Source organism: Mesorhizobium sp. DxT (assembly GCF_058448885.1).
Window position 1 is genome coordinate 55,954 of the sequence record NZ_JBZFLJ010000015.1, and the last position, 46,903, is coordinate 102,856.

The 46,903-nt window shown below is 64.0% G+C and carries 44 protein-coding genes (1 of these 44 cut by a window edge); 30 read left to right on the forward strand and 14 right to left on the reverse strand.

Going from position 1 to position 46,903, the window contains the following annotated elements; translation table 11 throughout:
- The 11 genes from ACVJNE_RS22520 to trxA form a co-directional block, all read left to right on the forward strand.
- Positions 1–1,543: the 3' portion of a sensor histidine kinase gene (locus tag ACVJNE_RS22520; protein ID WP_499568991.1), read on the forward strand. 239 nt of this gene lie to the left of the window's left edge; only the last 1,543 of its 1,782 coding nucleotides appear in the window; the start codon falls outside the window, past its left edge; it ends in the stop codon at positions 1,541–1,543.
- On the forward strand, positions 1,543–1,986 hold the full coding sequence (locus tag ACVJNE_RS22525) for an HPr kinase/phosphorylase (RefSeq protein ID WP_499568992.1): 444 nt from the start codon (positions 1,543–1,545) through the stop codon (positions 1,984–1,986). Before ACVJNE_RS22520 ends, ACVJNE_RS22525 begins: the two co-directional genes overlap by 1 nt.
- Before the next feature lie 319 nt (positions 1,987–2,305).
- Positions 2,306–2,707: a PTS sugar transporter subunit IIA gene (locus tag ACVJNE_RS22530; protein ID WP_444726778.1), complete on the forward strand. Its 402-nt coding sequence runs from the start codon at positions 2,306–2,308 to the stop codon at positions 2,705–2,707.
- Positions 2,704–2,982, forward strand: a complete 279-nt coding sequence (locus ACVJNE_RS22535) for an HPr family phosphocarrier protein (RefSeq protein ID WP_499568993.1) — start codon at positions 2,704–2,706, stop codon at positions 2,980–2,982. The genes ACVJNE_RS22530 and ACVJNE_RS22535 overlap by 4 nt, the downstream gene beginning before the upstream one ends.
- Positions 2,983–3,125: 143 nt before the next feature.
- Positions 3,126–4,523: an adenosylhomocysteinase gene (gene ahcY, locus ACVJNE_RS22540; protein WP_499568994.1), complete on the forward strand. Its 1,398-nt coding sequence runs from the start codon at positions 3,126–3,128 to the stop codon at positions 4,521–4,523.
- 210 nt (positions 4,524–4,733) lie between these two features.
- Positions 4,734–7,274, forward strand: a complete 2,541-nt coding sequence (locus ACVJNE_RS22545) for a sensor histidine kinase (RefSeq protein WP_499569022.1) — start codon at positions 4,734–4,736, stop codon at positions 7,272–7,274.
- 5 nt (positions 7,275–7,279) lie between these two features.
- On the forward strand, positions 7,280–8,776 hold the full coding sequence (gene tsaE, locus ACVJNE_RS22550; RefSeq protein ID WP_499568995.1) for a tRNA (adenosine(37)-N6)-threonylcarbamoyltransferase complex ATPase subunit type 1 TsaE: 1,497 nt from the start codon (positions 7,280–7,282) through the stop codon (positions 8,774–8,776).
- Positions 8,773–9,483 (forward strand): nucleotidyltransferase family protein, encoded by a 711-nt coding sequence (locus tag ACVJNE_RS22555; RefSeq protein WP_499568996.1) that lies wholly within the window; start codon positions 8,773–8,775, stop codon positions 9,481–9,483. The genes tsaE and ACVJNE_RS22555 overlap by 4 nt, the downstream gene beginning before the upstream one ends.
- On the forward strand, positions 9,480–12,596 hold the full coding sequence (addB, locus tag ACVJNE_RS22560; protein ID WP_499568997.1) for a double-strand break repair protein AddB: 3,117 nt from the start codon (positions 9,480–9,482) through the stop codon (positions 12,594–12,596). Before ACVJNE_RS22555 ends, addB begins: the two co-directional genes overlap by 4 nt.
- Positions 12,593–16,117: a double-strand break repair helicase AddA gene (addA, locus tag ACVJNE_RS22565; RefSeq protein ID WP_499568998.1), complete on the forward strand. Its 3,525-nt coding sequence runs from the start codon at positions 12,593–12,595 to the stop codon at positions 16,115–16,117. Before addB ends, addA begins: the two co-directional genes overlap by 4 nt.
- 72 nt (positions 16,118–16,189) lie before the next feature.
- The gene (gene trxA / locus ACVJNE_RS22570; RefSeq protein WP_173188623.1) at positions 16,190–16,513 is read left to right on the forward strand and encodes a thioredoxin; all 324 of its coding nucleotides are present in this window, start codon (positions 16,190–16,192) and stop codon (positions 16,511–16,513) included.
- 55 nt (positions 16,514–16,568) lie between these two features.
- Here trxA and ACVJNE_RS22575 read toward each other — a convergent pair whose 3' ends face one another.
- Genes ACVJNE_RS22575 through ACVJNE_RS22605 form a run of 7 tightly spaced genes read right to left on the reverse strand, consistent with a single transcriptional unit; the run spans position 16,569 to position 22,691 of the window.
- Positions 16,569–17,906, reverse strand: coding sequence for a bifunctional folylpolyglutamate synthase/dihydrofolate synthase (locus tag ACVJNE_RS22575; protein WP_368801388.1), 1,338 nt, complete (start codon positions 17,904–17,906; stop codon positions 16,569–16,571).
- Positions 17,907–17,949: 43 nt separating this feature from the next.
- Positions 17,950–18,873 (reverse strand): acetyl-CoA carboxylase, carboxyltransferase subunit beta, encoded by a 924-nt coding sequence (accD, locus tag ACVJNE_RS22580; protein ID WP_499568999.1) that lies wholly within the window; start codon positions 18,871–18,873, stop codon positions 17,950–17,952.
- A gap of 45 nt (positions 18,874–18,918) precedes the next feature.
- Positions 18,919–19,758: a tryptophan synthase subunit alpha gene (trpA, locus tag ACVJNE_RS22585; protein WP_499569000.1), complete on the reverse strand. Its 840-nt coding sequence runs from the start codon at positions 19,756–19,758 to the stop codon at positions 18,919–18,921.
- Positions 19,759–19,761: 3 nt separating this feature from the next.
- Positions 19,762–20,091, reverse strand: a complete 330-nt coding sequence (gene cutA, locus ACVJNE_RS22590; protein WP_499569001.1) for a divalent-cation tolerance protein CutA — start codon at positions 20,089–20,091, stop codon at positions 19,762–19,764.
- A 1-nt stretch (position 20,092) separates the two neighbouring features.
- A complete protein-coding gene (gene trpB / locus ACVJNE_RS22595) occupies positions 20,093–21,313 on the reverse strand; it encodes a tryptophan synthase subunit beta (RefSeq protein ID WP_499569002.1) in 1,221 nt (406 codons plus the stop codon).
- Between the two features lie 26 nt (positions 21,314–21,339).
- Positions 21,340–21,999, reverse strand: coding sequence for a phosphoribosylanthranilate isomerase (locus ACVJNE_RS22600; protein WP_499569003.1), 660 nt, complete (start codon positions 21,997–21,999; stop codon positions 21,340–21,342).
- Between the two features lie 32 nt (positions 22,000–22,031).
- Positions 22,032–22,691: a hypothetical protein gene (locus ACVJNE_RS22605; RefSeq protein WP_499569004.1), complete on the reverse strand. Its 660-nt coding sequence runs from the start codon at positions 22,689–22,691 to the stop codon at positions 22,032–22,034.
- Between the two features lie 134 nt (positions 22,692–22,825).
- On the opposite strand from ACVJNE_RS22605, the gene ACVJNE_RS22610 reads away from it, so the two are divergent.
- On the forward strand, positions 22,826–23,044 hold the full coding sequence (locus tag ACVJNE_RS22610) for a hypothetical protein (RefSeq protein WP_499569005.1): 219 nt from the start codon (positions 22,826–22,828) through the stop codon (positions 23,042–23,044).
- On the opposite strand, the gene ACVJNE_RS22615 is transcribed toward ACVJNE_RS22610, so the two are convergent.
- The 4 genes from ACVJNE_RS22615 to ACVJNE_RS22630 form a co-directional block, all read right to left on the reverse strand.
- The gene (locus ACVJNE_RS22615) at positions 23,045–23,809 is read right to left on the reverse strand and encodes a M48 family metallopeptidase (RefSeq protein ID WP_499569006.1); all 765 of its coding nucleotides are present in this window, start codon (positions 23,807–23,809) and stop codon (positions 23,045–23,047) included. It lies immediately after the preceding gene.
- Positions 23,810–23,929: 120 nt separating this feature from the next.
- Entirely contained in the window at positions 23,930–24,367 is a 438-nt protein-coding gene (locus ACVJNE_RS22620) for a DUF2852 domain-containing protein (RefSeq protein WP_499569007.1), read from the reverse strand.
- Positions 24,368–24,473: 106 nt separating this feature from the next.
- Positions 24,474–25,628 carry a benzoate/H(+) symporter BenE family transporter gene (locus ACVJNE_RS22625; protein WP_499569008.1) on the reverse strand — a complete coding sequence of 385 codons (1,155 nt, stop codon included), beginning with the start codon at positions 25,626–25,628 and terminating at the stop codon, positions 24,474–24,476.
- The gene (locus ACVJNE_RS22630) at positions 25,628–26,410 is read right to left on the reverse strand and encodes an alpha/beta hydrolase (protein WP_499569009.1); all 783 of its coding nucleotides are present in this window, start codon (positions 26,408–26,410) and stop codon (positions 25,628–25,630) included. The genes ACVJNE_RS22625 and ACVJNE_RS22630 overlap by 1 nt, the downstream gene beginning before the upstream one ends.
- Positions 26,411–26,626: 216 nt before the next feature.
- On the opposite strand from ACVJNE_RS22630, the gene infC reads away from it, so the two are divergent.
- From infC to ACVJNE_RS22670, 8 genes are all read left to right on the forward strand, one after another.
- Positions 26,627–27,163: a translation initiation factor IF-3 gene (gene infC / locus ACVJNE_RS22635; RefSeq protein ID WP_368801970.1), complete on the forward strand. Its 537-nt coding sequence runs from the start codon at positions 26,627–26,629 to the stop codon at positions 27,161–27,163.
- Positions 27,164–27,412: 249 nt separating this feature from the next.
- Positions 27,413–27,622: a 50S ribosomal protein L35 gene (gene rpmI / locus ACVJNE_RS22640; RefSeq protein WP_173188599.1), complete on the forward strand. Its 210-nt coding sequence runs from the start codon at positions 27,413–27,415 to the stop codon at positions 27,620–27,622.
- Between the two features lie 34 nt (positions 27,623–27,656).
- Positions 27,657–28,058 carry a 50S ribosomal protein L20 gene (gene rplT / locus ACVJNE_RS22645; RefSeq protein ID WP_368801395.1) on the forward strand — a complete coding sequence of 134 codons (402 nt, stop codon included), beginning with the start codon at positions 27,657–27,659 and terminating at the stop codon, positions 28,056–28,058.
- Between the two features lie 127 nt (positions 28,059–28,185).
- Entirely contained in the window at positions 28,186–29,283 is a 1,098-nt protein-coding gene (pheS, locus tag ACVJNE_RS22650; RefSeq protein WP_368801396.1) for a phenylalanine--tRNA ligase subunit alpha, read from the forward strand.
- Positions 29,280–29,699 (forward strand): GFA family protein, encoded by a 420-nt coding sequence (locus ACVJNE_RS22655; RefSeq protein ID WP_438620475.1) that lies wholly within the window; start codon positions 29,280–29,282, stop codon positions 29,697–29,699. The genes pheS and ACVJNE_RS22655 overlap by 4 nt, the downstream gene beginning before the upstream one ends.
- A 3-nt stretch (positions 29,700–29,702) precedes the next feature.
- The gene (gene pheT, locus ACVJNE_RS22660) at positions 29,703–32,183 is read left to right on the forward strand and encodes a phenylalanine--tRNA ligase subunit beta (RefSeq protein ID WP_499569010.1); all 2,481 of its coding nucleotides are present in this window, start codon (positions 29,703–29,705) and stop codon (positions 32,181–32,183) included.
- 10 nt (positions 32,184–32,193) lie between these two features.
- Positions 32,194–32,793, forward strand: coding sequence for a nucleotidyltransferase family protein (locus tag ACVJNE_RS22665; RefSeq protein ID WP_499569023.1), 600 nt, complete (start codon positions 32,194–32,196; stop codon positions 32,791–32,793).
- 63 nt (positions 32,794–32,856) lie between these two features.
- Positions 32,857–33,843, forward strand: a complete 987-nt coding sequence (locus tag ACVJNE_RS22670) for a Gfo/Idh/MocA family protein (RefSeq protein WP_499569024.1) — start codon at positions 32,857–32,859, stop codon at positions 33,841–33,843.
- Here the strand turns inward: ACVJNE_RS22670 and ACVJNE_RS22675 are convergent.
- A complete protein-coding gene (locus ACVJNE_RS22675) occupies positions 33,840–34,196 on the reverse strand; it encodes a DUF423 domain-containing protein (protein WP_499569011.1) in 357 nt (118 codons plus the stop codon). The genes ACVJNE_RS22670 and ACVJNE_RS22675 overlap by 4 nt on opposite strands.
- 175 nt (positions 34,197–34,371) lie before the next feature.
- Complete coding sequence (locus tag ACVJNE_RS22680) at positions 34,372–35,742, reverse strand: HD-GYP domain-containing protein (protein ID WP_499569012.1); 1,371 nt, start codon at positions 35,740–35,742, stop codon at positions 34,372–34,374.
- A gap of 258 nt (positions 35,743–36,000) precedes the next feature.
- Here ACVJNE_RS22680 and dnaK point away from each other — a divergent pair, with 258 nt between their 5' ends.
- The 10 genes from dnaK to ACVJNE_RS22730 all read left to right on the forward strand — a co-directional run bounded on the left by dnaK (position 36,001) and on the right by ACVJNE_RS22730 (position 44,969).
- Positions 36,001–37,917 carry a molecular chaperone DnaK gene (dnaK, locus tag ACVJNE_RS22685; RefSeq protein ID WP_499569013.1) on the forward strand — a complete coding sequence of 639 codons (1,917 nt, stop codon included), beginning with the start codon at positions 36,001–36,003 and terminating at the stop codon, positions 37,915–37,917.
- Between the two features lie 215 nt (positions 37,918–38,132).
- Entirely contained in the window at positions 38,133–39,260 is a 1,128-nt protein-coding gene (gene dnaJ / locus ACVJNE_RS22690) for a molecular chaperone DnaJ (protein ID WP_368801403.1), read from the forward strand.
- Between the two features lie 109 nt (positions 39,261–39,369).
- Positions 39,370–39,972: a phospholipid N-methyltransferase PmtA gene (gene pmtA, locus ACVJNE_RS22695; RefSeq protein ID WP_499569014.1), complete on the forward strand. Its 603-nt coding sequence runs from the start codon at positions 39,370–39,372 to the stop codon at positions 39,970–39,972.
- A 90-nt stretch (positions 39,973–40,062) separates the two neighbouring features.
- Positions 40,063–40,653 carry an NADPH-dependent FMN reductase gene (locus ACVJNE_RS22700; protein ID WP_499569015.1) on the forward strand — a complete coding sequence of 197 codons (591 nt, stop codon included), beginning with the start codon at positions 40,063–40,065 and terminating at the stop codon, positions 40,651–40,653.
- Between the two features lie 27 nt (positions 40,654–40,680).
- The gene (locus tag ACVJNE_RS22705; protein ID WP_499569025.1) at positions 40,681–41,229 is read left to right on the forward strand and encodes a histidine phosphatase family protein; all 549 of its coding nucleotides are present in this window, start codon (positions 40,681–40,683) and stop codon (positions 41,227–41,229) included.
- Complete coding sequence (pyrF, locus tag ACVJNE_RS22710) at positions 41,219–41,917, forward strand: orotidine-5'-phosphate decarboxylase (protein WP_499569016.1); 699 nt, start codon at positions 41,219–41,221, stop codon at positions 41,915–41,917. The genes ACVJNE_RS22705 and pyrF overlap by 11 nt, the downstream gene beginning before the upstream one ends.
- Before the next feature lie 20 nt (positions 41,918–41,937).
- Positions 41,938–42,231: a DUF1330 domain-containing protein gene (locus ACVJNE_RS22715; protein ID WP_173188577.1), complete on the forward strand. Its 294-nt coding sequence runs from the start codon at positions 41,938–41,940 to the stop codon at positions 42,229–42,231.
- On the forward strand, positions 42,221–42,775 hold the full coding sequence (locus tag ACVJNE_RS22720; protein ID WP_499569017.1) for a GNAT family N-acetyltransferase: 555 nt from the start codon (positions 42,221–42,223) through the stop codon (positions 42,773–42,775). The genes ACVJNE_RS22715 and ACVJNE_RS22720 overlap by 11 nt, the downstream gene beginning before the upstream one ends.
- A gap of 141 nt (positions 42,776–42,916) precedes the next feature.
- On the forward strand, positions 42,917–44,194 hold the full coding sequence (locus ACVJNE_RS22725; RefSeq protein WP_499569018.1) for a polyhydroxyalkanoate depolymerase: 1,278 nt from the start codon (positions 42,917–42,919) through the stop codon (positions 44,192–44,194).
- Between the two features lie 151 nt (positions 44,195–44,345).
- Positions 44,346–44,969: a transglutaminase-like cysteine peptidase gene (locus ACVJNE_RS22730; RefSeq protein ID WP_499569019.1), complete on the forward strand. Its 624-nt coding sequence runs from the start codon at positions 44,346–44,348 to the stop codon at positions 44,967–44,969.
- Positions 44,970–45,176: 207 nt separating this feature from the next.
- Here the strand turns inward: ACVJNE_RS22730 and ACVJNE_RS22735 are convergent, their stop codons facing one another.
- Entirely contained in the window at positions 45,177–46,709 is a 1,533-nt protein-coding gene (locus ACVJNE_RS22735; RefSeq protein ID WP_499569020.1) for a YifB family Mg chelatase-like AAA ATPase, read from the reverse strand.
- Positions 46,710–46,903: the final 194 nt, after the last annotated feature.

Consider the following 46,903-nt stretch of genomic DNA (forward strand, 5'->3'; position numbering starts at 1 on the left):
GATGATCCAGGGCGAGATCATCGCCAGCGCGATTGCCGCGTCGGCGACGGTCGAGACCGATTCGATCACAATCGATCCCGAGAAACTTCTGGAGCTTCAAGCGGGAGAAAGCCTGCCGCCGGGATCGGGGCAACTGGACAGCCTGCACTTCCCCATAAACCCGGAACGGGTCGCGCCGGTCCTGCGTCGCCTGATTTCGCCGACGCTGACGCGGGCGCGCATTTTCGACCGCGACGCCAATCTGCTGCTCGATTCACGCGCGCTCTATTCGCGCGGCCAGATCCTGCGTTACGGCCTTCCGCCCGTTGAGGAAGAAAAGCCGGGCCTGCTGGAGCGGGCCGAAAAGCTTCTGCTCAGCCTCTTCCGGCGCTCCGACCTGCCACTTTACCACGAACAGCCCGGCGGCAGCGGCACAGCCTATCCCGAAGTCATGCAGGCCCTGCAGGGCAGTCCGTCCTTCATCGTGCGCCGCAGCGATCAGGGGGAACAGATCGTTTCCGTCGCGGTGCCGGTCCAGCGCTTCCGGGCCGTGCTCGGTGTGTTGATGCTGTCGACCCAGGGTGGGGACATCGACAAGATCGTGGCCGCCGAGCAGCGCGCCATTCTCAGGGTTTTCGGCGTGGCTGCCCTGGTCAACGCCATCCTGTCCATGTTGCTGGCTTCCACGATCGCAAATCCGCTGCGCCGCCTGGCGGCGGCCGCCGTCAGGGTCAGGCGCGGTGTGAAGAACCGTGAGGAGATTCCCGACTTTTCCGACAGGCAGGATGAAATCGGCAATCTGTCCGTGGCGCTGCGGGACATGACGAACGCGCTCTATGCGCGCATCGAGGCGATCGAGAGTTTTGCCGCCGATGTCAGCCATGAGCTGAAGAACCCGCTTACATCGCTGCGCAGCGCGGTCGAAACCCTGCCACTGGCCAAGACGGAGGAGTCACGGGCGCGCCTTCTTGAGGTGATCCAGCACGATGTTCGCCGCCTCGACCGGCTCATCACCGACATCTCGGATGCATCGCGTCTCGATGCTGAGCTCGCCCGCGAGGATGGTCGTCGTGTCGACCTGCTGAAACTGATTACCGAAATCGCTGAGGCCTCTCGCGAGGCACGCCGTGAGAAGAAGAACGTGGCGATCGAGGTTCGCACCGCCAAGAAGGATCAGCCGGCGCGCGATTTCTTTGTCGCAGGTCACGATCTGCGGCTTGGCCAGGTGCTCACGAACCTGATCGAAAACGCGCGCTCGTTCGTGCCGGAAGACGATGGACGCATCGTAATCACGCTGTCGCGCACGACGCGGCACGTGGTTGTCACTGTCGAAGACAACGGCCCGGGTATTACGGTTGACGATATCGAGCGGATCTTCGAGAGGTTCTACACTGATCGTCCCTCGAGCGAGGCGTTCGGCCAGAATTCGGGACTGGGCCTGTCAATCAGCCGCCAGATCGTCGAGGCGCACGGCGGCCGCCTCACCGCCGAGAATATTCCAGGCGCCAAGCCAGGTCAGTACCAAGGTGCGCGCTTCATCGTCACCTTGCCCGCCGAAGCCTGATGGGCCGGACCAATCTTCACGCGACCGCACTCGTGGCCGGCGAAAGCGGCCTCCTGATTACCGGGCGCTCGGGCGCCGGGAAGACGCTGCTGGGTGCCCGTCTTGTTGAGACTCTGCACGCCCGCGGAGACTTCGCGGTGCTGGTTTCGGACGATCAGGTCTGGGTGGAGAGTTTTGGGGTACGTCTTGTTGCCGAAGCGCCCGATCCGATCGCCGGCCTGATGGAGTTGCGCGGGTATGGGCCGGCGCGGGCTGCGTTCGAGAAGCGGGCGGTGATGGACCGAACGGTAGCACTGGTCGAACCCGCCGCCGCGCCGCGCCATCGCGAAGCGCTGTCCGAAACGGTGCTCGGCGTTTATCTGCCGTGCCTCGCGCTGCCGGAACGTAATGTCGAGGCGAACGTCCCTGCCATTCTCGCCTGGTTAGCCGGCGAGCCGGGGTAGCTGGTCCGTTGTTGCCAGACTTTGCGCAAAACTGCGGCAATTTGGCCTTGTTTGGTGCAAATTTGGGCTTGTCAAAGGTTAAACCGCTGACAAGATAGCGCACCTTGCCGTCTGGCTCCGCGCGCCGCGTTATCCGGAAGCAGGGGTTTGGGGCAAAGTCGGATTGCGCGGGTCACGAATGGCAGCGCAAGCGCGTGTGACGGGAGTGATTGTTGATCAATTCTGATGATGCCGGTGGCTATTGTAGGCCCGGCGAGGACTCCTCGAAACGATCATCGCCTGTTCAACGTTCCCGCATCTGCCGGGGCTGGTTGCCGGCATGATCGGTCTCGTACTCGTCACGCATGGCCGCCTGGCCGAGGAATTTCGTCACGCGGTCGAACACGTGGTGGGCCCGCAGAAAAACTTCGAGACCGTCTCGATCGGCGCTGACGATGATATGGAGCAGCGTCGCACCGACATTGTAGATGCCGTCGCGCGCGCGGACACCGGGACAGGTGTGATCATATTGACCGATATGTTCGGCGGCACGCCCTCCAATCTCGCTATATCCGTGATGAGCTCCGGCAAGGTCGAGGTGATCGCCGGCGTGAACCTGCCGATGCTGATCAAGCTGACAAGCGTGCGGGCCGGTGACGATATGGCGGCAGCTCTTCAGGAAGGCCAGATGGCGGGCCGCAAATACATCAATGTCGCGAGCCAGCTCTTGAGCGGTAAATGACCGGCGTAATCAACAGGGAACTCACGATCGTCAACAAGCGCGGGCTGCATGCGCGCGCCTCGGCCCGTTTCGTCCAGCTTGTCAGCGGCTACGACGCGGCAGTGGCGGTCGAAAAGGATGGCGTGAAGGTCGGCGGCACGTCCATCATGGGGTTGATGATGCTGGCCGCAAGCCCTGGTTGTACCATCAGCGTCAGCGCAAGCGGGCCCCAGGCCGCGGAGCTGATGGACGCGCTTGCCGATCTGGTCGCCTCCCGTTTCGGCGAGGAGTGCTGACGCCAGCGCTTCACATGCACGGATAAAGATTTCTTTATGTCCTATTGCCGCAAATGCGGTTTTCTGCTACTCGGCGGGCCAGACTGGCGCGCCCTGTATACACGCCCGAGCGCGCTGATTTCACCGGATTTGGAGTGAACGCCATGAGCGCGCAGGATTATATCGTCGCCGACATTTCACTTGCGGACTGGGGCCGCAAGGAGATCGAGATCGCTGAAACGGAAATGCCCGGCCTGATGGCCAGCCGCGAGGAGTTCGGCGACAGCCAGCCGCTCAAGGGCGCGCGCATCACCGGCTCCCTCCACATGACCATCCAGACCGCCGTGCTGATCGAGACGCTGCAGGCGCTCGGCGCCGAAGTGCGCTGGGCCTCGTGCAACATCTTCTCGACGCAGGACCACGCCGCCGCCGCCATTGCCGCCGCCGGCACCCCGGTCTTCGCGGTTAAGGGCGAGAGCCTGACCCAGTATTGGGAATATACCGACCGCATCTTCCAGTGGGCCGATGGCGGCCTCTCCAACATGATCCTCGACGATGGCGGCGATGCCACCATGTACATTCTGATCGGCGCCCGCGCGGAAGCAGGCGAGGATGTGCTTTCCAAGCCGGGCAACGAGGAGGAGGAAATCCTCTTCGCGCAGATCAGGAAGCGCATGGAAGCGACGCCCGGCTTCTTCACCAAGCAGCGTCAGGCGATCAAGGGCGTCACCGAAGAGACGACCACCGGCGTCAACCGCCTTTATCAGCTCCAGAAGAAGGGGCTGCTTCCGTTCCCGGCCATCAACGTCAACGACTCGGTCACGAAGTCCAAGTTCGACAACAAGTACGGCTGCAAGGAATCGCTGGTCGACGGCATTCGCCGCGCGACCGACACGATGATGGCCGGCAAGGTCGCGGTCGTCTGTGGGTACGGTGATGTCGGCAAGGGTTCGTCCGCCTCGCTGCGCGGAGCAGGCGCCCGGGTCAAGGTCACGGAGGTCGATCCGATCTGCGCCCTGCAGGCTGCGATGGACGGCTACGAGGTCGTCACGCTGGACGACGCCGCCGCGAGCGCCGACATCGTGATCACGACGACCGGCAACAAGGACGTCATCACGATCGACCATATGCGCAAGATGAAGGACATGGCGATCGTCGGCAACATCGGCCACTTCGACAACGAGATCCAGGTCGAGGCGCTGCGTAATCTCAAGTGGACCAACGTCAAGCCGCAGGTCGACCTGGTCGAGTTTCCGGGCGGCAACCGCATCATCCTGCTGTCGGAAGGCCGACTGCTCAATCTCGGCAACGCCACCGGCCATCCGAGCTTCGTGATGTCGGCGTCCTTCACCAACCAGGTTTTGGCGCAGATCGAACTCTGGACCAAGGGCGAGCAGTACAAGAACGAGGTCTATGTGCTGCCAAAGCACCTCGACGAGAAGGTCGCCCGGCTACATCTGGACAAGGTCGGTGCGAAGCTCACCGAGCTGTCCAGCGAACAGGCCGCTTATATCGGTGTGACCCAGCAGGGCCCGTACAAGCCCGAACACTACCGCTACTGATTTATTAACCATTCACCACAATATATTGAGGCCGGGCGATTGACTTTGTCGCCCGGTCTTTTTTTGCGCGCCGTTCGCCTTCACGGCGATTCGGTCACACGGTACAGTGATGTGATTCGTGACGCGTCCGTTTCTGGTGAGGGGAAACCGAAAAGGGTGCGTCCATTCTTGGCGAATCTGGCGCTCGTGCGGCGGAGAGGACATTTGAAGATGCCAGGCGGGCAGCGACTGGATGCGGAGAAATCCGGCACCGGCGACCGGAGCGATTCCAGCGTCGGTCCGGGATTGCGTGTGAAGCGACGGAAGCTGGTTGCCGTTCGCCTGTCGGCGCTTCTGGGCACTGTTTGGTCGTCCTCGGCGCTCGCGCAGGAAAACGCGATCCAGCTCGCAACCAAGATACCAGTCAGCACCATGGACGTCGTCCAGCTTGCGCTGTTCGCGGGTATTACCGGAGCGGCCATCCTGTCGGCGATCCTGCTGATACGCGAACGGGCCCGGACGGCCAGCGAGAATGTGAGCCTTCGCGAACGTGTGGCCGAGATCGGCAATGCGCTCCAGCGCGCAGAGGCCTTGCTGAACCTGAAGGATCAGCGCATCCTCGTCTGGTTCGGCGACGAACGGAAACCGGAGCTGGTTGGCTCCCTCTCCCGCGCTGATGCACCTGAGGATCGCGCCACGTTTCTGGCGTTTGGCAAATGGCTCGCCCCGCGCAGCGCCGCCCGTCTCGAGCGCGCAATTTCCTCCTTGCGGGAGGAAAAGCAGACCTTCGATCTCGTTGTCGAGACCAACAAGAGGGCTTTTCTCGAGGTACAGGGACGCATCGCTGCCAACCATGTCGCGGTGCGTTTTCTCACACTTTCCGATGCACGGCGCGAACATGCGGAATTGCGCATCGAGCATCAGCAACTGCGCGGCGAGCACGAAACGGTCCTGAAGCTTCTGGATGCGCTCGCGATGCCCGCCTGGCTACGCGGCGGCGACGGCAGGCTGCAATGGGTGAATGCGGCCTATGCGCAGGCGGTGGAAGCAGCAAACGCTGCGGCAGCCATCAACGAAAGCCGCGAATTCCTTGGAACCAGCGCACGCGAGCAGATCGCGCGCGATCACCTTTCGTCGCCCGTCTTCGCGCAACGCCTGTCGACCGTGATCGGCGGCGATCGGCGCATCTTCACGGTTACGGACGTGGTCGACGGCGAGGGTTCCGCAGGGCTGGCTTGCGATGTCAGCGATGTCGAAACGATCCGCGAGGAGCACGAGCGTACGGTCCGCAGCCATGCCGATACGCTTGACCAGCTCAACACGGCGGTCGCGATATTCGATACGGACCAGAAGCTGCGCTTCTTCAACCAGGCCTTCCAGAAGCTCTGGGAGCTCGATCTGTCCTTCCTGGAAAGCCGGCCCGACAACACGTTGCTGCTCGACAGGTTGCGCAGCGACGGCAAGCTTGCCGAGCAGCCCGAATGGCGCCGCTGGAAGGAGAACCTACTGGGGGCCTATCGCGCCGTGGAGCCGCAGGAGCATCTGTGGCACCTGCCCGATGGCCGTACCCTGCGTGTCGTCGCCAACCCGCAGCCCAATGGCGGCGTCACCTGGGTGTTCGAGAACCTCACCGAGAAGATCAATCTGGAAAGCCGCTACAACACGATCGTGCGGGTCCAGGGCGTCACGCTCGACAATCTCGCGGAGGGCGTCGCCGTGTTCGGCCCGGATGGGCGCGTGCGGCTCTCCAATCCGGCTTTCGCGAACCTTTGGGGCATGCCCGAGGGGCTGGTGAAGGCCGGCACGCATATCTCCGTGATCCGCGCTGCTTGCCAGACGCTCGCCAAGGCGAGCCCCTGGAGCGAACTGGCCGCCGCGGTGACCGGCTTCGACGAGGACCGTCAGGACCGCCACGGCCAGGTCGAGCTCAATGATGGCAACGTACTCCGCTTCGCGGTTATCCACCTGCCGAACGGGCAGGTGATGACGACGTTCATCGATGTGACAGACAGTGTGAACGTCGAGCGCATGCTCAAGGACAAGAACGAGGCTCTCGAGCGGGCCGACCAGCTCAAGAACGACTTCGTCCGCCACGTCTCTTACGAGCTGCGTTCTCCGCTGACGAGCATCAGCGGGTTCACCGAATTGCTGGCTCAGGAGACGGCCGGGCCGCTCAATCCGCGCCAGCGCGACTATGTCGACCACATCGCCTCCTCGTCTTTCGAACTGGAGACAATCGTGGACGATATCCTCGACCTGGCCACCATCGATGCCGGCATCATGGAGCTGGAGATCAGCGAGGTTGTCATCGAGCGTACGGTGCGCTCCGCAGCAGATCTCGTGGCCGAGCGGCTGCGCGAACATTCCATTGCACTGGACATCGAGCTGGAGCAGGCCCCGGCCTCATTCCACGCAGATGAAAACCGCCTCCGGCAAATTCTGTTCAATCTGCTCAGCAACGCTGCCAATTATGCGCCGGAAGGATCGACGATACAGCTGACCTGCATGCGCGATCCGGCGGGCGTCGCCTTCAGGGTTCATGACGACGGACCGGGCATCCCGCCCGATGTGCTCGACGGAATCTTCCGTCGGTTCGAGCCGCATGCCAATGGGGGTCGCGAGCGCGGCGCCGGACTTGGCCTGTCGATCGTCAAGAGCTTTGTCGAGCTGCATGATGGTTCGATCGAGATCGATACCGGTGAAGGCCGCGGCACAACGGTCATCTGCCGCTTCCCCATGGCGCCGGAAGGATTCCGGGAGGCGGCGGAATAGCGTTCATGGTCGAGCGCTCGATCGAATTGGATCTGCCGGACGAGACCGCCTCGTCCATCCTTGGCGAAGACCTGGCTGCGATGCTCCGCCCCGGTGACGTGCTGGCGCTTCATGGCGATCTCGGGGTGGGCAAGACGACGCTCGCACGCGCAATCATTCGCAGCATGCACGGGGAGCCGGATCTGGACGTTCCTAGCCCGACCTTCACACTCGTGCAGGCCTATGAGGCGCGTTTTCCGATCTATCACTTCGACCTCTATCGCCTGACCGCCGCGGATGAATTCGAGGAGCTGGGTTTCGACGAGGCGGTCCGCGATGGCGTGGCGTTGATCGAATGGCCGGAACGCGCGGAAGAAAGATTGCCCGGCGACGCCGTCGCGGTTGTCCTTTCCGAACATGGAGCGGGCCGACGCGCGCACATTACAGGCCCGACCGACTTCATGGCGCGTCTCGACCGGTCTTTGGCCATCCGTGGATTCCTCGATCAATCCGGATGTCGCGGGGCGACCCGCGCCTATCTGGTCGGAGATGCGTCGGCGCGTGCATACGAAACCATATCTTTCGAAGGGCGCGCGCCGGTCATCCTCATGAACGCGCCGCGTCCGCCGTCGGGTCCACCAGTCCGCGACGGCAAGCCCTATGCGCAGATCGCACATATATCGGAATCGGTGGTCCCGTTCGTCGCCATCGCACGGGCGCTGCGTGACAAGGGCTTCTGCGCTCCGGAGGTCTACGCATCGGATTTCGAGCGGGGGCTGTTGCTGATCGAGAATCTTGGCAGCGAGGGTATTCTCGATGCCGACGGCGAGCCGATAGGCGAGCGCTATCTTGCTTCGGCTGAACTTCTGGCCGCGATACATCGTCACGAATGGTCGCCGCACGTCGACGTCGCCCCGGGAATTGGACACACGATCCCGCCCTTCGATCGCGACGCCCTTTCGATCGAGAGCGAACTGCTTGTCGACTGGTATCTGCCCCATATTGCCGGCCGCCCGGCAACGGATGCGGAACGCGCGGCCTTCTCGCAGGCGTGGGGCGCAGTGTTCGACACGCTCGAACACTGCGAGAAAAGCATCCTTCTCCGCGATGTCCATTCGCCCAACATCATCTGGCGGGAGGATCGTTCGGGTAGCGATCGCATCGGGATCATCGACTTCCAGGATGCCATGATCGGCCCATCCGCCTACGATGTCGCATCGCTCGCCATGGATGCACGCGTCACGATCCCGGCGGAACTGGAACGCGCAATTGTCGAGGCATATGTCGCCGCGCGCCGGGCGCCGGGCGGCTTCGACCGGCAGGCTTTCGAAGCGGCCTATGCCATCACGGCCGCGCAGCGCAACACGAAGATCCTCGGCATTTTCGTGCGTCTCGATGTCCGCGATGGCAAGCCCGGCTATCTGAGGCATCTGCCGCGAATCCGCTCTTATGTAGCCCGCGCCATCGAGCATCCTGGGCTGCGCCCGGTGCGTGACCTTTATGCGGAGCTCGGCATCTTATGAAGACGGCGATGGTTCTGGCTGCCGGGCTCGGCAAGCGGATGCGACCGCTGACCGACACCATGCCGAAGCCGATGATAAGCATAGCCGGCAAAACCCTGCTCGACCGAGGCCTCGACGCCTTGGCTCAGGCGGGGGTGGAGAAGGCGGTGGTCAATGTCCACTACCTGCCATGGCAGATCATCGATCATGTGGGCCAGCGCAGCCGGCCGCATATCGTCGTGTCCGACGAGAGCGGATTGCTGCTCGATTCCGCAGGCGGCATTGTCAAGGCGTTGCCCGAACTGGGGGCCGAGCCCTTCTACATTCTCAACGCCGATACGTTCTGGATCGACCGTGACGGCCGGGATCTCGAGCGGCTTGCCCTTGCGTGGGACGGCGCGCGCATGGATATTCTTCTCATGCTTGCCCGACCCCACGATGCCACCGGACATAGCGGCTCGACAGATTTTCTGCTCGACGCCGAAGGCAGGCTTGCGCGCGCCCGCGGCGCGCCGGAGGGCGTGATCTATGCCGGGGCGGCAATCGTGCATCCCCGCATCTTTGAGGGCGCGGTTGCGGAGCCGCATTCGCTCAACATCTATTTCGACCGCGCCATCGCGGCTGGCCGGCTGTTTGGCATGTCCATGCGCGGCCATTGGATCACCGTCGGCACGCCGGATGCGGTCGCAGCGGCGGAAACCGCGATAGCGCGCCATGGCGGGTCATGATCGTCCGCCCTGCGCCGCGCGTCTTCACCATTCCACCCGGCCAGCCGTTTCTGCCGACGCTGGCTGATGCTCTTCTGTCGGGTCGCCTCGTGCCGGGCTTTGCCGTTGACGGCGATCCGATGAAACTCGCCTCCGCCACCATCTACCTGCCAACACGCCGTGCCGCCGGCGCGCTTCGCAGCGCGTTCGTCGACCGACTTGGCGGCGTGTCCGCCATCCTGCCGACGATCCGGCCGCTGGGCGAGTTCGATGAGGACGCTGCGATATTCGAGGGCGGACAAGCCGACGAACTGACGCTGGCGCCGCCGATCGAACCGCTCGACCGCATTCTGCTCCTGAGCCCACTGGTTCAGGCCTGGAAGCGCCGCCTGCCTGCCCATGTGGCGGCGCTGTTCGACGAAGAGGTCGTGGTGCCGGCCTCATTAGCCGATGCGATCTGGCTGGCGCGCGATCTTGCCGCGCTGATGGACGAGATCGAGACCGGCGGTGCGGAATGGAATCGCCTCACGCAGCTCGTACCGGAAGACCTTGCCAACTGGTGGCAGGTGACGCTCGAATTCCTGCAGATCGTCACCGGCGCCTGGCCCGACCTTCTGAGAGAACGCGACCGTTCCAACCCGGCAGCGCATCGCAATGCGATGATCCTCGCCGAGGCGGAGCGCTTGGCCCGAAACCCGCCGTCTGGTCCCGTGATCGCAGCAGGATCAACGGGCTCGATACCCGCGACAGCGCAGTTGCTGGCAGCGATCTCGCGGCTTCCCCAAGGCGCGGTTGTCCTGCCCGGACTGGACCTTGTGCTCGACGAGCCAAGCTGGCGCGAGATTGGCCGGCCTGATAGCCCGCCCGCCAGCTTCGGACACCCACAGGCCGGCCTGAAAAAGCTGCTCGGCGTGTTGGGTCTCGGCCGCGATCACGTGGTCGAGGTCGCCACATCGCTTCCGTCCGTTGCCGCCCGCATCGCGGCGGTCAACGAGGCGCTTCGTCCCGCCGAGACGACAGACGCCTGGATCCGCAACCGCGATGCCGCAAGGCCGCAAGCATTCGAAGGCGTCAGTCTCGTCGAAGCGGCCAACGAACGCGAAGAGGCGTCGGCGATAGCGGTGGCGTTGCGGCTGGCCATCGCGAACGGAAGCAGATCGGCGGCACTGGTAACCGGCGATCGCGAGCTGGCCCGCCGGGTGGCGGGCGAACTGCGCCGTTTCGGGATCGAGGCGGACGATTCCGGCGGCACCCCGCTGGTCCTGACGCCGCCCGCATCATTGTTCCGGCTGATGCTTCAGACCGTTTTCGCGCCGGGCGATCCGGTTTCGATCATGGCGCTTCTCAAGCATCCGCTGCTGCGGGCGGGTCTGGGTCGCGAGCGGGTCCGGGACGGCTCGGAAACGATAGATCTGATCGCGCTGCGCGGGGGGACCGGACGGCCGGACATCGCCAGTCTGGGCGCGGATTTCGAACGCCGGTTCGAGGAACGTCGCGCGAACCCGAGAAAGCCGCCCTGGCTCGCACGCCTTCGAGGGGATCAGGTAGACGCGGCGCAGCTCCTGCTCGACAAGGTCGCCGAGGCCATGACGGCGCTGTCTGCCTTGCGCGGGAATGACGTGCCGATTGCCGCGCTCGTCCGGACGTCGGTCGAGTGCTTCGAGGCGCTTGGCCGCGACGCCGATGGATCGCTGACAGAACTTTATCGCGGCGATGCGGGCGAGGCCTTCGCTTCCTTCCTGCGCTCGCTGGCCGGCACCAGCGTCTCGCTCGATGTCGAGGCAGGGCAGTGGCCGGACGTGTTCGAGGCCCTGATCGCCGGCGCCACGGTCAAGCCCTCGGTCACGGGCGACAGTCGCGTTGCGATTTGGGGCGCTCTCGAAGCGAGGCTCCAGTCGGTCGATACGCTTGTGATCGGCGGTCTCAACGAAGGCTCCTGGCCGCGCAAGGCGGAGCCCGATCCCTTCATGTCACGTTTCATGAAGGCTGGGATGGAGCTGGAGCCGCCGGAACGGCGCATAGGTCAGGCCGCACACGATTTCGTCATGGCAATGGGCGCGCCCGAAGTCGTCCTGAGCCGCGCGGCGCGCGCCGGCGATGCGCCGGCGCTCGCGTCGCGCTGGCTGCAGAGGCTGAAGACATTTGCCGGCGAAGAAGCCGTCAAATCCATGGCTGCCCGCGGTCGCACCCTGCTCGAATGGGCGCGCGAGCTGGACAAGGCCGAGCCCGTCCCCTTTGCGCCGCGGCCTTCACCCAAGCCGCCGCTTGCGCTGAGGCCGCAGCGTTTCTCCGTCACTGAGATCGAGACCCTGCGCCGGGACGCCTATGCGGTCTATGCACGGCGCATTCTGAAGCTGGAGCCGCTGGAGCCTCTGTTGCGCGACCCCGGAGCGGCGGAACGCGGCACGCTGTTCCACGACATTGTGCACGCATTCGCGATGTCCGGCACCGATCCGTTTTCGCCCGAGGCGGAAGCGCGTCTGATCGAGATCGGCCGAGAGCTGTTCGATCGCGCAGCACTTCCGGCCGACATCGACGCAGTCTGGTGGCCGCGCTTCGTGCGCATGGCGAGCCACTTCATTGGGTGGGAACGGGGCCGTCCACCGGGTATAAAGGGCAGGCTCGCCGAGGCGCGGGCGGATGCCACGCCGGTCGGCGCGACTGGCGTTTCACTTTCCGGCCGTGCCGACCGTATCGACCTGCGTGCGGCGGGCATGGCCGACATAATCGACTTCAAGACGGGATCGTCCCCGTCCAAGGCCCAGGCGCATACGCTCCTGTCGCCCCAACTGGCGCTGGAAGGCGCGCTCCTGATGCGCGGCGCCTTTGCCGATGCGGGCGCAACCACGCCGGCAGAGCTCGCCCATGTGCGCATGAAGGCCAATGGCGAGGTGATCGAGGAGTCGATCCTCGAATACAACCGGCAGGTCAAATCCGCCGACCAGCTCTCGACCGAGGCATGGGAGCGATTGGAGCGGCTGCTCGCGTACTATGGCAGCGAGACGACGGGCTATCTGTCGCGTGCCTTGCCGTTCCGTGAGGGCGACACCAGCGGCGACTACGACCATCTCGCGCGCGTGCTCGAATGGTCGGCCGGTGGTGACGGCCCGGGCGATGGAGGCGAGGGCGAATGAGCGCGCGGCTCACGGTCCCGGAAGATACGCGTAAGGCACAGACCACGGCCTCCACGCCGGGCGTTTCGGCCTGGGTGTCGGCCAATGCCGGCTCGGGAAAGACGCACGTGCTCTCGCAGCGGGTCATCCGACTGTTGCTGGGCGGTGCGGAGCCGTCGCGCGTTCTCTGCCTCACCTATACGCGTGCGGCTGCGGCCAACATGGCGAACCGGGTCTTTGCCAGCCTCGCCCGGTGGACCACGCTGGACGAAGACAAGTTGGCCGCCGAACTGGCCGAACTTGACGGCAGAAGCCCGGACCAGAAACGCCTTCGCTTTGCCCGCCAGCTTTTTGCGCGCGCGCTGGAGACGCCCGGCGGACTGAAAATTCAGACCATCCACGCCTTCTGCGAGGCGGTGCTGCATCAGTTCCCGCTGGAAGCGAACATTGCCGGCCATTTCCAGTTGCTGGACAGCCAGATGGAGGCGGCGCTGGTGGCCGAGGCGCGCCGCGAAGTGGTCGCGCTGGCTGCCGGCAATAACCAGCCGGAACTTGCCGAAGCGTTTGCGAGTGTGTTGGCCTATGGCGGTGAAAGCGGGCTCGAATCCCTGCTTGGTGCGATCATCGCGCAGCGTGGCGCGTTGGGCCGCTTCATCGCGCAGGCGGGTGAGGCCGACACGCGCTTTCGCCCGCTCTTTGCAGAATTCGGGTTTGCCGGCGCGGAAACGCCGGCATCCCTGGCCGAAGCCATCTGGCCCGACCGGTATTTCAATCCTGCCCTAGCCAGGGCCATCGGCAGCCGGGCATCGGCGGCCGGCAAGTCGATCGCCGAGACCTTCTCTGCTGACCTTGCAGGCGCCTGCGCGCTCGCCGATCCCGTCGAGCGGCTGAAGACCTTGCGGACGATCGTCCTGACCAGGAAGGCCGGCGTCTGGTCGCCGAAATCCGCGACACGGATCATGGCCAAGGGCGTCGGCGAGTATTTTCCGGAGTTCGCGCAGGAGTTCGAACGATTTGCCGGTGCAATCGAGACGGCCTGCGACCGCGTCGCGCTCCTGTCCATGCTGGAAGCCACCCGTGCGGCGCTGGTTCTCGCAGACTGGCTGATAGCACGCTACGAACGCCTCAAGAGTGCGCGCGGCTTCCTCGACTTCAACGACCTCATCGCGCGCACCGCGGCGTTGCTATCCCGCGAGGATGCCGGCGCCTGGGTGCAGTACAAGCTCGACAAGGGCATCGACCACATCCTGCTCGACGAGGCGCAGGATACGAGCCCGGACCAGTGGGCGGTCGTCAACGCGCTCGCGGCCGAGTTCTTCTCCGGACAAGGCGCGCGCGAGAACGAGAGCCGAACCGTATTTGCGGTGGGCGACGAAAAGCAGTCGATCTATTCCTTTCAGGGTGCCGAGCCCGAATCCTTTGCGCTCAGTGGGCGGACCTTCCGTAATCGCGTTCTGGCGGCTCGCGGGGCGTTCGAGCAGGTCAAGCTCACCCGTTCTTTCCGCTCGACGGAGGATGTGCTTTCGGCGGTCGATCTCGTCTTTGCTTCCGAGGTGGCCCGCGACGGCCTCACCCGCGACCCCGAGCCGGTCGAGCATCTGGCTATTCGCGAGAACGCGCCGGGCCATGTCGAGCTATGGGAATCGTTAAGCCCCATGGTAGTCGAGGAGCCAGACGACTGGACCGAGGCGATCGATCATGCGTCCGCGCCCGCCGTGCGGCTCGCGCGCCAGATCGCCGACACCGTGGCACACTGGCTGTCATCGGATGAAATGATCCCGGGTCGTGGCAGACGTCTGACGCCTGGCGACGTGATGGTGCTGGTCAGGAAGCGCGATCGCTTCATCCACGCGCTCGGCCGCGAACTGAAGACGCGCGGCATTCCCGTTGCCGGCGCCGACCGGCTGATGTTGACCGGTCACATCGCCGTTCAGGACCTGATGGCGGTGGCGCGCATCGCCCTGCAGCCGGAGGACGACCTGTCGCTTGCGGCGTTGCTCAAGAGCCCGGCCTTCGGGTTCAGCGAAGAGATGCTGTTCGAACTGGCCGCGAGGCGGCCGGAGGGCCGCTCCTTGCTTTCAGCGATGCGGGCCGCCGGCGAGAGTGACGACGCAATAGCCCAAGCTTACCAAACGCTGACTCGCTGGAGAAATGAAGCCGGCTACAGGCCGCCATTCGAGTTCTTCGCCAACCTGCTCGCCCGCGACGGTTTGCGCCGCAGGTTCATAGCTAGGCTGGGGCCGGAGGCCGGCGACGTGGTCGACGAGTTCCTCAATTTCTGTCTTGCCGCCGAAAGGACCGGCGTGAACAGCCTTGAGGCGCTGATCGCTTTGCTCGACGGCGGCGGCCCGGAAATCAAGCGCGAGATGGATCAGACCCGCGGCGAGGTGCGTATCATGACGGCTCATGCCGCTAAGGGGCTGGAGGCACCCGTCGTGTTTCTCGTCGACAGCGGCTCGGCGGCCTTTTCCGACAGTCACCTTCCGCGCCTCGTGCCCTTTGCCGCGCCATCCGGCGGTTGGGTCGGCAACGGGTTTCTGTGGCGCGCCACCGCCGACATGAACAACAGCTTCGCTCTCGGCTTGTCGTCATCCGCCCGTCGCAAGGCCGAGCAGGAATATCGGCGCCTCCTTTATGTGGGCATGACACGTGCCGAGGACCGGTTGGTTATCTGTGGCTACCATGGAAAGCGCGGCCAGCCGGAAGGGAGCTGGCACGCCCTGGCGCGCGATGCGCTCATGGCGTCCCCGCATACGAGCGAAGTGCGGAATCCTGCCACAGGCGAAACCGTCCTGCGTTACCAAGTGACGAAAACAGGTGCGGTCGTCGCGGCGCAGGGGACCGTCGAGAAGCCGGGTTCGGCAAATCCGCCGCCGCCGGCCCTGTACCAACCGTTAACGCCCGCCCCTTTGTTGCCCCGCCCGCTGTCGCCGTCGGGTGCCGGTGCGACGGTCGAACGCGATACGGACGTCGTGCCCGGGTCCCGCTCGCCGGTACTCGACGCGCCCGCCGCGCAGTCCTATGCGCTCGAGCGTGGGCTGGCGGTCCACAGGCTGCTGCAGGTTCTGCCGGCGGTACCCTTCGCCGAACGCACCGCCGCCGGGAGCCGCTATCTTGCGCGCATCGGAAGTGCCTGGCCGGATGGTGAGGCTGAACGATTATGGGACTCCGTCGATACCGTGCTGCACGATCCCGGTTTCGCCGCGATTTTCGATGACGGGTCGCGCGCCGAAGTGGAAATCATGGGCCGCGTGGCGCTCGGAAGCGGAGAACGCGCCGTCTCCGGACGCATCGACAGGCTTGTCATCACCGAAGATGCAGTGCTGATCGTCGACTACAAAACCAATCGTCCGCCGCCCGGCAGCCTGCACGAAGTGCCGGAAACGCATATCGCTCAGATGGCGCTATATAGAGCGCTTCTAGCGCCACTCTATCCGGATCGTGAAATCCGGGCTGCCCTTGTCTACACCGAGGCGCCGGTGTTGATTGCTGTGTCGGCGACGACGATGGACGACGCGCTTGCCCGACTCACCCATGCGTGACAGAACAATGCTTGAATGGGGCTTCCGAGAGTCCCACATATCTGGCGACACAATCCTATCAAGGAGACCCACATGGCCACTGTCACCACAGACAAGAACACCTTCCAGGCCGAAGTGCTCCAGGCTTCCGAGCCTGTGGTGGTCGATTTCTGGGCAGAATGGTGCGGCCCCTGCAAGATGATTGCGCCCGCGCTCGAGGAAATTTCCACGGAGCTCGGCGGCAAGGTGAAGATCGCAAAGCTGAACATCGACGAGAACCCGGAACTCGCCGCACAGTACGGTGTGCGCTCTATCCCGACGCTGATGCTCTTCAAGGACGGCGAAGTCGCCGACATGAAGGTTGGCGCCGCTCCCAAGACCGCGCTCTCGGCATGGATCGGTGGCGCCGTCGCCTGACGGTCAGGCAGGTACCGACAAAAAGCCCGGCCTTTGCGCCGGGCTTTTTCTTTGATCACACAGGCGGAGTGCCGTTTTTCGCCAGCACTTCGCCGACAAGGTAGAGCGATCCCGAGATCAGGATGCGCGGGGGATGCTCCGGATCGTCCCAGGCGTCCCGCAACAGCATCAGAGCGTTCTCGACGGATGCGACCGGTTCCGCAGCAAGCCCCGCCGCAATGGCACGTGCGGCCAGCTCGTCGTTGGGTACGCCTGCATCGCTCTCATTCACAGGCACGGTGAAGACGTGCCGCACCATGCCGACGAAGTTGTGAAAATAGCCGGTCTGGTCCTTGGTGTTGATCATGCCGGCGATCAGCACCAGCGGCAGGGGACGCTTTTCCTCCTGGTCGGCCAGTGCCTCGGCTACGGCCGCGCCTGCACCGGGATTGTGTCCACCATCGATCCAGATTTCGGCGCCGCGTGGTGCGAGGTCCACCAGCCGCCCCTCGGTCAGCTTCTGCATGCGCCCCGGCCAGTAGACGCGCGCCATCGCCGCTTCGGCAACGCGGTGGCCGATCTCGAAGCCGGCCGCCTTGACGGCGGCAATGGCTGCGGCGGCGTTGGCATATTGATGTCTGCCTGGCAGGCGTGGCGGCGTCACGTCGAACAGCCCGTCATCGTCCTGATAGATCATCCGGCCGTTTTCCTCGAAGGCCAGGAAATCCTGCCCGTAAACGAGAAGCGGGCAGTCGAGGCGGTCGGCGGTTTCGATCAGGACATCGCGCGCGTCCTCGTATTCCTGCGCGCCGATGACCACCGGGCATGAGGGCTTCATGATCCCGGCCTTTTCGGCCGCGATCAATTCCACTCGGTCGCCGAGATAGGCTTCGTGGTCGAGCGAGATCGGCATGATGAGGCTGACCGCCGGTCGGGCAATCACGTTGGTGGCGTCGAACCGACCACCCAGCCCCACCTCGACGATTGCCACGTCTGCCGGATGTTCGGAGAACAGCAGGAACATCGTCGCGGTGAGAATTTCGAAGACGGTGATCGTCTCGCCCTGATTGGCCTCGGCAACGCGGGCAACCGCGTCAGCCAGCACCGAATCCTCGACCAGCCGGCTGCCGCCGGGCGCGCCGATGCGATAGCGCTCGTGCCAGTTGACCAGGTGCGGCGAGGTGTGCACGTGGCAGCTCAGGCCGGATGCCTCGATCAGCGCGCGCGAAAACGCAGCGGCCGAACCCTTGCCGTTGGTGCCGGCGATATGGATCACCGGCGGCATGCGATCCTGCGGATTGCCCAATCGCTCCAGCAGCCGCGAAATGCGGTCCAGCGAGAGGTCGAAACCCTTCGGATGAAGGGTCATCAAGCGCTCGATCTCGCGCTCTGCGGCATGTGCTTGCGTGGTCATCGTGACCGATCCCGGCGTCGTTGCGGGGCGTGCGACCCCAAGATCATGCTTCCGGTCGGTTCTCTGCAGCCGGTTCGGCGGGCGGGGGCAGGACTTCCCTCTCGGGGTCTGCCACCACCTTTTCCTTGACCAGTATCTTCAGAAGCCGCGCCACGGTTTCCTTCATCTCCAGCCGCGACACGACCATGTCGACCATACCGTGCTCCATCAGATATTCGGAGCGCTGGAAGCCTTCGGGAAGCTTCTCGCGAATGGTTTGCTCGATCACGCGGGCACCGGCGAAACCGATCACCGCCCCCGGCTCGGCGATGTGGATGTCGCCCAGCATCGCGTAGGAGGCTGTCACGCCGCCGGTAGTCGGATTTGTCAGCACCACGATATAGGGCAGGCCGGCTTCCTTCAGCCGGTCGACCGCGACAGTGGTTCGTGCGAGCTGCATCAGCGACAGGATGCCCTCCTGCATGCGCGCGCCGCCCGAGGCCGAGAACAGCACCATCGGGCGCTTCAGTTCGACGGCGGTCTCGAACGCCTTCACGATCGCCTCGCCTGCCGCCATGCCGAGCGAACCGCCCATGAAGGCGAAATCCTGCACGGTGACGACGATGGGCAATCCCTCGATGGCACCGGTGGCCGAAAGCACCGCGTCTTCGAGGCCGGTCTTGGTCCGGTAGTCCCGCAGCCGGTCGGTGTAGCGCTTCTCGTCGCGGAACTTCAGCGGATCGGCCGCGACCTTGGGGTTGTCGATCAGCTCGTAGGCGCCGTTGTCGAGAAACGCCTTGAGGCGTTCCTTCGCCGAAATCTTCATGTGGTAGCCGGAAGATGGGATAACCCACTGGTTCCCCTCCAGCTCGGTGTGGAACACCATTTCGCCGGTCTCCGGATCCTTGATCCAGAGATTTTCAGGCATCTCGCGGCGGCCGAGGAAGGAATTGATCTTCGGGCGGACGAAATTGGTGATCCAGTTCATGGCGATGTCCTCGATACTGCGTACAGGCTCTAGATGGAGCGTCTATCAGGCCGGAGCAAGGCGGGCGCGCCGAACACCGTGCGCCAGCCCGTCGACCAGGGTCGCAACCGCCTCGGCCGGGTCGGCCACCAGCTTGCCGTCAGGGCCGATGACGTTTGCCACGGCGTTGACGATCGCGGTGCCGACCACCACGCCATCCGCGGACGCCCCGATCGCGCGCGCCTGCTCCGCCGTCTTGACGCCGAAGCCCACACACACCGGCAGCTCTGTATGCGCCTTGATGCGCGCGACAGCCGAACCGACCTTGCTCGTATCGGGCAGGGCCGAGCCGGTGATGCCCGTCATCGATACGTAGTAGACGAAGCCCGACGTGTTTTCGAGCACCTTGGGCAGGCGCTTGTCATCCGTCGTGGGTGTGGCGAGGCGGATGAAGTTGATGCCGGCCTTCACCGCCGGAATGCAGAGCTCGTTGTCCATTTCCGGCGGCAGGTCGACGATGATGAGCCCGTCAATGCCCGCCTCTTTCGCGTCTTGGAGGAAGCGATCCACACCGTAGATGAATATCGGATTGTAGTAGCCCATCATCACGATCGGGGTCTCGTCGTCCCCTTCGCGGAACTCGCTCGCCATGCGCAGCGTCTTGGCCAGCGTCTGCCCGCTCTTCAGTGCGCGCAGGCCTGCCGCCTGAATTGCGGGGCCGTCCGCCATCGGGTCGGAAAACGGCATGCCAAGCTCGATCACGTCGGAGCCTGCCTTGGGAAGCGCCTTCATGATCGCCAGCGAAGTGTCGTAGTCGGGGTCGCCGCCCATGAAATACGTCACGAGCGCCGGCCGGCCCTCGGCCTTCAGTTTCGCCATGCGGCGGTCGATGCGGGTATCGGTCATGGATCAGGGTTCCCTGGTTTCGGCGGCCAGCCAGTCGGCATAGCCCGCGTCGATGGCAACCAGTTCGGTCGCGACGATCGACGGCGTCTCGTATGGGTGGATGGAGCTTACGAGCTCTACAACGGCTTCGAAGTGAGCGGAACGCGACTTGAGCAGCAACGGTATCTCGTCGGCCTGCTCCACTGCGCTCTTCCATCGATAGATACTGGAAATCTGCGGAAAGACATTGGCGCACGCGGCGAGCCTGTCGCCGACCGCCGCTTTCGCTATGCGTTCGGCAATGGCGCGGTCGGGACAGTTGATCCAGATGTCGACGAATTGCGCGCCGGCCAACTCAGATCTCCATGCCCATCATCTTGGCTACGGTGTGCACGTCCTTGTCGCCCCGGCCGGAGAGGTTGACGACGATGATCTCGTCCTTGCCCATTTTCGGCGCGATCTTCATCGCGTGCGCGATGGCGTGGGACGATTCGAGCGCCGGAATGATGCCCTCGGTCCGCGTGGTAAGTTGGAAAGCCTCCATCGCCTCGTCGTCCATGATCGGCACGTAGTCGACACGGCCGCTGTCGCGCAGCCACGAATGCTCGGGGCCTACACCCGGATAGTCGAGACCGGCCGAGATCGAATGGCCGTCCAGTATCTGCCCGTCATCGTTTTGCAGCAGATAGGTACGATTGCCGTGCAGCACGCCGGGTCTTCCGGCATTCATCGAGGCGCAATGTTCGTCGCCGTTGAGCCCGTGCCCACCGGCCTCGATGCCGATGATCTTGACGTCCTTGTCGTCGAGGAAGGGGTGAAAGATGCCGATTGCGTTGGACCCGCCGCCGACGGCGGCGATCACCACATCGGGCAACCGGCCTTCCTGCTCCAGGATCTGGCCGCGCGCCTCGGTGCCGATCACCGACTGGAATTCGCGCACGAGTTCCGGATAGGGGTGCGGGCCGGCCGCGGTGCCGATCAGGTAATAGGTGTCCTCGACATTGGTGACCCAGTCGCGCAACGCCTCGTTCATGGCGTCCTTGAGCGTGCCGTGGCCGGCCGAAACCGGCTTCACCTCCGCACCGAGCAGCTTCATGCGGAAGACGTTGGGCTTCTGACGCTCGACATCGGTGGCGCCCATATAGACGACGCACGGAAACCCGAACCGCGCCGCGACGGTGGCCGAGGCCACGCCGTGCTGACCCGCGCCTGTTTCGGCGATGATGCGCTTGCGGCCCATCCGCTTGGCCAGAAGGATCTGCCCGAGGCAGTTGTTGATCTTGTGCGAGCCGGTGTGGTTGAGGTCCTCGCGCTTGAAATAGATCTTCGCGCCGCCGAGATGCCGGCTCAGCCCCTCCGCGAAATAGAGCTTCGAGGGTCTGCCGGCGTAATGCGTCGACAGTGCCTGCAGCTCGGCCTTGAATTCAGGATCGTTCTTGGCTTCGTTCCAGTGGGACTCGAGATCGAGGATCAGTGGCATCAGCGTTTCGGCAACGAAACGACCGCCGAACATACCGAACATGCCCTGCTCGTCGGGGCCGGTACGGAACGAATTGGGGGTCACAGGCTGGTTCACGGCCGGTCTCCTCGGGAACGGTCCCGTCAGGCGGCGCTTCTGCCCCGTGCAATCCTGACGGATTTGAAGAAATCTTCGATCAACGCCGTGTCCTTGACGCCCGGTGCACTTTCCACGCCCGACGAGATGTCTATGCCGGGCGGGTTCGCTAACCTCAGCGCGTCGCCGATATTGGCGGCGTTCAATCCTCCCGAAAGCATGTAATCGATGCTCGGGTCAAGGCCTGCCAGCAGACGCCAGTCGAACGAAACGCCGTTGCCGCCGGGAAGTTCTGACCCCTTGGGAGGCTTGGCGTCGAACAGGAACCGGTCCGAGACCCCACGCCAAGGGGCGATCCGGTCGAGATCAGCCGCCGCGCTGACCGAAAAGGCCTTCATCACCGGCAGGCCGTAGCGCGCCTTGACCTCGGCCACGCGTTCGGGGCTTTCCTTGCCATGAAGCTGCAGCATGTCCGGCGCCATTACCTGGACGATCGCGTCGAGAAACGCGTCATCCGCGTCGACGGTAACGGCCACCGCCTGCGCCTTGCCTCTCGCGGCCAGACGTAGAGCACCCGCCTGCTCCGGTGCCACGTTGCGCGGGCTCTTGGCGAAGAAGATGAAGCCGACATGCGAGGCGCCGCCCGCAACGGCAGCATCCAGCGTCTCCGGCGTCTTCAGTCCGCATATCTTGATGTCGAAGTTCATGCTCTTCTTATCGGCACGAAAGATGGCGGATTTCAAGAAGCTGCCACGAGACCGAGCACGATGCCGCCAATGATGCCGAGCACCAGCACGGCGGGAGCCAGAAGCAGCGAACGCACAACGGTCTGACGTGCGTAGTCGCGAAAGAAGATATACTGCACGGCCAGAAACCAGAGGGTCACCGCCGCGAACGCGGCATAGACGGGCATGGAATCGTGCTGGATGTTGACCAGCGTCGGCGATGCGATCAGCGCGAAAGGGGCGCAGATATAGCACTGCAGATAAAATGGCGTTCGCAGCGTTTCGCGAGAGATAGAGCCCGGCGTCAGCAGGTCGAGCAGCAGCGCGCCGCATAGCGGAAAAAACGAAAACACCACCATCCTGTAGAAGATCAGGAAGAACCATGAGCTCGCAAGCAGGCTGCCGATGGTTGTCCCCAGCAACAGGGCGCGCTGTTCGTCGGTGAAGGGAGTGAGGAGCGTACCGATGGTGATCGAGATGAAGATCATGAGCGCCGGGCGCATGGCCTCTGAAAAGGCGACATCGGGATCGTCTCGCGATTCGGCGTAGACATATTGCAGTGTTGAAGCCGGGCGCACGATCATGCGCAGCAGTGTCAGTGGATAGAAAAGTATCCACATCATCACGTCGTAGATGCCCTGCTCGACTGCCTTGGCGAAATTGAAGAAGTCCAATCCTGCCTCCGGGGACGCGCAACGTGGCAACGCTTGCCATGAAATGCCGACCAAGTCGAGAATCCCGGCGGTTCATTCCGATGGCGTCATGGTCTAGGTTTAGACCTGATCCAGCTAGGCGGGAGAAGGTGGCTATGAGCGATAACGAAACGATGAAGGTGCGCGCGAAGCTGGAGCAGGCCCGCTCCGTAATCGCATCGCTGGTCGGCGATGGTCTGGCAGCCGGTTCCGAAGGCCAGCGCGCGCTCGACTATTTCGCAAGCGATCAGTTCGAGCCCGATTTCCTGCCGTGGCCTCGAACCGCCTCCGAAGGCACCCGCCCCGAAGACCTCAACGCCGCGAACGATGACTGACTAAGCGAACTGTATCGCCTGCAAGGCGCCGCCATTGCGCTTGAGCCAGGCGCGGGCCTCGTCCGTTCGCGGACAGAGTTCGCGGCACAACGCCCAGAACTTCGGCCCGTGGTTCATTTCGCGCAGATGGGCGACCTCGTGGGCAACGAGATAGTCGATCACCGTCGGGGGCGCCATCATGATGCGCCACGAAAAGGACAGGCTGCCATCGGCCGTGCAGGACCCCCAGCGTGAAGAGGTATCCTTGAAACGCACCGCTTTCGCTGCCCTGCCGACGGCGGCCGTGTGCTTGGCCACCAGCGCCTCGATGTCGCGCCTGGCCTCGCGCTTGAGAAAGTCGGCAAGCCGCCGGGGCAGGTGCCGCTTCTCTCCGTGCACGAAAAGTGCAGGCGCATCGTCTTGCCGGCCCACGGTGACAGTTCCGCGCTTATCCGGTTCATGGACGATGAGATGCGGCACGCCCCTGAGCGGGAGCTTGATGCCGGTCCGCACCTGCGGCTGATCCGGCACCTTGGCGAGTTTCGTCTCCAGCCAGCCCTGGTGCCTGTCGAGAAAGCGCTCCACCTCGCCGCGCGCCAGACCGGGCGGCACCGTGATCCGCAGCCCCCGACCGCCCGCATCGATGCGCAGCGTCAAACGCTTGGCACGGTCGTTCTCGACGATCCGCAGCGGCAATTCGCGGCTTCCGACCACGTGAAGGCGCTCCTGCGCAACGCTGCGCGTCGCTTTCGCAGTGCGGGATTGTCTGAGGAAGCCGAGGACCATGTCGGTAATCTATCCGATTCGTCGTGGCCGTGGAGTGACCGCAGATGCGCTCAAACGAAAACGGCGCCGGATATTTCCAGCGCCGTTTCCGGGAGGATGCACTTGCGTGCAAACCTTGTGTCAGACTTCGTCGAGCAGGCCTTCGCCACCCTTCTTGCCCTTGCGGGGTGCAGGCGTCGTCTTGGAGCGTTCGGCCATGAAGCGGTCAAACTCCTGCTGGTCTTTCGCCCGGCGAAGTTCGCGGGCGTAATCGTCGAATTCTTCGCGCATTTCGTCGAGCTTGCGGCGCTCTTCAGCGAGGCGCTCGAGTTCCTTGGCGCGCCAGTCGTCGAAAGCGACGTTTCCTGTCCGTGCGTGCATGTGTGCTCCTTTCCGGCAAGAGCCGAAAAAGCTTTCGCGCGTCCTGCTCCAGTCACCCTTGAAATCTTCAAGGCGATCGCCCCACAGAATGTAGGCGAGCATGGCAAGGCCGAGCGGCCAGAACACCATGAAACCAACGACCATCAGCGCGATGGTGGCAGGCGTCCACGCAGGACGGATCAGAGCGGTCTTGGTCATGATCATCCGTTCCCTTTGGTTGGGCGCAGCCCCGATCGGCTGCATGATTTCGAAATGGGAACGGCCAAATCGCCATTCAAGACTGGGCAGTGGAAAACCGGATAAGCTACTGTTTGGAAAGCCGGATTTTCGCTGCGTCCAGAGCCAGAACGACAATGCCGGCGACCAGGCCCCAGAAGGCGGAGCCGATCCCGGCCGCTGTGAGGCCGGACGCGGTGACCGCGAACGCGACCGTCGCGGCGATGCGGTCGCCCGGTTCGGCGATGGCGATCGATAGCGCGTTGGCAAGCGGCGCCAGAAGGCCGAGGCCGGCGACGAGCACGATGAGGCTCGGCGGCAGCACCGCAAACAGCGACACCAGCGAAGCGCCGAACAGTGCGAAGACCAGATAGGTCAGCGCGTAGAACGGGCCTGTCAGCCAGCGCTTCTGCGGATCGGGGTGTGCATCCGGACCGGTGCAGATCGCGGCCGAAATCGCCGCAAGGTTGGTCGTGATCGCGCCGAACGATGCCGAAACAAGCGAGAAGAAGCCGGTCACGGCAATAAGTGGACCAGCCGGCGGTTCGTAGCCCGATGCCCTGAGTACGGCGAGGCCGGACAGGTTCTGCGAGGCCATCGTCACCAGATAGAGCGGGATCGCCAGTCCGATGATCGCCGTTGGCGAGAATTCTGGTGTGATCCAGGTCAGGGTCGAGATTTCCACGGGCGGCAGCGCCGGCACCCGGCCCGTCAGCCAGGCCAGGACAACGCCTCCCACGAGCACGAAAAGCACCGACATGGCGGGGCTGACCAGCCGAATCAGAAAGAATGCCGCCAACAGCGGCAACACGAGGCTGGCATCCGCCTGCGCCGTTCCTGCCGCCGCCATCACGAAGCTGACGACGATGCCGGCAAGCATGCCCGATGCGACCGAAGCCGGTATCCGCGAGATCAGGCGGGTCAGCGGCTTGAACAGGCCTGTCGCCACCAACAGCAGCGCGGCAACGATGAAGGCGCCGACGGCCTGCTCGATGGTGAAACCGGAACTTGCCGCGACCAGTGCGGCGCCTGGCGTCGACCATGCGGTCACCACCGGCATGCGGTAGCGCCATGAAAGCCAGGCCGTTTCGAAGGCCATCGCCAGGCAGACCGCCGCGACCCAGCTCGTCGTCTGCTCGCGGGTCGCCCCGACCGTGCTGGCCGCCGCGATGATCAGGGCGAGCGTTCCGCCGAAGCCGACGATTGCCGCGACGAACGCGGAAGCCGGGACGGATGTGCGCATCAGGAGCGTTCCGCCGCGCGGTCGACCAGGCCTTCAAGGGCGGCGACCATCATCGACAGGTCCTGCGGCCGCGACAGGCGATGGTCTCCGTCGCGAACCAGCGAAACCGTCACGTCGTCGGCCGGCAGGTGCTCGACAAGCTTCAGCGCATGCTCGTAAGGCACGTCGGGATCGGCCATGCCCTGCAGGATATGCACCGGGCAGTGCGTATCGATGAGCCCAACCATAACCCGGTTGGCGCGCCCGTCTTCGAAAAGCGCGCGCGTGTAGATATTGGGCTCCGGCGAATAGTCCGACTGCTCGGCGAAAAAACCCTGCTCCTCGAGATCGAAGCGCTGGCTATCGGTGAGCTGCGGCTCCATCAGCTCGACCGTGAAATCGGGTGCCGGCGCCAGAAGCAGCATGCCGGCGACGCGCTCCCCTTCTCCAGCCTTGTGCAACTCCTGTACCATGCGCAGCGCGATCCAGGCGCCCATCGACGATCCGACGAGAATCTGCGGTCCGACCGTGCGCTGGCGGAAGACGGCGAGGCTCTGCGCCAGCCAGCGCGAGATCGTCCCGTCCGCAAAGGCGCCACCCGATTCACCGTGACCCGAATAGTCGTGGCGGGTGAACGCATGGCCATGCTCCGCCGCCCATTGATCGAGAGTCTCGGCCTTGGTGCCCAGCATGTCGGAACGGTAGCCGCCGAGCCACACGACGCCTGGCGTCTTGCCGTTGCGGTGGCGCACGGCGATGCGGTCACCATCGACCGACAGGTATTCGGGAGTGCTGTTTTGCATGGACGAAACCTCCGGGCCTTCCTATATGACGAGCTTGCCGGCACGCCTACCCCCGTGACGGTCACCCGGTGACGCTCGTTCCCTCGAGGCAAAGCGTTCAGGGGGCTCGTGATTCTTCCGCTCATGTGCTAATGACGGTCGCGCCGAGCGCGCTGCAAGGCATGCGCAGGCATATTTTACAACCAATCTCGTCAACGATTCGAGGAGACTACGACCATTCGCAGACCACACAGAGCCGCAGCCCCGGTCAAGGAAGGGCCGCGCGCAAATCTCGAGATTCGCGTTCCGCAGGTGCAGCTTATCGATGCCGAAGGTGTGAACCGCGGCGTCGTTTCAATCAATGATGCGCTGCTTGCCGCGGAAGACGCCGGCATGGATCTTGTCGAGATCGTGCCCCACGCCCAGCCTCCGGTGTGCAAGATCGCCGACCTCGGCAAGATGAAATATCAGAGCCAGAAGAAGGCCGCCGAGGCTCGCAAGCGCCAGAAGACCATCGAGATCAAGGAGATCAAGATGCGTCCGAACATCGACGACCACGACTACGAGACGAAGATGAAGGCCGTTCGCCGCTTCTTCGACGAAGGCGACAAGGTCAAGCTGACGCTTCGTTTCCGCGGCCGCGAGATGGCGCATCTGGAGCTTGGCATGCAGCTTCTCAACCGGGTCAAGGAAGAGGTCGGCGAAATCGCCAAGGTCGAGGCCGAGCCCAAGCTCGAAGGCCGTCAGATGATGATGGTCCTGGCGCCGAAATAGAGCAAGCACGCTGATGGAAATGGCGAAGGCCGCCTACGCGGCCTTCGCCCGCAACCGCTCAGTGAAGAGGCGCTACGTGCAGCCTTTCAATCGGCTGTTGCGCTTTTTCGGCCTCGCCGCTATAAGGCCGCGTTCAAAACAGAAAGCCGCCCGGCAGGGCATGCCGTGGCGGTCTTTTATGCTTTTCGGACTTTGGTCGGTCCGAAGCAAGACAACGGCGCTTCACTGCGTCTCCAGAAAGGAAGCAAAATGCCCAAGATGAAGACCAAGTCGGCCGCCAAGAAGCGGTTCAAGATCACGGCCACCGGCAAGGTGAAGTCCGCTGCCGCGGGCAAGCGCCACGGCATGATCAAGCGTACCAACAAGTTCATCCGCGATGCCCGCGGCACGATGGTTCTCGCAGAACCGGATGCCAAGAAGGTCATCAAGAACTTCCTGCCCAACGGCGGCGGCCTCTGAGCCGGCTGGATACGAGATTTAAGGAGATCATGACATGGCACGCGTGAAGAGGGGCGTTACCGCCCACGCCAAGCACAAGAAGGTTCTTTCCCAGGCCAAGGGTTTCTACGGCCGCCGCAAGAACACCATCCGCATCGCCAAGCAGGCGGTCGAGAAGTCGCTGCAGTACGCCTACCGCGACCGCAAGAACCGCAAGCGCAATTTCCGCGCCCTGTGGATCCAGCGCATCAACGCGGCCGTCCGCGAGCACGGCCTGACCTATGGCCGCTTCATCGACGGCCTCAACAAGGCCGGCATCGAGATCGACCGCAAGGTTCTGTCCGACATGGCCATCCATGAGCCGCAGGCATTCGCTGCGCTGGTCGCCAAGTCGAAGACCGCGCTCGAATACCTCAAGGACACCACGCCGAATGCTTTTGAAAGCGCTGTCGCTTAAGACCAGCGCTTCCCAAGCATTCGAAAACTGATATTGGGAAACCCGCGCTGGCAGGGCTGGCGCGGGTTTTTTCGTATCCGCCGAGCGCGTTTCACGTGAATCTGACCGCAGGAAGTGACCCGAAGACATGAGCGCACAGCAAGCCGAACTGGAACAACTTGAAGCCGCGCTGCTTTCCGACATCGCCGGCGCGGCCGACGAGCAGGCGATCGAGGCGGTGCGCGTCTCGGCCCTTGGCAAGAAGGGCAGCGTCTCCGAGAAGTTGAAGACTCTGGGCGCGATGAGCGCGGAAGAGCGTCAGGTGATGGGGCCGGCGATCAACGGCCTGAAAAACCGCGTGGCCGAGGCGCTCGCCGCGCGCAGGAACGAGCTGCGCGATGCGGCGATCGACGCCCGTCTCGCCGCGGAAAAGCTCGACGTGACTCTGCCGGTACGTCAGTCGCCCGCCGAACGTGGCCGCATTCACCCGATCAGCCAGATCGTCGACGAAATCGCCGCGATCTTCGGCGACATGGGCTTCTCGATCGCCGAGGGGCCGGACATCGAGACCGACTACTACAACTTCACCGCGCTGAATTTCCCGGAAGGCCACCCGGCGCGCGAGATGCACGATACGTTCTTCTTCAATCCGAACGAGGCGGGCGAGCGCATGCTTCTGCGTACCCACACCTCGCCGGTGCAGATCCGCACCATGGAAACGCAGAAGCCGCCGATCCGCATCGTCATTCCGGGCAAAACCTACCGGCAGGATTCGGACGCCACCCATTCGCCAATGTTCCATCAGCTCGAAGGGCTGGTGATCGACAAGACCGCCAATGTCGCCAACATGAAGTGGGTGCTGGAGGAGTTCTGCAAGGCCTTCTTCGAGGTGCCGTCGCTCAACATGCGGTTCAGGCCGTCCTTCTTCCCGTTCACGGAACCGTCGCTGGAGGTGGACATCCAGTGCGATCGCTCGCGGCCGGGCGAAGTGCGCTTCGGCGAGGGCAACGACTGGATGGAAATCCTCGGCTGCGGCATGGTGCATCCGAACGTGCTGCGTTTCGGCGGGCTCGATCCGGACGAATATCAAGGCTTCGCCTGGGGCATGGGTATCGACCGCATCGCGATGCTGAAATACGGCATGCCGGACCTGCGCGCCTTCTTCGATGCGGACGTGCGCTGGCTCCAGCATTACGGCTTCCGCCCGCTCGACATGCCGACGCTGTTCGGCGGGCTGAGCTCGTGAGCAAGGTCCACACCGGCTCCTGCCGCTGCGGACTCATCTCGGCGGAGATGAGGACGGAGCCGTTTCTGCGCTCCTATTGCCACTGCCGCGACTGTCGCAAGCAGACAGGCGCGCCGTTGATGGCTTTTGTCGCCTGGCGCGAGACCGAGATCGCCTGGTTCGGCACGCCGAAGACGTTTCGTTCCGGCGGCGTGGAGCGCTCGTTCTGCGAGCATTGCGGCAGCCAGATCGGCTATCGCGACGACCTGTTGCCGGGCGATCTCTATTTCGCGCTCGGCTTCATGGACGAGCCGGAGCGCTATCCGCCGACACTGCACGCCTTCGAGAAGCGGCGCCTGCCATTCGTGCATATGGATGACGGCCTGCCCCACCTCGACGGCTTCTCCATCGAACGCCAGCCCGAGCAACGGAACTGAACCATGAAATTCACCCTTTCCTGGCTGAAAGATCACCTCGACACCGACGCCTCGCTGGCTGAGATCGTCGACACGCTCACCATGATCGGCCTCGAGGTCGAGAGCGTTGACGACAAGGCGGCGCTGAAGCCGTTCGTCATCGCCAGGGTGCTTACGGCCGAAAAGCACCCGGACGCCGACAAGCTGCGGGTTCTGTCCGTGGACACCGGCTCGGGCGATCCCGTGCAGGTCGTCTGCGGCGCGCCGAATGCGCGCGCCGGCCTCGTCGGTGCGTTCGCGGCCCCCGGCACCTATGTTCCGGGCATCGACGTGACGCTGTCGGTGGGCAACATCCGTGGCGTCGAAAGCCGCGGCATGATGTGTTCCGAGCGCGAATTGCAGCTTTCCGATGAGCATGACGGCATCATCGATCTGCCGGAGGATGCGCCGGTCGGCACGCCTTTCGCGACCTGGGCGAAGCTCGATGACCCGGTGATCGAGATCAACCTGACGCCGAACCGGCCGGACGCGACCAGCGTCTACGGCATCGCGCGGGACCTTGCAGCGGCCGGACTCGGCACGCTGAAGAATGGTGCGGTCGCACCGGTGGCTGGCGAAGGCGCCTGTCCTGTCAAGGTGACGATCGAGGCGCCGGAGCTCTGCCCCGGTTTCGCGCTGCGGCTGGTCAGGGGCGTGAAGAATGGCGTGTCGCCGAAATGGATGCAGCAGCGGCTCATTGCTATCGGCCTGCGTCCGATCAACGCGCTGGTCGACATCACCAACTACGTCACCTTCGACCGGGGCCGCCCGCTGCACGTCTTCGACGCGAAGAAGGTTGCCGGTAATCTCGTCGTGCGTCGCGCGAAGGAGGGCGAGACGGTGCTGGCGCTCGACGGGCGTGAATACACGCTTACGCCGGACATGTGCGCCATCGCCGATGATAACGGGGTCGAATCGATCGCCGGCATCATGGGCGGCGAGCATTCGGGCTGCGACGAGGCAACGACCGACGTGCTGATCGAATCGGCGCTGTGGGACCCGATGGCGACCGCCCGCACAGGCCGTACGCTCGGCATCGTCAGCGATGCCCGCTACCGGTTCGAGCGGGGCGTCGATCCCGAGTTCATGGTGCCAGGCATCGAGCTGGCGACGAAGCTGGTGACCGAGCTGTGCGGCGGCACGCCCAGCGAGACTGAAGTGGTGGGTTATGCAGGCCACGAGCCCAGGGTCGTTTCCTTCCCCTTCGCCGAGGTGAAGCGTTTGACCGGCATCGAGATCGCGCCGGAGGAAAGCCGGTCGATCCTTTCGCGTCTCGGCTTCACGGTGGCCGATGCGGTCGAGATGACGATTTCGGCTCCTGGCGGGCTTGCCGAGCTCATGCCATCGAGCGGCGTGCATGCCGTGCCGTCCGGCGACCGAGTCGACGTGGCGGTGCCATCCTGGCGTCCGGACGTGGACGGCAAGGCTGACCTGGTCGAGGAGGTGATGCGCATTCACGGCGTCGAGAAGATCGACCCGCAGCCGCTGGTCTCTCATGATGCCGTCAACGGCCGCATCCTGACGACCCTGCAGATCCGCACCCGTGCGGCCAAGCGTGCGCTGGCCGTGCGCGGCATGATGGAGGCCGTGACCTGGTCGTTCATCCCCGCAAGGCATGCCGAGCTTTTCGGTGGTGGGCAGCCTGAATTGAAGCTGGCGAACCCAATTGCGGCCGACATGTCGGACATGCGCCCGTCGCTGCTGCCGGGGTTGATTGCCGCTGCCCAGCGCAATGCCGATCGCGGCTTCGCCGACGTGGCGCTGTTCGAGGTGTCGGGCACCTATGAGGGCGACAGGCCCGAGCAGCAGCGCCGGGTGGCCGGCGGCGTACGGCGCGGCACGGCGAAGATGGAAGGCCAGGGCCGCCACTGGGCCGGCAATGCCGCATCCGTCGGCGTCTTCGACGCCAAGGCCGATGCCTTCGCCGCGCTCGAAGCCTGCGGCGCGCCGGTCGACAAGCTTCAGGTCGAGGCAGGCGGCCCGGCCTGGTACCATCCCGGTCGTTCGGGCACGATCAAGCTCGGCCCCAAGGTGGTACTCGGCACCTTCGGCGAGTTCCACCCCAAGACGCTCGAGGCGCTCGACGTGTCGGGGCCGCTCTGCGGCTTCGAGGTGTTCATCGACGTCGTTCCCGAGCCGAAGGCGAAGGCCACGCGCACCAAGCCGCGGCTAGACCTGTCGCCGTTCCAGGCGGTGCGGCGTGATTTCGCCTTCGTCGTCGACAAGGGCGTCGAGGCAGCCGCGCTGACCCGTGCAGCGGGCGCCGCCGACAGGAAGCTGATCACCGGCGTGCGCGTCTTCGACATCTTCGAGGGGTCGTCGCTCGGCGCCGACAAGAAGTCGGTCGCCATCGAGGTCGCCATCCAGCCGGTCGAGCGCACACTCACCGACGAGGATTTCGAGGCGCTGGCAGGCCGCATCGTGGAGAACGTCGCCAAGCAGACCGGCGGTGTGCTGCGGGGGTGATGGCGTGACGATGCATCTGCGTTACGCCAACCTGCCTGACGCGGAGCAGAAACGCCTCTTTCTCGATATTATCTGGGCCGACCGAAATGTTCGCGCGGCGCTATGCGCCGCGCGCGATCTGGCGCTGCCGGACTGGCTGGTCGTTTCCGGCGTGCTCTATAACGCCGTCTGGAATGCGCTGACCGGGCGTCCGCCGGGCTACGGTACCAAGGACATTGATCTCTTCTATTTCGATGGCGACGATCTCTCCTACAAGGGGGAGGATGCGGTGATCGCGCGCGCTGCGCCAGCCTTCGCGCATCTGACGCTGCCGGTCGAGATTCGCAATCAGGCGCGGGTGCATTTGTGGGCGCCGGCGAAATTCGGGCGTCCTTGCCCCCAATATCTGAGCTCCACACATTCGGTCGCGCATTTCGCATCGAAGACACACGCAGTTGGAGTCCGGCTGCTGGACGATGACCGGCTCCAACTGACAGCGCCTTTCGGACTTGACGATATTTTTTCCTTTCGCCTCACTCCCAATCGCGTACTGGACAACCGCACGACGCACCAGGCGAAGGGTCTTCGCGCCGTAACGACCTGGCCAGAGGTAACTGTCGAACCTTGGTAGCCGCGCTTTCCTTTTGCCTCCCCGCCGACTAGCCTCCTCAAAAACCGTTCAGGAGACGCAATGATGTTCCGTTGGGGGATTCTCTCCACCGCAAAGATCGCCCGCGAGCAGGTGATTCCTGCGATCGTCGAGGCCGACAACGGCGTGCTTTCGGCGATTGCCAGCCGCGATGCCGAGCGCGCACGCGCCGCCGCGCTGCGCTTCGGCGCGCCGCATGCCTTCGGCTCCTACGAAGATATGCTGGCTTCTGACACGATCGACGGCGTCTACATCCCGCTGCCGACCTCGCAGCATGTCGAATGGGCGATCAGGGCGGCCGATGCCGGTAAGCACGTGCTGGTCGAGAAGCCGCTGGCGCTTAAGGCCGAGGATATCCAGGCGGTGATAGAAGCGCGCGACCGCAACGGCGTGCTGATCTCGGAAGCCTTCATGGTCACGCACCATCCGCAGTGGCTGAAGGTGCGCGAGTTGGTGCGCGGCGGGGCCATCGGCCGGCTGCGCCACGTGCAGGGGGCGTTCGCCTATCACAATGTCGACCCGCACAACATGCGCAACCAGCCCGAGCTTGGCGGCGGCGCATTGCCCGACATCGGTGTCTACCCGACCGTCACTACCCGTTTCGTCGCCGGCGCCGAACCGGTGCGCGTGCAGGCGAGCGTCGAGCGCGACCCCACCTTCGGCACAGACATTTACGCCAGCATGCGCGCCGATTTCGGCACGTTCGAGCTGTCCTTCTATGTCTCGACACAGCTTGCGGCGAGGCAATCGATGGTGTTCCACGGCGATGCCGGCTTCATCGAGGTTGCGGCCCCTTTCAATGCCGGCGGCTACGACCATCACCGCGTCACCCTGCACGACCGCGACCACGCGCAAGCGCAGGTGTTCCGTTTCCCCGGAACGCAGCAATACCGGTTGCAGGCGGAGAATTTCGCCCGCGCGGCCCGTGGCGAGAACGCTCCGGTCTTCACGCTTGAGGATTCGGTGAAAAACCAGAATCTGATCGACGCGATCTATCGCGCGGGCGAAAAGGACGGCTGGGAGCCGGTCTAACGTCTGGAGCTGGCGGCGAGCGCCGACGCGGCGACCACCAGCCACCCCGCGATGAGCAGCGTCCCGCCGGCGGGCGCGGCCATCGGGAACAGCCTAGACCCGGCGTAATGACGCGCCAGAAGATCGCCACAGAAGAGCACGAGGCCGAGGAGCAGGATAGCCCCGCCACCTTTCAGTACGCGGTTGCCGCCGATCAGGCCGATGGCCAGCAAGGCGGGCGCATGGGCAAGCAGGAACGAAGCGGCCGTGCCGACATTGCCGCCGCCGGCATGGGCCGCGACTGCCGAAAGGGCGACACCGGCCGCGCCGGCCAGGCCACCGACCACGATGAAAAAGCGCCCGCTGTCCGTCATCCTGCTACCAGATCCTTTCAGATTGGGAGGTGTTGATGACAGTTTGCAGCCAGCCGCGCAAGCATGGGCACACCACGTTTACAGATGGGGCGGGCCGAAAGTACGCGGTTTTTTGTCTGCGGAGATTCCGCTCTGGTCTGCTCCGGAAAATGCCTGCGAGCCTGTTCCTGGAGCGTCAGGCCGCAGCCGCTTCCACAGTCGTCATCGCGCGGCGCAGGGCAGCGAGGCAGCCGGGATCGACAGCGGTGCCAACGTCGCGCTCCATGATTGCGAAGGCTTCCGAGACGGGCAGCGCCGCCCTGTAGGGCCGCTCGGCGGTCAATGCATCGAAGATGTCGGCGGTCGTGACGATGCGGGTGTCCGTGTCGATCGCGTCGGCATGCAATCCGCGCGGATAGCCCTTTCCGTCAAGGCGCTCGTGGTGCGAGCCTGCGATCCGGGACAGTTCACTGAAGATGCCGATCCGACGGAGAATCTTTTCCCCCAGAACGGGATGGTTTCTGACGGAGGCCCATTCCGCCTCGTCCAGCTTGCCGGCCTTGTCCAGTATCTGGTTGGAAACGCCGAGCTTGCCGATGTCGTGCAGCAGCGCCGCCCGTTTCAGGCGGCGCCTGCTGTCGTCGGCGTATCCGAGCTCCTCAGCGATCATGTCCGTGAAGAGCGCGACGCGCTCGCTGTGGCCGCTGGTGAAGGGAGACTTTGCGTCGATCACCTTCGCGAAGGCGGCTGCGATGTCGTCGAGATAATCATCGTCGACAGGCTGCTGCACGTCGCCTTCTATCAGATCCGCCACCGCCAGTTGAAGTTCCGGCGAATCGAGCATGGTCCAGAAATGGGGCATCTGCGCCGCACGCTCGAAAGCCTCTACCACCCTCGGGTCAAACCATGTGCCTGATCGCGCCCGCAGCTCCGCGATTGCTCGCTCGCTCCCAGCGCTCGCATGGAAAACGTCGGCGATCTGCGCGGCCAGTGCGATGCGCGCATGTATGGAAATGGCTTCGGCTTGGAGCCCCATGGGTTTGCCCGCGCCGTTCCAGTGCTCGTCCAGCTCGCGTACGCCGCGCGCGACCTCTTCTGGAAACCGCATCTGCCGCACGATCTCCGCGCCCGTCTGGCAGCGTGTCTGGAAAAGCTCGTTGACGATGCTCCCGCCGTGCATCGCTATGTTGAGAAGGGCGCGGAAGCGCTCCGCCAACTTTGCCTTCATGCCGGTGCGCGACAGCACGAAGCCCAGGATATGCGGCATGCTGTCCTTGACCAGATGGAAATCCTGTTTGAGGGCGATGTCATCGGCCAGGTAGAGCTGGCATATCCGCGCCGCATTGCTGCTGCAGCCGACATCCTTGAGCAGGATCGTGTAATAGAGGTCCGAAAGCTCCGATGCGGAAAGACCAAGCTCCCTGCCCGCGTGAAAACCCAGCCAGCAGGCCCTGACGCAGTGACCCGTCGGATGGCCCTCGCTGATGTCGAGCGCATAGCTGAGCGCGCCGACGAGCTCGGAAAGGCGGATTCCCGCCTGCGCAGCAGTTTGTAGGTCGTCGCCCATGGTTTCCCCCGACCACCCCATCATGGGTCCACGGTATTAAGGGAGTGTTGAGTTGCATCCAAAAGAGGCTGTGCGACGCCCTTTCCGGCGAAATCGCCTGTTACAGCGACTTGCGTGTCAAATCGGTGCTTCTTATATACGCCGCAACGTCGCGGGGACGTCGAAGATGACGGTTCCGCGAAAATCCAGAGTGTAAGGGGCCGTCCCCCGGAACGCCTCATAGGGTCCAGGACGACCTGCTAGACGGAGAGAATGAACATGGCCAAAGTTATCGGTATCGACCTCGGGACGACAAATTCCTGCGTCGCCGTGATGGACGGCAAGGACGCCAAGGTGATCGAAAACGCCGAGGGCGCGCGCACCACGCCCTCCATGGTTGCTTTTTCGGACGACGGCGAACGCCTTGTCGGCCAGCCTGCCAAGCGCCAGGCGGTGACCAATCCTGAAAATACGCTTTTCGCAATCAAGCGCCTGATCGGCCGTCGCTATGACGATCCGGTCACCGAGAAGGACAAGAAGCTAGTCCCCTACAAGATCGTCAAGGGCGACAATGGCGACGCATGGGTCGACGCCGGCGGCAAGAAGCAGTCGCCAAGCCAGATTTCGGCGATGATCCTGCAGAAGATGAAGGAAACGGCGGAAGCCTATCTCGGCGAAAAGGTCGAGAAGGCGGTCATCACCGTTCCCGCTTACTTCAACGACGCCCAACGCCAGGCGACCAAGGACGCCGGCAAGATCGCCGGGCTCGAGGTCCTGCGCATCATCAACGAGCCGACCGCGGCCGCACTCGCCTACGGTCTCGACAAGAAGGACGGCAAGACCATCGCCGTCTATGACCTTGGCGGCGGCACCTTCGACATCTCGGTTCTGGAGATCGGCGACGGCGTGTTCGAGGTGAAGTCGACCAATGGCGACACCTTCCTCGGCGGCGAGGACTTCGACATGCGTCTGGTCGAATATCTGGCCGACGAGTTCAAGAAAGAACAGGGCATTGACCTGAAGAACGACAAGCTGGCTCTTCAGCGCCTCAAGGAGGCCGCCGAAAAGGCCAAGATCGAGCTGTCGTCCTCTTCGCAGACCGAGATCAACCTGCCCTTCATCACGGCCGACCAGACCGGTCCGAAGCACCTGACGATGAAGCTGACCCGCGCCAAGTTCGAGTCGCTGGTCGACGATCTGGTGCAGCGCACGATCGGCCCCTGCAAGGCGGCGCTGAAGGATGCCGGCCTCAATGCCGGCGAGATCGACGAGGTGGTCCTGGTCGGCGGCATGACCCGCATGCCCAAGGTCCACGAGGTCGTGAAGCAGTTCTTCGGCAAGGAGCCCCACAAGGGCGTGAACCCCGATGAGGTCGTCGCCATGGGCGCGGCCATCCAGGCCGGCGTGCTCCAAGGCGACGTCAAGGATGTGCTGCTGCTCGACGTGACCCCGCTGTCGCTGGGCATCGAGACGCTGGGCGGCGTGTTCACCCGCCTGATCGAGCGCAACACCACGATCCCGACCAAGAAGAGCCAGGTCTTCTCGACCGCCGAGGACAGCCAGTCGGCTGTGACGATCCGGGTTTTCCAGGGCGAGCGCGAGATGGCGGCCGACAACAAGATGCTCGGCCAGTTCGACCTGGTCGGCATCCCGCCTGCACCGCGCGGCGTGCCGCAGATCGAGGTCACGTTCGACATCGACGCCAACGGCATCGTCAACGTCTCGGCCAAGGACAAGGGCACCGGCAAGGAGCATCAGATCCGTATCCAGGCCTCCGGTGGTCTGTCCGACGCCGACATCGAGAAGATGGTCAAGGACGCCGAAGCCAATGCCGACGCCGACAAGAAGCGTCGCGAGGCGGTCGAGGCTCGCAACCAGGCGGAAGCGCTCGTCCATTCGGCCGAGAAGTCGCTGAAGGACTATGGCGACAAGGTCTCCGAGGACGACCGCAAGGCGATCGAGGATGCCGTGGCCGAGTTGAAGATCGCGATCGAGGGCGACGACGCCGAGGATATCAAGGCGAAGTCTAACGCGCTCGCCGAGGCCTCGATGAAGCTCGGCCAGGCCATGTACGAGGCCAGCCAGGCGGAAACCGCCGAGGCGGATGCCAAGGCCGATGCCGAAAAGAGCGGCGAGGATGTCGTCGATGCCGATTTCGAGGAAATCGACGACGACGACAAGAAGAAGTCGGCCTGAACGGCCTGACGAACGACGGAAACCCGGCCTTGCGCCGGGTTTTTCCGTGTACGGACGGGAGCCACCCTCCCGAAGTCGCCAAAGCCGATCCTTAGAGCGCGGACTATGGCAAAAGCGGCCAAGGCTCATTAAATCGATGTCCAGCCGCGTGAGGGCGCAGACATAGACCCTGCGCCGACGCTTGAACCAAGGCGGCCAACCGCCCAGGAAAGACGATGAAGGCTGATTTCTACGAAACGCTCGGGGTGCAGAAGGGGGCGGACGAAAAGGAACTCAAGAGCGCGTTCCGCAAGCTCGCCATGCAGTTCCATCCCGACCGCAATCCCGGCGATTCGGCCTGTGAGCAGAAGTTCAAGGAAATCAACGAGGCCTACGAAACGCTCAAGGACCCGCAAAAGCGTGCCGCCTATGACCGTTTCGGCCACGCAGCTTTCGAAAATGGCGGCATGGGCGGGGCACAGGGCTTCGGTGCCGGCGGCTTCGCCGACATCTTCGAAGACATTTTCGGTGACATGATGGGCCGCCAGCGGCGGTCCTCCGGCGGCCGCGAGCGTGGCGCCGACCTGCGCTACAACATGGAAATCACGCTCGAGGAGGCTTTCAACGGAAAGACGGCCCAGATCCACGTGCCGGCTTCCGTGGTCTGCGACGAGTGCACGGGAAGCGGCGCGAAGCCGGGCACCCAGCCGGTGACCTGCTCGATGTGCCAGGGCTCCGGCCGCGTGCGCGCCTCGCAGGGCTTTTTCTCGATCGAGCGTACATGCCCGCAATGTCAGGGCCGCGGCCAGACCATCGAGGACCCCTGCCCGAAATGTTCGGGCCAGGGCCGGGTCACCGAGGAGCGCTCGCTCTCGGTCAACATTCCAGCAGGCATCGAAGACGGCACCCGCATCAGGCTCGCGGGCGAAGGCGAGGCGGGGCTGCGTGGTGGCCCTTCCGGCGACCTCTACATATTCCTGTCGGTGAAACCGCACGAGTTCTTCCAGCGCGACGGCGCCGATCTCTTCTGCAAGGCGCCGATCTCCATGACCACTGCCGCGCTTGGCGGTTCGTTCGAGGTGGCCACGCTCGACGGTACGCAGACCCGGGTGAAGGTTCCTGAAGGTACCCAGAACGGCAAGCAGTTCCGCCTGCGCGGCAAGGGCATGCCGATCCTGCGGCAGCCGACGATCGGCGATCTCTACATTCAGGTGGCGATCGAGACGCCGCAGAACCTGACGAAACGTCAGAGGGAATTGCTGGAGGAATTCGAAAAGATCTCCTCGCAGGAGAACAACCCGCAATCGACGGGCTTTTTCACCCGCATGAAGGACTTCTTCGAATCGTTTGGCGACAAGGCGTAGTGGTTTTGGCGCGCCTTGATTTCAGGGTAAAATTTGCAGGCCCGCTTGCAACGTAAAAACGCCACTTTAGTTTAGTAAGCGACATTTCCTACCCGGGAGGCGACATCGCATGGCAGAAACCCCTCGCAGGTCGCTTGCGCGCCGCTTCGATGAAGAACTGCGCTTCTTCAAAGGCTGGATCGACAAGCCTCGTGCAGTGGGTTCCATCGTGCCCACGAGCAGCGTCACGGCGCGGAAGATGGCGACCGTCGTAAATCCCGAGTCCGGACTGCCTGTGCTTGAGCTGGGGCCTGGCACGGGCGTTATCACCAAGGCCATTCTCGAAGCTGGCGTGAAGCCCGAAAATCTGTGGTCAATCGAATATTCGCCGGACTTTGTCGAGCATCTGCGTCTGAATTACCCCGGCGTGAACGTCATCCATGGTGACGCCTTCGATCTGGACAAGACGCTGGGGGACAAGCGCGACACCGTATTCGATTCCGTCATTTCTGGTGTGCCGCTCCTCAATTTCCCCGTTGTCCAGCGCATTGCATATGTAGAGAGCCTGCTCGATCGCATCCCCGCCGGCCGGCCGATCGTGCAGCTCACATACGGTCCGCTCTCGCCTGTTCCTCCGGGCAAGGGCAACTATACGGTGGCGCATTTCGACTTCATCATCAGGAATCTGCCGCCGACCCAGCTGTGGCTCTACAGCAGGCCAAAGGCTTCCTGATGAAGCGCGGCCGATAAAACGCCGCCACCTTTGACAAGCAGGTCGGATCGGACTATGCGGTGCCGACCCAACGGGAGGCCACCCCCCGACATGACGCCGAAAATCCTTGTCTTCGCCGGCTCGATCCGCACCGGAGCCTATAGCGGCAAGACGGCGGACGTGGCGCAGAAGGAAATGGCGGTGCAGGGCGCGGAAGTGACGCGCATCTCGCTTGCCGACTACCCGCTCCCGATCATGGATCAGGACCTCGAGAAGGAGAAAGGCGTCCCCGAGAACGCCTATCGGCTCGCGCGCCTCTTTGCCGCCCATGACGGCATTCTGATCGCCACGCCCGAATATAACGGCTCGATGCCGCCCCTTCTGAAGAACGCCATCGACTGGATAAGTCGCGTCAAGACCGACGACGGCAGGTCGCTGCGTCCGCTGCCGGGCAAGGTGGTCGCGATCTGCTCGTCCTCGGACGGCCACTTTGCTGGCATTCGCAGTGCTGCGCATCTGCGCGCCGTTCTGGCGCATATCCAGATGGACGTGATCGCGCCGCAATGTTCGGTGCCCAACGCCGACCAGGCCTTTGACGAGGATGGCGCGTTCCGCGAGGAGCGGCTGCGCAAGTCGATGCATCGCGTCTGCGCGGCGCTGATCGAGCGCGCCTGGCAGGCCTCCGACAGGGTGGCGCGGTGATCGGCTACTACCCATCCCCAGGTTGAGATAGATTCGAAAATTCCCGTTCCTCTCTGGAGACTTTCAGGCGTTGGTCGCTCCCGTGTCGAAGCGGTGCTCGACAGGCCATGGCTGCGCGCGGTGAAATACATCCTGTCGAGCGACGAGACCAAGGCGGTGGAGGCGGCCGCCATGATCGCCGCGCATCTGCGCGTGCCGATCGAGATCGACCCGCAGATGGGCGAAAACGACCGCTCTTCGACAGGCTTTCTGGAGCCTCCCGCCTTTGAGGCAGCCGCCAATCAGTTTTTCGCGGAACCGGACAAAAGCTGGAACGGCTGGGAACGCGCCGTCGACGCAGCCGATCGCATCGAACGCGCGGTGAAACGCGCGCTGACACGCCACGAGCCCACGGAACCGGTCCTGCTCGTCGGCCATGGCGGCGTGGGAACGTTGCTCAAGTGTCGGCTGACCGGCACGGCCATCGCGCGCGACAGGGACCAGCCACCCGGCGGCGGCAACATCTTTGCATTCACCCTGGCCGATGGCGGCCTGCTTTGCGACTGGACACCGATGGAGGATTTCGATGGTATCTGAAAACATGACCGAACGACTGATCGTGGGGCTGGACCTGCCGAATGTTGCTGACGCCGAAAAGGCGGTTCGGGACCTCGATGGCGTCGCGAGTTTCTACAAGATCGGGTACCGGTTGGCCTTCGCCGGCGGACTGGAGCTCGCCCGCGACCTCGTCGCCGACGGCAAGAGCGTCTTCCTCGACATGAAGCTGCTCGACATCGACAACACGGTGGCCCAGGGCGTCGAGAGCGTCGTCAACATGGGGGTAACCATGCTCACGCTGCATGCCTATCCAAAGGCCATGCGCGCGGCGGTTGCCGCTGCCAGGGGGTCGGATCTGTGCCTGCTGGGCGTTACCGTGCTGACCTCGATGGACGAGAAGGATCTTGTGGAGGCCGGCTACGAATACGATCCGCACACGCTTGTGCTGCGCCGCGCGGAGCAGGTACTTGCGGCCGGCATGGGCGGCATCGTCTGCGCTGCCCCCGAAGCGGCGGCGGTGCGCAAGATCGTGGGCGCGGACCTTGCAGTGGTCACGCCCGGCATCAGGCCGGCCGGTGCCGACCATGGCGACCAGAAACGCGTGATGACGCCGGCGGACGCGCTGCGCGCCGGCGCAAGCCACCTCGTAGTGGCAAGACCGATCGTTGCCGCGCCGGACAAGCGCGCGGCCGCGCAGGCCATTGTGGCCGAGATGCAGGCAGCCTGAGTCAAACCAGGGAGGATGAAATGCCAAAAGGATACTGGATTGCCCATGTCGATGTACGCGACCCCGAGCGCTACAAGGACTATGTCTCGACTGCCAAACCGGCATTCGAACGCTTCGGCGCACGCTTCCTCGCGCGAGGCGGCGCCTCGCAGGCCATGGAGGGAGCCGGCCGCGCGCGCAACGTGGTGATCGAGTTCCCGTCGATGCAGGCGGCGCTCGACTGCTACAACTCGCCAGAGTATCAGGCCGCAAAGGCGATCCGGGTCACCGTCGCCGACGGTGAGATCACTATCGTGGAAGGCAATGACGGCTGAACAGGCATTCGTGGCGGCATTCGAAGCGCCGCCGGGCTACAGTATCCGTGCGCATCGCCCGGCTGACGATGCAGCGCTGCTGAGAATCGAGAACCGGGCAGCGCAGCTCTTCCGGGCGCATGGCTATCCCGAGATCGCCGACAATCCGTTTGCCAGCGTGGCCGATTTCCGCGCTATGGCGACGGGGCATGAGGTGCTGGTGGCGGTGGCTGGCGAGGGCAGGCCTGTCGGCTATGCCGTTTCCGGAGCACGGAGCGATTGCCTGCATTTGCGGGAGTTGTCGGTCGATCCCGATCATGGCCGCCGGGGCCTGGGCTCCGCATTGGTACGCGCGGTGATCGCACGCTGTCGTGAACGGGCACTGCGCGGCGTCACGCTGACCACGTTCCGCGCGGTCCCGTTCAACGCCCCCTTTTATGCCGCGCTGGGGTTCGTAGAACTGCCGCTCGAACAGGCGTCGGCGCCGTTGCGCGACGTCTTCCATCAGGAGTTGCCCGAAGGCATCGCTGCCGCGTCCCGCGTTCTGATGGTGCATCCATGCTGAAATTGAAGGACGCATCGTAAACACGCGCCAAGGCTGTATTCTATTGCAATGCAGCAAAAGACTGTTAGCTTTTGCCGCATAACATCTGCTTCGACCGGCGATCTTGTGTCCCGCTGCCGGCCGCAGCCGTCAGGAGCGCCGATGTACTATCAGCTCTACGAATTGAACCATGCTGCGCTGCAGCCTTTTCGTGCTTATGCCGACGCGATGCGGCTTTTCTATCAGAACCCGCTCAACCCGCTCGCCGCGACGCCCCTGGGTCGCTCGGCTGCGGCTGCCGCCGAGGTGTTCGAGCGCACCACACGGCGCTACGCCAAGCCGGCTTTCGGGCTAGAGACGACCAAGGTCGATTTCTCCGAGGTGGCGGTAACGGAGCGCGTGGTCTGGTCGCGGCCGTTCTGCAATCTCCTCCATTTCCAGCGCGAGCTGCCCGCCGGCCGCCGGCCCGATCCCAAGCTGCTGATCGTCGCGCCGATGTCGGGCCACTATGCGACGCTGCTGCGCGGTACGGTCGAGGCGATGATGCCGCATGCCGACGTATACATCACCGACTGGACGGACGCCCGCATGGTGCCGCTGGCAGACGGGCGTTTCGACCTGGACGACTATGTCGACTACGTCATCGACATGCTGCACCACATCGGACCGGGAACGCATGTGATAGGCGTGTGCCAGCCATCGGTACCGGTGCTGACAGCCGTAGCTCTGATGGAGGGACGCGGCGATCGCTTCGCGCCTGCCTCCATGACGCTGATGGGCGGGCCCATCGACACGCGTCGCAACCCGACCGCGGTGAACCTGCTTGCCGAGGAAAAGGGCATCGAGTGGTTCCGCGACAATGTCATCATGCAGGTGCCGTGGCCCAATCCCGGCTTCATGCGCGATGTCTATCCCGGCTTTCTCCAGCTTTCGGGCTTCATGAGCATGAATCTCGACCGCCATCTGATCGCCCACAAGGACTTCTTCATGCATCTGGTGAAGGACGACGGCGATTCGGCGGAAAAGCACCGCGACTTCTACGACGAATACCTGGCCGTCATGGACCTTACGGCGGAGTTCTATCTCCAGACTGTGGAAACAGTCTTCGTGCGGCACGATTTGCCGAAAGGCCGGATGAAGCATCGCGGCGAATTGGTCGACCTGAGCGCGGTACGCAACGTGGCGCTGTTCACAGTCGAAGGCGAGAACGACGACATTTCCGGTGTCGGCCAGACCAAGGCCGCGCACGATCTGTGTGTCAACATCCCTGAAGAGATGCGCGCGCACTACATGCAGCCGAAGGTCGGCCATTACGGCGTTTTCAACGGTTCGCGTTTCCGCGCCGAGATCGTTCCGCGCATCGTCGACTTCATGGCAAGCCATGGCAAGACGAAGGCGAAGCCGGCCGCGAAGCCGCGCCTCGTCAGCTCCAAGAGCTGAGCCCGTCTCGCACTGTGTGCGAGACGCCACACTGTCGCAGCTACAGTAACCATCCCGCCAATCCTCACGATCCCGTCAATTGACGGGTCGAAAAACCCCGCTTAACGTTTCTTTAACAAGCAAAAGAATCGGTGATAGGGGCTTGGGCGATATGAATGCCACACTTGGGAGGTGGCGGCTGTGGCCGCTCGCGGCCGTGGTGATGTTCCTTGCGGCAACGACCGGAACGATGTCAGAGGCATCCGGCGTCGGCGCAATGGCAACGGGCGGTTTGACCTCGCAGCCAATCGGTCACTACGAATTCTGCCGCGCCAATCCGTCCGAGTGCTCCTCCCGCCTTCGCGACCGCGGACCGATCGTGCTGACCGACGCGCTGAGGCGCGTGGTCATTCAGGTCAACCTGGACGTGAATCGCGCGGTCAAGCCGATGAGCGACTTCGACATCTACGGGAAGGACGAGGTGTGGGCGTATCCTGACCAGGGCGTTGGCGATTGCGAGGACTACGCGCTGGAAAAGCGCAGGCAGCTTGCCGCCAAGGGCATTCCGCTTTCCAATCTGCTGGTCACCGTTGTCCGCAAGCCCGATGGCGAGGGCCATGCCGTGCTGACGCTGCGCACCGACCGTGGTGACTTCATCCTCGACAATCTGAGCGACGAACTGCGCCCCTGGCAGAAGACGGGCTATCGCTATCTCAAGCGCCAGGCGAGCACGCATACAGGCCGCTGGGTAACGCTGCGCGAAGACCAGAACATGCTGGTGGGCGCACTCGAGTAGCGCTTCCTCAACTCGGGATGCTTTGCCGCCACTTCGTGACCATGAAGCGGCCACCGAGCCTGTCAGGCGCTGCGGATTAGGCAGCTATTGGCACCAAGCTCCCGGCATCGGCCGGTAAAGCTCTTCCTTGTGCCGAGGGGAGTGGCGTGAACACAGCCGTGCCGCTGAGAGTGCGGCCAACCCCTCCGCGACGATTCCATGTAACCGTCACGCCGCCTGCGCGATCCTTTCGCCGGCCATGCGATACGAAATCGCCTCCGCCAGATGAAGGCGGCCGACCGTGTCGCTGCCATCGAGGTCGGCGAGCGTTCGTGCGACCTTGAGCACCCGGTGGTAGGCACGCGCCGAAAGGCCGAGTTTCTCGCTGGCCTCGCCGAGCAGTGCTGCGCCACCTGAATCGAGAGCCGCGATTTCTTCGACCAAGGCCGCTGGACACGCTGCATTGACCGTGACCCCTTCCAGACCAAGGCTTGTAAAGCGGTTGGCCTGGACAGCGCGCGCTCTGGCCACGCGCTCGGCAACCGCGGCGCTTGATTCGGCGCGGGCCGGCCGGATCAGATCGGCGGCGGTGACGGCCGGCACCTCGACCCGCAGGTCGATACGGTCGAGCATTGGTCCCGAAATGCGCGCCTGGTAGTCGCTCTGGCAGCGCGGTCCTCGGGCACAGCGATGGCCCGGCTCGCCGGCCATGCCGCACCGGCACGGGTTCATTGCCGCCACGAGCTGGAACCGTGCAGGATAAGCAACCCGGCCGTTGGCGCGTGCCACCACGCATTCGCCGCTTTCGAGCGGCTGGCGCAGCGAATCGAGCGCCTGCGGCGAGAATTCCGGCAATTCGTCGAGGAACAGCACGCCGTGATGCGCGAGCGAGGCCTCGCCGGGCCTGACGCGGAAGCCGCCGCCCGTCAGGGCGGCCATAGTTGCCGAGTGATGCGGCGCGCGGAAAGGCCGTCTGTCCGACAGCTTGCCGCCGACAATGCTGCCTGCCACCGAGGCGATCATCGACACTTCCAGCAGTTCGCGCGGCGACAGCGGCGGCAGGATCGAGGGTAGGCGCTGTGCCAGCATCGATTTGCCGGAACCCGGTGGACCGCAGAACAGCAGATGGTGGCCGCCGGCAGCCGCGATCTCCAGTGCCCGCTTGGCACTTTCCTGGCCCTTGATATCGGCAAGGTCCGGCAGGTTGCCGGGAGTTGCATGAACGGCGGCCTCGGGTCGCGACAGAACCTGCGTCCCGCGAAAATGGTTGGCAATGGCGATCAGGCTGCGCGGCGCGAGAATGTCGATATCCGCGCCGGCCCATGCCGCCTCGGACCCCACGCCATGCGGGCAGATCAGACCCTTGCCGAGCGCATTGGCCCCAATGGCCGCCGGAAGTGCACCGGCTACCGGCGCCGTCGTGCCGTCGAGAGCCAGTTCGCCGACGACGACATAACCTGCGAGCGCATCATGCGGGATCGCACCCAGCGCGGCCATCAGGCCGAGCGCGATCGGGAGGTCGTAGTGACTGCCCTCCTTGGGCAGGTCGGCCGGCGCAAGGTTGACGGTCACCTTCTTGGCCGGCATCGACAGTCCCGACGCATGCAGCGCAGCCTGTATCCGCTCACGGCTCTCGGTCACCGCCTTGTCGGCGAGCCCGACGATCTGCATGCCGACCTTGCCCGGCGCCACCATCACCTGGACATCGACCGGCACGGCCTCGATACCTTCGAATGCGACTGTCGTTACGCGCGAAACCATGCTGCCCCAGCCTTTCCCGCCGCCGGCTCGAACCAAGCAACGATCCCCTGTCCCGGAATGAACCAGCCAGCGTTCAGTGAAGCACAAAGCTGCCCCAACGGGCGATTATATATTTGACAAACCCATTCGGACGGGTTAGAAAGATTCCAGTCACTTAGGAACTTTCGCCATGTCCGTTCTGTCCCGCCCCTACT

Excerpts from the sequence above, each read along its gene's own strand:
- ACVJNE_RS22525 (WP_499568992.1), top strand. The coding sequence starts at position 1,543 with ATGGGCCGGACCAATCTTCACGCGACCGCACTCGTGGCCGGCGAAAGC.
- ACVJNE_RS22530 (WP_444726778.1), top strand. The coding sequence starts at position 2,306 with ATGATCGGTCTCGTACTCGTCACGCATGGCCGCCTGGCCGAGGAATTT.
- ACVJNE_RS22535 (WP_499568993.1), top strand. The coding sequence starts at position 2,704 with ATGACCGGCGTAATCAACAGGGAACTCACGATCGTCAACAAGCGCGGG.
- ahcY (WP_499568994.1), top strand. The coding sequence starts at position 3,126 with ATGAGCGCGCAGGATTATATCGTCGCCGACATTTCACTTGCGGACTGG.
- ACVJNE_RS22545 (WP_499569022.1), top strand. The coding sequence starts at position 4,734 with ATGCCAGGCGGGCAGCGACTGGATGCGGAGAAATCCGGCACCGGCGAC.
- tsaE (WP_499568995.1), top strand. The coding sequence starts at position 7,280 with ATGGTCGAGCGCTCGATCGAATTGGATCTGCCGGACGAGACCGCCTCG.
- ACVJNE_RS22555 (WP_499568996.1), top strand. The coding sequence starts at position 8,773 with ATGAAGACGGCGATGGTTCTGGCTGCCGGGCTCGGCAAGCGGATGCGA.
- addB (WP_499568997.1), top strand. The coding sequence starts at position 9,480 with ATGATCGTCCGCCCTGCGCCGCGCGTCTTCACCATTCCACCCGGCCAG.
- addA (WP_499568998.1), top strand. The coding sequence starts at position 12,593 with ATGAGCGCGCGGCTCACGGTCCCGGAAGATACGCGTAAGGCACAGACC.
- trxA (WP_173188623.1), top strand. The coding sequence starts at position 16,190 with ATGGCCACTGTCACCACAGACAAGAACACCTTCCAGGCCGAAGTGCTC.
- ACVJNE_RS22575 (WP_368801388.1), bottom strand. The coding sequence starts at position 17,906 with ATGACCACGCAAGCACATGCCGCAGAGCGCGAGATCGAGCGCTTGATG.
- accD (WP_499568999.1), bottom strand. The coding sequence starts at position 18,873 with ATGAACTGGATCACCAATTTCGTCCGCCCGAAGATCAATTCCTTCCTC.
- trpA (WP_499569000.1), bottom strand. The coding sequence starts at position 19,758 with ATGACCGATACCCGCATCGACCGCCGCATGGCGAAACTGAAGGCCGAG.
- ACVJNE_RS22600 (WP_499569003.1), bottom strand. The coding sequence starts at position 21,999 with ATGAACTTCGACATCAAGATATGCGGACTGAAGACGCCGGAGACGCTG.
- ACVJNE_RS22610 (WP_499569005.1), top strand. The coding sequence starts at position 22,826 with ATGAGCGATAACGAAACGATGAAGGTGCGCGCGAAGCTGGAGCAGGCC.
- ACVJNE_RS22615 (WP_499569006.1), bottom strand. The coding sequence starts at position 23,809 with ATGGTCCTCGGCTTCCTCAGACAATCCCGCACTGCGAAAGCGACGCGC.
- ACVJNE_RS22620 (WP_499569007.1), bottom strand. The coding sequence starts at position 24,367 with ATGACCAAGACCGCTCTGATCCGTCCTGCGTGGACGCCTGCCACCATC.
- ACVJNE_RS22625 (WP_499569008.1), bottom strand. The coding sequence starts at position 25,628 with ATGCGCACATCCGTCCCGGCTTCCGCGTTCGTCGCGGCAATCGTCGGC.
- ACVJNE_RS22630 (WP_499569009.1), bottom strand. The coding sequence starts at position 26,410 with ATGCAAAACAGCACTCCCGAATACCTGTCGGTCGATGGTGACCGCATC.
- rpmI (WP_173188599.1), top strand. The coding sequence starts at position 27,413 with ATGCCCAAGATGAAGACCAAGTCGGCCGCCAAGAAGCGGTTCAAGATC.
- rplT (WP_368801395.1), top strand. The coding sequence starts at position 27,657 with ATGGCACGCGTGAAGAGGGGCGTTACCGCCCACGCCAAGCACAAGAAG.
- pheS (WP_368801396.1), top strand. The coding sequence starts at position 28,186 with ATGAGCGCACAGCAAGCCGAACTGGAACAACTTGAAGCCGCGCTGCTT.
- pheT (WP_499569010.1), top strand. The coding sequence starts at position 29,703 with ATGAAATTCACCCTTTCCTGGCTGAAAGATCACCTCGACACCGACGCC.
- ACVJNE_RS22665 (WP_499569023.1), top strand. The coding sequence starts at position 32,194 with ATGCATCTGCGTTACGCCAACCTGCCTGACGCGGAGCAGAAACGCCTC.
- ACVJNE_RS22670 (WP_499569024.1), top strand. The coding sequence starts at position 32,857 with ATGTTCCGTTGGGGGATTCTCTCCACCGCAAAGATCGCCCGCGAGCAG.
- ACVJNE_RS22675 (WP_499569011.1), bottom strand. The coding sequence starts at position 34,196 with ATGACGGACAGCGGGCGCTTTTTCATCGTGGTCGGTGGCCTGGCCGGC.
- ACVJNE_RS22680 (WP_499569012.1), bottom strand. The coding sequence starts at position 35,742 with ATGGGCGACGACCTACAAACTGCTGCGCAGGCGGGAATCCGCCTTTCC.
- dnaK (WP_499569013.1), top strand. The coding sequence starts at position 36,001 with ATGGCCAAAGTTATCGGTATCGACCTCGGGACGACAAATTCCTGCGTC.
- dnaJ (WP_368801403.1), top strand. The coding sequence starts at position 38,133 with ATGAAGGCTGATTTCTACGAAACGCTCGGGGTGCAGAAGGGGGCGGAC.
- pmtA (WP_499569014.1), top strand. The coding sequence starts at position 39,370 with ATGGCAGAAACCCCTCGCAGGTCGCTTGCGCGCCGCTTCGATGAAGAA.
- ACVJNE_RS22700 (WP_499569015.1), top strand. The coding sequence starts at position 40,063 with ATGACGCCGAAAATCCTTGTCTTCGCCGGCTCGATCCGCACCGGAGCC.
- pyrF (WP_499569016.1), top strand. The coding sequence starts at position 41,219 with ATGGTATCTGAAAACATGACCGAACGACTGATCGTGGGGCTGGACCTG.
- ACVJNE_RS22715 (WP_173188577.1), top strand. The coding sequence starts at position 41,938 with ATGCCAAAAGGATACTGGATTGCCCATGTCGATGTACGCGACCCCGAG.
- ACVJNE_RS22720 (WP_499569017.1), top strand. The coding sequence starts at position 42,221 with ATGACGGCTGAACAGGCATTCGTGGCGGCATTCGAAGCGCCGCCGGGC.
- ACVJNE_RS22725 (WP_499569018.1), top strand. The coding sequence starts at position 42,917 with ATGTACTATCAGCTCTACGAATTGAACCATGCTGCGCTGCAGCCTTTT.
- ACVJNE_RS22730 (WP_499569019.1), top strand. The coding sequence starts at position 44,346 with ATGAATGCCACACTTGGGAGGTGGCGGCTGTGGCCGCTCGCGGCCGTG.
- ACVJNE_RS22735 (WP_499569020.1), bottom strand. The coding sequence starts at position 46,709 with ATGGTTTCGCGCGTAACGACAGTCGCATTCGAAGGTATCGAGGCCGTG.